General features: G+C 44.9%; 43 protein-coding genes and 3 pseudogenes (1 of these 46 only partly in view). 19 read left to right on the top strand and 27 right to left on the bottom strand.

All coding sequences use genetic code 11. The annotated features are described in order from the left end of the window. From cydC to AB4585_RS04515, 4 genes are all read right to left on the bottom strand, one after another. On the bottom strand, window positions 1-900 hold the 5' portion of the coding sequence (cydC, locus tag AB4585_RS04530; protein WP_372169381.1) for a heme ABC transporter ATP-binding protein/permease CydC. It extends 822 nt beyond the left edge of the window; 900 of the gene's 1,722 nt are visible here — the first part of the coding sequence; it begins with the start codon at window positions 898-900; its stop codon lies off the left edge, out of view. Next, window positions 893-2,677 (bottom strand): heme ABC transporter permease/ATP-binding protein CydD, encoded by a 1,785-nt coding sequence (gene cydD / locus AB4585_RS04525; protein WP_004733399.1) that lies wholly within the window; start codon window positions 2,675-2,677, stop codon window positions 893-895. Before cydD ends, cydC begins: the two co-directional genes overlap by 8 nt. A 161-nt stretch (window positions 2,678-2,838) precedes the next feature. Further along, window positions 2,839-3,798, bottom strand: a complete 960-nt coding sequence (trxB, locus tag AB4585_RS04520; RefSeq protein ID WP_004733400.1) for a thioredoxin-disulfide reductase — start codon at window positions 3,796-3,798, stop codon at window positions 2,839-2,841. Window positions 3,799-4,333: 535 nt separating this feature from the next. Beyond that, window positions 4,334-5,380: a S1C family serine protease gene (locus AB4585_RS04515; RefSeq protein ID WP_372155508.1), complete on the bottom strand. Its 1,047-nt coding sequence runs from the start codon at window positions 5,378-5,380 to the stop codon at window positions 4,334-4,336. Window positions 5,381-6,186: 806 nt separating this feature from the next. Between AB4585_RS04515 and AB4585_RS04510 the strand changes: the two genes are divergently transcribed. Next, window positions 6,187-6,843: a 2OG-Fe dioxygenase family protein gene (locus AB4585_RS04510; protein WP_372169404.1), complete on the top strand. Its 657-nt coding sequence runs from the start codon at window positions 6,187-6,189 to the stop codon at window positions 6,841-6,843. Then, window positions 6,827-8,062: a cysteine desulfurase-like protein gene (locus AB4585_RS04505; protein ID WP_048669267.1), complete on the top strand. Its 1,236-nt coding sequence runs from the start codon at window positions 6,827-6,829 to the stop codon at window positions 8,060-8,062. Before AB4585_RS04510 ends, AB4585_RS04505 begins: the two co-directional genes overlap by 17 nt. 141 nt (window positions 8,063-8,203) lie before the next feature. Here the strand turns inward: AB4585_RS04505 and AB4585_RS04500 are convergent, their stop codons facing one another. After that, entirely contained in the window at window positions 8,204-8,875 is a 672-nt protein-coding gene (locus tag AB4585_RS04500) for a type 1 glutamine amidotransferase domain-containing protein (protein WP_372169380.1), read from the bottom strand. Between the two features lie 227 nt (window positions 8,876-9,102). Between AB4585_RS04500 and AB4585_RS04495 the strand changes: the two genes are divergently transcribed. Both AB4585_RS04495 and AB4585_RS04490 read left to right on the top strand, forming a co-directional pair. Beyond that, window positions 9,103-9,987: a LysR family transcriptional regulator gene (locus AB4585_RS04495; RefSeq protein WP_136982288.1), complete on the top strand. Its 885-nt coding sequence runs from the start codon at window positions 9,103-9,105 to the stop codon at window positions 9,985-9,987. Between the two features lie 346 nt (window positions 9,988-10,333). After that, complete coding sequence (locus AB4585_RS04490; RefSeq protein ID WP_372169379.1) at window positions 10,334-11,584, top strand: diguanylate cyclase; 1,251 nt, start codon at window positions 10,334-10,336, stop codon at window positions 11,582-11,584. A 132-nt stretch (window positions 11,585-11,716) separates the two neighbouring features. On the opposite strand, the gene AB4585_RS04485 is transcribed toward AB4585_RS04490, so the two are convergent. Continuing rightward, window positions 11,717-12,541: a DUF2797 domain-containing protein gene (locus AB4585_RS04485; RefSeq protein ID WP_017063586.1), complete on the bottom strand. Its 825-nt coding sequence runs from the start codon at window positions 12,539-12,541 to the stop codon at window positions 11,717-11,719. Between the two features lie 302 nt (window positions 12,542-12,843). On the opposite strand from AB4585_RS04485, the gene AB4585_RS04480 reads away from it, so the two are divergent. Continuing rightward, on the top strand, window positions 12,844-14,139 hold the full coding sequence (locus AB4585_RS04480) for a GGDEF domain-containing protein (RefSeq protein WP_065585186.1): 1,296 nt from the start codon (window positions 12,844-12,846) through the stop codon (window positions 14,137-14,139). 254 nt (window positions 14,140-14,393) lie between these two features. Here the strand turns inward: AB4585_RS04480 and AB4585_RS04475 are convergent, their stop codons facing one another. From AB4585_RS04475 to AB4585_RS04465, 3 genes are all read right to left on the bottom strand, one after another. Beyond that, window positions 14,394-15,764, bottom strand: a complete 1,371-nt coding sequence (locus AB4585_RS04475; protein WP_372116000.1) for an SLC13 family permease — start codon at window positions 15,762-15,764, stop codon at window positions 14,394-14,396. Between the two features lie 196 nt (window positions 15,765-15,960). Next, a complete protein-coding gene (locus AB4585_RS04470; RefSeq protein WP_017063589.1) occupies window positions 15,961-16,761 on the bottom strand; it encodes a vancomycin high temperature exclusion protein in 801 nt (266 codons plus the stop codon). Between the two features lie 172 nt (window positions 16,762-16,933). Continuing rightward, window positions 16,934-18,622, bottom strand: coding sequence for an NAD-dependent malic enzyme (locus AB4585_RS04465; protein ID WP_055318335.1), 1,689 nt, complete (start codon window positions 18,620-18,622; stop codon window positions 16,934-16,936). 182 nt (window positions 18,623-18,804) lie between these two features. Between AB4585_RS04465 and AB4585_RS04460 the strand changes: the two genes are divergently transcribed. Further along, window positions 18,805-21,183: a helicase-related protein gene (locus tag AB4585_RS04460; RefSeq protein WP_372169378.1), complete on the top strand. Its 2,379-nt coding sequence runs from the start codon at window positions 18,805-18,807 to the stop codon at window positions 21,181-21,183. A gap of 203 nt (window positions 21,184-21,386) precedes the next feature. Next, a complete protein-coding gene (locus AB4585_RS04455) occupies window positions 21,387-21,764 on the top strand; it encodes a hypothetical protein (RefSeq protein WP_017059766.1) in 378 nt (125 codons plus the stop codon). Window positions 21,765-21,976: 212 nt separating this feature from the next. Here the strand turns inward: AB4585_RS04455 and AB4585_RS04450 are convergent, their stop codons facing one another. The 8 genes and pseudogenes from AB4585_RS04450 to AB4585_RS04415 all read right to left on the bottom strand — a co-directional run bounded on the left by AB4585_RS04450 (window position 21,977) and on the right by AB4585_RS04415 (window position 28,106). Beyond that, complete coding sequence (locus tag AB4585_RS04450) at window positions 21,977-23,080, bottom strand: phosphoribosylaminoimidazolesuccinocarboxamide synthase (protein WP_372169377.1); 1,104 nt, start codon at window positions 23,078-23,080, stop codon at window positions 21,977-21,979. 327 nt (window positions 23,081-23,407) lie between these two features. Continuing rightward, window positions 23,408-23,815: a SulA-like leucine-rich domain-containing protein gene (locus AB4585_RS04445; protein WP_017055178.1), complete on the bottom strand. Its 408-nt coding sequence runs from the start codon at window positions 23,813-23,815 to the stop codon at window positions 23,408-23,410. 343 nt (window positions 23,816-24,158) lie between these two features. Next, the gene (locus AB4585_RS04440) at window positions 24,159-24,347 is read right to left on the bottom strand and encodes a hypothetical protein (protein ID WP_017059767.1); all 189 of its coding nucleotides are present in this window, start codon (window positions 24,345-24,347) and stop codon (window positions 24,159-24,161) included. 165 nt (window positions 24,348-24,512) lie between these two features. Further along, window positions 24,513-24,950: pseudogene (locus AB4585_RS04435) on the bottom strand (hypothetical protein); the annotation flags it as partial. A gap of 80 nt (window positions 24,951-25,030) precedes the next feature. Continuing rightward, window positions 25,031-25,598, bottom strand: a pseudogene (locus tag AB4585_RS04430) (tetratricopeptide repeat protein); the annotation flags it as partial. 157 nt (window positions 25,599-25,755) lie between these two features. Next, window positions 25,756-26,424 (bottom strand): OmpA family protein, encoded by a 669-nt coding sequence (locus AB4585_RS04425; RefSeq protein ID WP_372050980.1) that lies wholly within the window; start codon window positions 26,422-26,424, stop codon window positions 25,756-25,758. A gap of 99 nt (window positions 26,425-26,523) precedes the next feature. Further along, a complete protein-coding gene (locus tag AB4585_RS04420) occupies window positions 26,524-27,213 on the bottom strand; it encodes a DUF2786 domain-containing protein (RefSeq protein ID WP_017059769.1) in 690 nt (229 codons plus the stop codon). A 209-nt stretch (window positions 27,214-27,422) separates the two neighbouring features. Continuing rightward, complete coding sequence (locus AB4585_RS04415) at window positions 27,423-28,106, bottom strand: DUF3334 family protein (RefSeq protein ID WP_371721117.1); 684 nt, start codon at window positions 28,104-28,106, stop codon at window positions 27,423-27,425. Window positions 28,107-28,328: 222 nt separating this feature from the next. On the opposite strand from AB4585_RS04415, the gene AB4585_RS04410 reads away from it, so the two are divergent. Together AB4585_RS04410 and AB4585_RS04405 are read left to right on the top strand one after the other, a co-directional pair. Then, on the top strand, window positions 28,329-31,364 hold the full coding sequence (locus AB4585_RS04410) for an FAD-binding and (Fe-S)-binding domain-containing protein (protein ID WP_372169376.1): 3,036 nt from the start codon (window positions 28,329-28,331) through the stop codon (window positions 31,362-31,364). Window positions 31,365-31,430: 66 nt separating this feature from the next. After that, window positions 31,431-31,892 (top strand): isoprenylcysteine carboxylmethyltransferase family protein, encoded by a 462-nt coding sequence (locus tag AB4585_RS04405; RefSeq protein WP_017059772.1) that lies wholly within the window; start codon window positions 31,431-31,433, stop codon window positions 31,890-31,892. Between the two features lie 91 nt (window positions 31,893-31,983). Here the strand turns inward: AB4585_RS04405 and AB4585_RS04400 are convergent, their stop codons facing one another. The 6 genes from AB4585_RS04400 to hutC all read right to left on the bottom strand — a co-directional run bounded on the left by AB4585_RS04400 (window position 31,984) and on the right by hutC (window position 39,339). Continuing rightward, window positions 31,984-32,709, bottom strand: coding sequence for a DUF3581 domain-containing protein (locus AB4585_RS04400; protein ID WP_372169375.1), 726 nt, complete (start codon window positions 32,707-32,709; stop codon window positions 31,984-31,986). A gap of 211 nt (window positions 32,710-32,920) precedes the next feature. Continuing rightward, window positions 32,921-34,453, bottom strand: coding sequence for a histidine ammonia-lyase (hutH, locus tag AB4585_RS04395; protein ID WP_372169374.1), 1,533 nt, complete (start codon window positions 34,451-34,453; stop codon window positions 32,921-32,923). Between the two features lie 14 nt (window positions 34,454-34,467). Next, complete coding sequence (gene hutU, locus AB4585_RS04390; protein ID WP_372169373.1) at window positions 34,468-36,162, bottom strand: urocanate hydratase; 1,695 nt, start codon at window positions 36,160-36,162, stop codon at window positions 34,468-34,470. Window positions 36,163-36,246: 84 nt separating this feature from the next. Then, a complete protein-coding gene (gene hutG / locus AB4585_RS04385; RefSeq protein WP_372169372.1) occupies window positions 36,247-37,275 on the bottom strand; it encodes a formimidoylglutamase in 1,029 nt (342 codons plus the stop codon). Then, window positions 37,262-38,512: an imidazolonepropionase gene (hutI, locus tag AB4585_RS04380; protein WP_372169371.1), complete on the bottom strand. Its 1,251-nt coding sequence runs from the start codon at window positions 38,510-38,512 to the stop codon at window positions 37,262-37,264. The genes hutG and hutI overlap by 14 nt, the downstream gene beginning before the upstream one ends. 113 nt (window positions 38,513-38,625) lie before the next feature. Further along, window positions 38,626-39,339, bottom strand: a complete 714-nt coding sequence (gene hutC / locus AB4585_RS04375; protein WP_017059778.1) for a histidine utilization repressor — start codon at window positions 39,337-39,339, stop codon at window positions 38,626-38,628. 181 nt (window positions 39,340-39,520) lie between these two features. Here hutC and AB4585_RS04370 point away from each other — a divergent pair, with 181 nt between their 5' ends. The 7 genes from AB4585_RS04370 to AB4585_RS04340 all read left to right on the top strand — a co-directional run bounded on the left by AB4585_RS04370 (window position 39,521) and on the right by AB4585_RS04340 (window position 44,886). Beyond that, a complete protein-coding gene (locus AB4585_RS04370; protein ID WP_136978508.1) occupies window positions 39,521-40,264 on the top strand; it encodes a sporulation protein in 744 nt (247 codons plus the stop codon). A 378-nt stretch (window positions 40,265-40,642) separates the two neighbouring features. Next, complete coding sequence (gene thrS / locus AB4585_RS04365) at window positions 40,643-42,571, top strand: threonine--tRNA ligase (RefSeq protein ID WP_017059786.1); 1,929 nt, start codon at window positions 40,643-40,645, stop codon at window positions 42,569-42,571. A gap of 2 nt (window positions 42,572-42,573) precedes the next feature. Continuing rightward, complete coding sequence (gene infC / locus AB4585_RS04360; RefSeq protein ID WP_076654893.1) at window positions 42,574-43,125, top strand: translation initiation factor IF-3; 552 nt, start codon at window positions 42,574-42,576, stop codon at window positions 43,123-43,125. A gap of 104 nt (window positions 43,126-43,229) precedes the next feature. After that, complete coding sequence (gene rpmI / locus AB4585_RS04355; protein WP_004733518.1) at window positions 43,230-43,424, top strand: 50S ribosomal protein L35; 195 nt, start codon at window positions 43,230-43,232, stop codon at window positions 43,422-43,424. A gap of 42 nt (window positions 43,425-43,466) precedes the next feature. Then, window positions 43,467-43,820, top strand: coding sequence for a 50S ribosomal protein L20 (gene rplT, locus AB4585_RS04350; protein WP_004733517.1), 354 nt, complete (start codon window positions 43,467-43,469; stop codon window positions 43,818-43,820). A gap of 232 nt (window positions 43,821-44,052) precedes the next feature. Continuing rightward, window positions 44,053-44,367 (top strand): N(4)-acetylcytidine aminohydrolase, encoded by a 315-nt coding sequence (gene yqfB, locus AB4585_RS04345; protein WP_004733516.1) that lies wholly within the window; start codon window positions 44,053-44,055, stop codon window positions 44,365-44,367. A 69-nt stretch (window positions 44,368-44,436) separates the two neighbouring features. Continuing rightward, complete coding sequence (locus AB4585_RS04340) at window positions 44,437-44,886, top strand: hypothetical protein (protein ID WP_372169370.1); 450 nt, start codon at window positions 44,437-44,439, stop codon at window positions 44,884-44,886. Between the two features lie 140 nt (window positions 44,887-45,026). Here the strand turns inward: AB4585_RS04340 and AB4585_RS04335 are convergent, their stop codons facing one another. The 4 genes and pseudogenes from AB4585_RS04335 to AB4585_RS04320 all read right to left on the bottom strand — a co-directional run bounded on the left by AB4585_RS04335 (window position 45,027) and on the right by AB4585_RS04320 (window position 50,496). Further along, entirely contained in the window at window positions 45,027-46,265 is a 1,239-nt protein-coding gene (locus AB4585_RS04335; protein ID WP_372169369.1) for a leucine-rich repeat-containing protein kinase family protein, read from the bottom strand. Window positions 46,266-46,380: 115 nt separating this feature from the next. Further along, a pseudogene (locus AB4585_RS04330) lies at window positions 46,381-47,955 on the bottom strand (ATP-binding cassette domain-containing protein). A 529-nt stretch (window positions 47,956-48,484) separates the two neighbouring features. Beyond that, a complete protein-coding gene (locus AB4585_RS04325; protein ID WP_017066051.1) occupies window positions 48,485-49,063 on the bottom strand; it encodes a TetR/AcrR family transcriptional regulator in 579 nt (192 codons plus the stop codon). Further along, on the bottom strand, window positions 49,060-50,496 hold the full coding sequence (locus AB4585_RS04320) for a coniferyl aldehyde dehydrogenase (protein WP_017070227.1): 1,437 nt from the start codon (window positions 50,494-50,496) through the stop codon (window positions 49,060-49,062). The genes AB4585_RS04325 and AB4585_RS04320 overlap by 4 nt, the downstream gene beginning before the upstream one ends. 561 nt (window positions 50,497-51,057) lie before the next feature. Between AB4585_RS04320 and speA the strand changes: the two genes are divergently transcribed. The 3 genes from speA to AB4585_RS04305 all read left to right on the top strand — a co-directional run. After that, complete coding sequence (speA, locus tag AB4585_RS04315; protein ID WP_372169368.1) at window positions 51,058-52,965, top strand: arginine decarboxylase; 1,908 nt, start codon at window positions 51,058-51,060, stop codon at window positions 52,963-52,965. Next, complete coding sequence (speB, locus tag AB4585_RS04310; RefSeq protein ID WP_136973983.1) at window positions 52,965-53,891, top strand: agmatinase; 927 nt, start codon at window positions 52,965-52,967, stop codon at window positions 53,889-53,891. The genes speA and speB overlap by 1 nt, the downstream gene beginning before the upstream one ends. 666 nt (window positions 53,892-54,557) lie before the next feature. Further along, window positions 54,558-57,671 (top strand): retention module-containing protein (locus AB4585_RS04305; protein WP_372169367.1); only part of this gene is annotated, 3,114 nt, incomplete at its 3' end.

Raw genomic sequence — 57,671 nt, 5'->3', positions numbered from 1 at the left:
CGCGCCTGCGATAGGCATCAGCAGTTCAAAACTTGCCATGGTTGCGAATGCCATTAGCGCGATGAACGGGTCTGGTGCATTACCACCTACGCCGTCTGCTGCAAGCCAAAGCATAAGAACAAGCGTCAGACCGTTGAACAGCATTAGCGCAGCTGAAGCCATACCGGTTAGGTTAGCATTCACAAACTGATTCGCCATCAGCTTGCGTTGCGTCTCTAGAATGGCATTACGGTAACGCTCTTCAGCACCAAACAGAGTCAGTTCGCTGTAGCCTTCAATCCAATCTAGCGTTGTCACACGAAGATCCGCTTTGTTCTGTGTCAGCTCACCACCGTTACGTTTACCCAATTTGTAGAACAAGATTGGCCAAACCAACAGCATGATCAGAAGGATAGAACCTAAGATTAAACCTAGTGAGCTATCGAACCACATTAAGAACAGAGTCAGGAAGAAAATCCCGAACACACCCACCGTCACAGGGCTTACTAAGCGCAGGTACACGTGATCCATCGCGTCTACATCAGCAACCAAACGGTTGAGAAGGTCAGCATCACGAAGGTTTGAGATACGACCTGGGATCAGCGGAGCCAGCTTCTTGAAGAAGAAGATACGCAGATCAGTTAATAGCTTGAATGTCGCATTGTGGCTGACAACACGTTCACCCCAACGACCCGCAGTGCGGCTCATTGCCAAACCACGCACACCACCACCCGGTAGCATGTAGTTGAAGGTTTCACGTGCAATTGTAAGGCCTGCAACCGCAGAAGCTGAAATGAACCAGCCTGATAGCGTTAACAAGCCGATAGAAGCCGACAGAGTAGCGAAAGCCAATAGCATGCCTAGCGATAGGCCAAACCAATGCTTTTTATAGAGTTTCAGGTAAGGCAGTAAATCACGCATCTAAATTACCCTTATTATCTTGTTGAGCTAAGTTCGCGTTCAGCATCTCTTCAAACAAACCACCCGCAGTTGAAAGCTGAGAGTAATGACCTTGTTCAACCAGACCACCATCGCGCATCACCAGAATATTATCGACTGATTTAAGAGGAGCGAGTTGGTGCGTCACAAGCAGGGCAGTGCGGCTTTCAATATTGCTATTGATGCCTTTCATCACTAACTGTTCGCTACGAGTATCTAGGCTGGCAGTGGGTTCATCTAATAACCAGAACTGACCGTCTTGAATCATTGCACGAGCCAAAGCTAAACGCTGAGATTGACCAACAGACAGGCCGCCAGAGCGATCAGAAATCATATAATCCAAGCCGTGCTCGTTAACGAACTCGCTAGCAAATGATTGCTCAAGTGCATTCTCGACAACTTGGTCAGCAATATCGTGCTTACCTAGAGTGACGTTGTCACGAATGCTGCCGTGCAGTAGCAACGGGTTTTGACCAACCCAGCTAATGGTTTTACGCCAAGAGGCTAAGTCGAGGTCACGCAATTCAATACCATTGATTTTCAAGCTTCCTTCATAAGGCATGAAACCAAGGATAGCGTTGATCAAACTCGTTTTACCCGCACCGCTTGGGCCAACTAACGCAGTCGATTGGCGAGTGTTCAGTGCGAACGAGATAGGTCCAACTAATTGAACACCTTCAGGGCTTAACACTTTTAGGTCGGTAGCTTCAATATTGATGCCTTGAGCTGAATCGAGTTGAGTGTTGCCTGATTTAACCTTAGTGATGTCTGTTTCTAGGAACTCGACAATACTTTCGGCTGCGCCAACCGCTTGTTGCTTCGCGTGGTAGAAAGTACCTAAATCACGCAGAGGTTGGTAAAACTCTGGCGCTAAGATAAGGATAAACAAACCAGCGAATAGCGTAATACCTGCACCGTAGTGGCCGAAGTTCAGCTCACCAATGTAGGTGAAACCAAAGTAAACCGCGGTCATCGCGATAGAGATCGACGTGAAGAACTCAAGTACCGCAGAAGACAAGAAAGCGATTTTCAACACATCCATGGTGCGCGTTCTGAACACTTCAGATGCACCTTTCAATACTTCTGTTTCAGCGTTGGTGCGGTCAAATAGACGAATAGTCGTCATTGACTGCAAACGGTCGTAAAAGTGACCAGAAAGACGCTGCAGCGCTTTGAAGTTTTTACGGTTGGCATCGGCCGCTTTCATACCAACAAGTGCCATGAACATCGGTACCAGTGGAGCCGTAATCAAGAAGATCAGTCCCGCTGCCCAGTTTACTGGGAACACCACAACCAAAATAATGAATGGAATCATTACCGACAGAGACATCTGAGGCAGGTAACGAGAGAAGAAGTCTTGCATGTCTTCTACTTGTTCTAGCAACAGCGTTGCCCACGTACCGGCAGGTTTACCTTTAATGTAAGCAGGGCCTAACTCACGTAATTTATCTAGGATGAGTTGCCTGATGTAGACACGGATTTGTTCACCACAGCGATAACCTGCGATTTCACGTCCCCATGTACAGCCAGCACGGCCAACGACCGATAATGCCAAGCCTGCGAAATGACCAACCAGTTCAGATTTATCGACATTCTCTATGATCAGCTGGTGAAGAATAGAGGCGAGAAGAGCTGCTTGAGCAATTAAGAACACGCTTGAAAGTACGCCAAGGCTAATCGCAATCATAAGCCAGCGTTTCGCTAACTTACTCTGTTGCTTAAGCCACTTGTTCAAGCTGCGTTGTTTTTTCTTATCCATTATGAAGGCTTAATGATAATTATTATTTGTTGAGGGCGGCTAGTATACAAAAGAAAGCCCAGTGGATATACCACTGGGCTCTAGGGATTTACAACAAAATGTGATGACGCCCTGCATCTACTGAGGCGAGAGCACCGATAATCAAATCTGCAATCTCAGATTTACTTATCGTTAAGGCCATCTAGGAAGCGTTCAGCATCCAGTGCAGCCATACAACCTGTACCAGCAGAAGTGATTGCTTGGCGGTAGTTGTGGTCCATTACGTCACCCGCAGCGAATACGCCAGGGATGCTGGTTTGTGTTGCGTTACCTTCAAGACCAGACTGAACGATGATGTAGTCATCTTTCATGTCGACTTGGCCTTTGAAGATTTCAGTGTTTGGTTGGTGACCGATAGCAATGAATGCGCCCATTACCTCGATGTCTTCTGTCTTATCAGACTGAGTATCTTTAATGCGAACGCCCGTTACGCCCATATCGTCGCCCAGAACTTCGTCTAGCGTGCGGTCAGTGTGAAGAACAATGTTGCCGTTCTCTACTTTGTCCATTAAACGCTTCACTAGAATCTTTTCAGCGCGGAACGTGTCACGACGGTGAACAAGGTGAACTTCAGACGCGATGTTAGATAGGTAAAGTGCTTCTTCAACAGCGGTGTTACCACCACCAACAACCGCTACTTTTTGGTTGCGGTAGAAGAAACCGTCACACGTTGCACAAGCAGAAACACCACGGCCTTTGAATGCTTCTTCAGAATCTAAACCTAGGTACTTAGCCGATGCACCCGTTGAGATGATCAATGCATCACACGTGTACTCGCCAGAATCGCCTTTAAGACGGAAAGGGCGGTTTGATAGATCGACTTCGTTAATGTGGTCGAACAGGATCTCTGTTTCAAAGCGCTCTGCGTGCTCTTTCATGCGATCCATTAAAGCTGGACCCGTTAAACCTTCAGCATCACCCGGCCAGTTTTCCACTTCTGTAGTGGTTGTAAGCTGACCACCTTGCTGCATACCGGTAACCAGTACTGGGTTTAGGTTTGCACGAGCAGCGTAAACTGCAGCTGTATAGCCAGCAGGGCCAGAACCAAGAATCAATAAATTACAGTGCTTTACGTCGCTCATGAGGACTCCGAAATTGAAATTGTTTTTATTTATAATCGCTTAGGATTGTATGGAAAATATGGAGGCAATAAAAGGTTAAACAAGGGCTGAAGTGTAATTAATCGTTATAGTTTAGAACTTAATGGAGACAAACGTTTTCGTGGCTGGAAGAGTCAGTGAGAACTTCCCAAGGTTTAACGTGTGGTGGGGAGGTCAGCACTATCGCTAGTTAGGGGCCTTCAAAAGCTAGTGGAGGAGTGAGCATGTTATAGTGCTCAGAGAGTATGTAGGCTTTGAAGTTTATAATTAAGAGTACAAAAAACACTCGAACTCGAGGGTTCGGGCAACTTTTGGGGTTGGAAAGTCGCTTACAGAAGCGTCTAGCCCTATTGGTTCAGGACAGTTAAACAAAAGTGCTTTAAATACACAAGGCGTAGAGAAAGGCCAACCATAAACCAAACCGATCAGAGCTTTAATTTCGAGTGATAACTTGTGGCCAAAAAGCCGAACTAACTAAGTAGAACGACTCTTTGATATTGACTCTTGGTTATCAAAATTACATGTTGGTTTGATTGTGACCTACCGCTAATTCCGAGGTGATCTTGTCCATCATGTCATAAACTGGACCTTGGACACCCATTGAATCAGCTTCGAGGGATGACTTTAAAACCGTTTCACCGGTATTACTATCAATAAGGTGCAATCTCATATACGACAGATGGTTACCTAGGTCCCAATAATATCTATAAGTAAACTTGGCGATATAAGTTCGCTTCTGGTTTGTTGAATTGCCATTCCAAATTAATGCCGTACTACTGAGAAGCGCCTGAACGCTATCTATTGTTTCTTGTGGTGTCTCAACGCCATTTTGCAACAAAAATCCTGTGGCAATGTTCGGAGATACAGCGAAGTTTAAGCCTTGAGGTAGCGAACCGATTCTATTAGCCATCGCGACTGTATTTGCCGTGCTGACGACTACACCTACCGCTTCAAAGTCGGTATTTGTTACAGGTCCTCCTGAGTTCCCTGGAGAGATCGGGGCCGTAATTTGTATGTTGCTAGTGTTACCATCAAATCCATACAAACTGCTTATATTACCCGTTGTCAGTCTTGCATAATCGCCCAGCATAGAAGAGAGCGGGTAACCCGATACGTAAATACTATTTCCAACTTCAGCTGTAGCGAATTTTATTGATTTCAAATCACCGCTGTCTGCCTTGAGGAGGGCTAGATCATTATGTTCATCAGTAGCAATAACAGTAGCCGGAATGTTCTTACCTGCATAACTGATAGTAATGTCATCTAAATCCTTTATTACATGGTAATTGGTGAGCCATTTGTTTTCAGCCACCAAGAAACCGCTACCAGTGCCTGATTGCGCAAAATGCTTGCCGCCATGACCAAGTTCTGATGAGATTTGTTTATCTTCTAAATACTTCAAGATAACCGGACCAACACCAAGTCGATCCTCAACCGCGTCACTTTCAATCACAACATGAATGTTATTGTTACCTACAGCAGTGTTATCCACAATGGCTACTTGCGATGACACACACCCCATTAAAGACAAAGACACCATACATAACAAAAGTAACTTTTTCACGAACATCTCCAAAACAAAAAAGGGGCAGAATTCTACCATTAACCTCATGGTTGTTTGATTGATCATTCGTTTCAAAATGCTACGAAAAAGCTCGAAGTAGCTAGATAGTGTATTAGAAAAACAACGGGTAGGAATTAGCACATCAGTGCCGGAATCTACATTTTTAAAGCACTTTATTATCAAGCTCTCTAGGTTAACTCAAATACGAGTCTTAACTGATACTAGGAGAACACACCACAAACTGAATTGGAATTGAGAAAGGCGTAACCTTAAAAGAAAGTAATTGTTACTTAAGAGCGGCCGAGTTCCCCCCGAACTCGACCTGTTCCAGACGCGCAAGCAAAGGCGTTTGGTTTCTGGCGTACTTATAAATTAACCAATTTCAGTTTGTTGTGTAAATAATCAATAGCTTGGCAATTGATAGGTAGGTCGTATTTCGCTGTGCAAAAGCATAGAAATGAATGATGGCGAGCGTGACGCCTGAGCTCATGTAAGGAGGTTGGCGTATTGACGCTAAAGGGCTGACACAATATGAAACTTAGCTTTCCAGTGGATAATATCGTTATATTTAAATTTATAGGGATTTATAACTAGCTAGTGGAGTGTGCTAGTTTTAAGAGTTGGTCATCTTTTATTCTGGTGTTATACACTGCTTTTTGATTTCGGGTTGGATTTAGTGTCTGAATTATTAAATCTGACGGGATAAATGATTGTTTAATGTTGATTTGACAAGATCTTCAAGTATCCTTTATGTAAACAAAACGTTAAATATCAAAAGTAAATTAACAATCATTAAGGAGTCGATGATGTTACATGCTCACGAAAATACCCTACATATTACCCACCTCAGTAACCACGCGGTTAAGGAGTTGTCACCTTCATTCTCTAAGCTACCAAGCACAGAGCATGCGGATGGCCAGTTCCGATTGAGAAGGTACTCAGTGGTTCAATTCAGTAATGGACAAGTCGTAGAGCTAGACAAACATAACTTTGTTCAGTCTGAAGACATTAATCACTTTCAAGGTGACGTTGTTCGCCAATTCGAGCCAATTGAAGCACCAATCCTAAGCAGCGAAGGCATGCAAGAGATGTGTGAACTGTTTATTGAAACCAATGGGCTTGAAGACGGGCAAGAAATCGAAATCCACCAAATTCGTATCGCTGCCATTTTTGAAGAGACACAGGTTGCGCCAGAAGGTGTTCACCAAGATGGCTTCGACCACATCGCTTTAATTGGTGTTAACCGTCATAACATTGTGGGTGGCGAGATCATGCTGTACCAAGATTCACATGAAGCACCATTCTTTAGAAAAGTGCTTGAAGACGGTGAAGTAGCAATGCTGGCCGACAGCAAGCTTTGGCACAACGCACAGCCGATTCGTACCATAGACCACGATGAGATGGGCTATATGGATGTGTTTGTTCTAACTGCTAAGGATGCGCGCAATGTCCTTCACTCTTAATGATGTGCGCCAGCAGTTTAGCGCGCTAGGCCAATACCATAACGGTAAGCCTGTGACCTTTTTTGATGGGCCGGGTGGCTCTCAGGTTCCTGAAAATGTTTTGGCGTCCATGACGGAATACCTCGGGCACTTTAATTCAAACCTAGGCGGTCATTACTTTTCTAGCCAAAAGACTACAAGCTTAATGCAGCAAGCGAGAGAAGCAGCACAAGCGCTACTCAATGCTGAGTCTTCTGGCAACGTTGTGTTCGGTGCGAACATGACTTCGCTGACCTTCCAACTGAGCCGAGCGATCAGCCGCGATTGGAAAGAGGGCGATGAAGTTATTGTCACTGCGTTAGACCATTACTCGAATGTATCAAGCTGGCAGCAAGCCGCAGACGACAAGGGCGCTATTGTTCGTCAAGTTCGTGTAGATGAGTCGGATTGCAGCCTAGACATGGCGCACTTTGAGTCTCTGTTGAACGAGAAAACCAAGCTTGTCGCGGTGACGTTTGCTTCGAACACCACAGGTTCGATTGTCGATATGGCGAAAGTTATCGAGCTTGCACATCAGCACGGTGCGCAGGTTTATGTGGATGCTGTGCATTATGCTCCTCATCACTTGATCGATGTTCAACAACTGAATTGCGATTTCTTAGCGTGTTCGGCTTATAAGTTCTTCGGCCCGCATGTAGGTATTGCTTACATTGCACCTCAATGGCTGCATACGTTAAAGCCTTACAAGGTAGAGCCTGCCACTAACATTGGTCCAGGCCGATTTGAAACTGGAACACAAAGTTTCGAAGGCCTAGCGGGTGTGATTGCGGCGGTGGATTACTTAGCGCAGTTTGGTGAGCCAACAGATTCACTGCGTTCTCGTTTAGAGCAAAGCTACGCGCTTTATAACAAGCATGAAAGCCAGCTTAGTGAGTACTTCCTTAAACGCTTGTCTGATCTCGAAGGGGCAAAGCTTTACGGGAAAACAGAGTTTGACTCGAATCTAAGAACGCCAACATTTGCCATCACCTTTGATAATCACTCTCCAGAGTTTATCGCTAAGAAGCTGGGCGAGCATAATATCTGTGTGTGGAATGGACACTTCTACGCGCTAGGTTTGGTGAAGCAGCTGGGTATCGAAGAGCAGGGCGTGGTGCGTATTGGTTGTATGCATTACAACTCGATTGAAGAGATCGACTTGCTGTTCAATGTGCTTGAAGGGATCTTGCGAAGCCATTAGCAGAAGTAATTAGCACTAAATCGCGACAGAATTAGAAAAGAGCATACTTCTCTCATGAATATTGAGTAGGAAGTATGCTCTTTTTCATTTCACCGCGCTTATTGAGTTAGCGCCAGTGACTTAATCAAGACAGCGATTCGACTAAGAAAGCTGCTCAACAATGGCGACACCCACTGCGTGTGCGCTGGTTGGGTTCTGGCCTGTAATGACTCGCTCATCAACAATCACAAGCTCTTGCCAAGGTTGAACCTTGTTGAAACGTGCTGCGCCACGAGCAAGTGACTCTTCTAGTAGGAATGGAATGTCGTTGATGGTGCCAAAGTCGATCTCTTCTTCACGTGTAAAGCCAGTCACCGATTTAGAGCTTAGTAGCTTCTCACCGTTGCTTAGTACGATAGGAAGTAGGGCTGCTGGGCCGTGACATACTGCTGCGACAATACCACCATCTTCATAATGCTTTGCTGCGATGCTAGCGAACTGTTCATTGGTTGCTAAGTCTGAAAGCAAACCGAATCCACCTGGGTAGAAGATAGCGTCGTAGCTTTCAGCATTGATTTGGCTTACTGGAATCGTGTTGTTAATGCGGTTTTGGAAATCATCATCCGCCAAGATATCAGCGTTAACTGTATCTCCCTCAATATCCGTTCCGTAGAGCGGGGCTTTGCCACCATTGATAGAAGCGATGTCGTATTCATATCCAGCAGCCATGATCTCTTTCAGAGCGTGGGTAAGTTCTGGAGCGTAAGTACCGTTAGCTTGGTCTGTATCGCCAAGTGTTGCGTGGTTCGTTACTGGAATTAGTATTTTTTTCATGATTCATCCCTTTGAGCTGCTGTTTTTCTATTTAGGTGCTGACGCTTTTCGTTAAGCACTGATGTTGTTCGTTAGGTGCTAACGCTTAGTGCTAGGTATCGTGTTGTTACTTAGCTATCGCCGTCTTGTTGTATCTAATACTAGTTCCAAACCGATTAGGTGATAATATGCTAAACAGGCAAAACATTGTTGCTATATAGCAAAGATAAAATGCGAGTAGATTATGTATGGATAGCTTTGAAGGGATTAATGAATTTGTTGCGGTCGCTGAGTGTCACGGCTTTTCAGCGGCCGCTAAACAGCTAGGTTGCAGTACCAGCCATGTGAGTCGGCAGGTTTCAAGGTTGGAAGAGAGAGTGGGAGTGGCCCTGCTTGCGCGTTCAACACGGATGGTGAGCCTGACTGAATCGGGCCACACTTATTACCAACAGTGCAAAGACTTGGTGATTGGGCTACAACAGGCCAATGAACAAGTCACGTCTCAACAAACTCAGCTTAGCGGTACTCTGCGTGTGAGTGCGGCAGGTGCATTTGCAGAGAACCATGTCGCGGCAGCGCTGATGGAATTTGCCAAAGATCACCCCGATCTGACTATCGAAATGAACTTCAATACTAAGATGGTGAACTTCATCGAAGATGGTATCGACTTTGCCATTCGTTATGGTCGATTAGACGATTCAGGGCTGGTGGCAAGAAAGCTGGTTGATCGCCCGATGGCAGCGGCAGCAAGCAAAGATTACATTGCTGAGTTTGGTGCTCCAGCGAATCCAGAACAACTCAAGCTGCACAGCTGTATTATCGCCAACAGTGACCAGTGGTTGTTCGAGAACGATGGAAATCCGCTAACCGCAGTCAGAGTTCATGGCCGTTGGAAAAGCAACAATTCAAGCGCTGTACTGAAAGCTTGCGAAGAGGGGCTTGGCATCGTTTATCTTCCTAAAAGCAGTTTCAATGGCAGTCTTAGCAATGGAAAACTCGTCCCTGTGTTAGAAGAGTATTGGGGAGCGGGCACAAGCAGTTGGATTGTTTATCAGAACCGTCGTTTTCTTCCACAGAGAGCACGGTTAGCTATCGACTTCTTAGTCTCATATTTCTCTGATTGGAATGAATAGTTCGTAGGTTTAAAGAATAGTGCGCAGGTTTAAAAGAATAGCGAACAGGATTTGAAGTGGTTGGGAGCGGATTCTTTCATCAGTTCAAGGCCAAAAGTAGAAAAAGATAATGGTTACATTGGTATAGGTTATCTATTTCTGTTTTTTGACGCGAATAATGGGATTGAGATGCTTGTCTACTTTTACTAACTCGTGTTAGCAATTGAGTTGTAGAGAAGGCCGCAACAGTACGATATACTAGATGGCATATTAATGTCCCTAGCGCGTGATAGATTGTGTGGAAGCGTTGGCAGGATGTGTTGTTATGCTCCAGTTTATGAAGTGTAGCTAGAGTGCGGAGTTGGCAATGTCTTCAATAAATTTCGAATCCACGTACGGTGTAATAACTATTCAAGATATGAATGTAGTGAGTGTTGACGCTAACTATGCTCGCATCTATGGATACCAATCGCCCGAAGAACTACTTTCTAATATCGATAGCTTTCTAGATCTAATCTCAGAAGATTATCATGTTCTCGCCTATCAAAATTACCTTGAAACGGTCAGTGGTCAACGCGACCCTCAGGTTCACACCTATACCAATATTGATCGTAATGGCAGAGAGTTCACTGTGTTTTCTATCGACCATGTGACGGAGTGGCAGGGAAGACCTGCACTGCAAGTCACGGTGATCGATCTTTCCCCAGCGATTCAGCTGCAAAATGCGGTGCTTGAGCAAGATAAGATGTATCACGACATGATCATGCAATCTGGGCAGGGCATCTTGGTTCACCGAGATTTCAAGCCGCTGATGGTTAATCAATCTTGGGTCAACATGCAAGGCGCGGCTTCCATCGAGCAAGTATTAGAGCTGGACTCTATCCTTGAACTGGTACCAAAACAGAATGCCGATGGCATCAGCAAGCACTATCACGCGATCGTATCAGGGGAGTTGTCAGGTACTAGTACCGTGGTTGAAAACATTGGCTTTGACGGCGTTCATCGGTTCTTCAATATTTACGACAATGCGATTACTTGGAAAGGTCAGCCAGCCGTTCAGGTTGTGCTCGAAGATGTGACTCAAAAGGTGATGCTGGAAAAGCAGTTGGTACACCAAGCGAATTACGATGAAATGACGGATTTGCTTAACCGTAGGGCGATTTATGAGTGGCTGAGAGAGCACCTTGTCTCTGAGACTCACTTAGTGTGTATGCTGCTTGATATCGATGACTTCAAATCGATCAATGATACCTACGGGCACATGGTGGGTGACGAGGTAATTTGCGCATTGGCTGATATTGCTAAGCGTAATGTTGAGGCTGTGGGCGGTGTCGCAGGTCGATGGGGCGGTGAAGAGTTCATTGTATTTATCCCTAATGCGTCGCCTCAGATTTCGCGTCAAGTGTCTGATCAGATCCGAGAGCAGTTTAATCAAACCGAATTTAAGATTGATGAACAGTTACGATTTAATTCGAGTGTCAGTATCGGAATCAGTGATAGCCAAGCCTGTGAAGACGGTGTCACGATTGATGCACTCGTGAATTTAACCGATCAATCTCTCTATCGCGCGAAAGCCAACGGCAAGAATTGTGTAGACGGAGATGTGGTTGCGCTCTAACGCCTAAAATCGTCATCGAAAGCGAATAGGATCGACAACGAAAAATGCCCTCAAGTCATCACTTGAGGGCATTTTATTTTTTGGCTATTCACTAAGCGCTTCTAACTATAAGAAACGTTTAAGTTCTACAAGTTATGCAGACACTTCCACTTCGTAAGAACCAAATTTACGGATGTTAATCACACCTGTATCTAGGATAAGGTATTGGCCTTTAATGCCTTGAAGTACGCCTGTCACTTCAGGATTCTTATCAAAGTTGTGCGATACAATCTTCACTGGGTGCTGCTCAACTGGGTAGCTCAATGAAGTGATGTTTTCGCTCAGAATCTCGATTGCATCGTCACCAAACTTCGCTCTGATCTCTTGGATCTTATCTTCAACCAATGGCAATAGTTCTTTGGCTTTTTCTACCAACTCCATATCGTCGCCATCGCCTTTTAGCAGCGTGCGCCAGTTGGTTTTGTCAGCAATGTGCTTCGCTAACTCAACTTCGATCAGGCCAGAGATCTGACGTGTTTTTACCTTCAAGATAGGCAAACCTTGAGTCGCGCCTTGGTCAATCCAACGGGTAGGGATTTGAGTATGACGAGTGATACCCACCTTTAGGCTTGATGTGTTTGATAGGTAAACGAAGTGATCAACCATGCAGTTCTCTTCACCCCATTGAGGCTCACGACATGTGCCTTCATCGTAGTGACAAGTCTCTGGTTTCATGATGCACATGTCGCAGCTTGCTAGCTTTTTCATGCACACAAAGCAGTGGCCTTGAGAGTAGCTTTTCTTGGTTTTCTTACCACACGAACAACAAAAAATATTGCCGGTATGGGTAAGGTTGATGGTTTTACCAATCAGAGGGTTTAGCTCTACAAACTCTTCACCTACAGGTAAACGGTAAGTAACCGCACCATCAAGGGAAGCACTCATCTTCTTGAGTGTTCCTTTTGCTAATAAAGACATGACATTACTCGTTGTATTTTGATTATTATTTCGTCCACTCGCTCGCCTTGTGAACAGGCGATACGGTCAACGATGATTTGCGATGAGTATAACAAATAGAGTCTGCTTTTATACGCAATATTGCTCGATTATTGCGATGGATAATTGATGGTAAACACTCAGTTTAAATTATGGTATGACATTTTGTTCAGGCGTGATATAACGCTTTTTAGTGGATTATTGGTATTAAGATCACTAATTTATCTAACTTGTTTTTTATCGTGAAATCCCAACTATAGGGATATTAAGCAGGAAGCTTAGACGTGAAGTGGATCCATAAGATTGTTATCTTTCTAGTTATCGCAACGCTTGCCATTGTGCAGTATTACCGTGTGAGCGGAAATCGTGTGATAACGGCAATTACCCCTGATAAATATGAATTTATCGCGACCAGTGATCAAGTTGATAGGGGAGTCAGTACGTCCCAGTTATCCTATGAAAATGGACAGTACACTCTCGATTGTGAACTTAAAGAATCTGAGTATCCGTGGCCTTACTGTGGGCTGTCGATTCGTATCAACCCTGACATCACCTCGGGCCTTGACCTTTCTCAGTACCACACCTTTAGAGTGAACATTGATTACCATGCGGAGGCTGACTCTAGTGGCCGTTTGAGAACCTATCTACGTAACTACAACCCTGCTTATTCAGTTCCTGATGACGAGTACACGCACAAGTACAATGGGATGGAGTTTTCTCCAGGAATCGATGGTGGTGTGATTGAAATCCCGATCAAAAATCTGCAAGTGATGACATGGTGGCTGGCTGACAACGACATTGCGTTAGAGCATTCGGCCCCTGAATTTTCGAATGTGAATATGGTTGAGTTTGCTACTGCGTCTGGAGCGAAACTCGGTCACCACAGAATCGTCATCCGCAGTATTGAGTTCGAAGGTTCGTATATCACCGCAGAAAGCTTGTTCATGATCCTACTGTTTGTGTGGGTGGGGACGGGCACCGTATTCTTGCTGTCAGAGTTAAACCGTTCAAGAAAACGCATGGTGATCGCAGAGAAAAGACATCACCACTTAAAGAACGTCAATCGCGCACTGAGAGAACAGAATTTTGAATTTTCAGAGATGGCCCATCGTGATGAGTTAACCGGAATACTAAACCGCCACGCGATTCGTGATTGGTTGAAAATGCAGTCACAACATGTGAAGCAAGGACATGGCAAGCTGGGTATGTTGTATCTCGATATCGACTACTTCAAGAGTGTAAATGACAAGTACGGACATCAAATGGGTGACCATATTTTACGCGAGTTCAGCATGGTGGTGGGCAGTTCGATCAGCGCTACCGACAAGTTGGTGAGATGGGGTGGTGAAGAGTTCATTGTTTTTTGCCCTGAGACCGAAGCCGGAGAGGCGCAGATAAAAGCTGAACGCATTCGATTATTGGTTAGCCAGCACCTTTGGGTTCATGGCGATCCGCTGACATGCAGTATCGGTGTTGCCGAGATGAAGCAAGAGCGAGTGACAGAGACCATTGCTCGCGCTGATGAAGCTTTATATCAAGCAAAGCATTCAGGTCGAAACCAGGTGATCTTGAGTCACTAATCTGAAAATTGTTTTGATGAGTTTATAAGCCACACGTGCATAGGTGACGTGTGGCGTTTTTATGGTTCTTCTCCCAAAAGCCAAAACAAAAAAGGTGGCGCGGGGCCACCAAAAGGGAAAGCGTTTCTTGTTTTTATATGCCCGTTCAGTGCTTGCTTACGCTGAACGGGCATTTTTGTCTTGGTTAAACCGGGGGAAGTTCAACCAGTTTAGGGGAGCATTCCTGTAAGCATGCGCTTATAGAACGTTAGTGTTTACCAGAAGATCCAAGCGAACAGAGTCAGAACTAGGATACAAACTAGGTTCAACACCATACCGATTCGCATCATCTCTTTCTGCTTGATGTGACCCGAGCCAAACACGATTGCGTTTGGTGGTGTTGCAACAGGAAGCATGAAGGCACAAGACGCAGCAACAGCGATCAGTGCAGACAAAATAACTGGCGACATACCAAGTGCTTCAGCGATGGTTGCGAATACTGGCACCAGAAGTGCTGCACTCGCTGTGTTACTCGCAAATTCCGTTAGGAATACCACGAACGCTACCACGGCTAGAATCGTAAGCAGTACGCCAGCTGTTTCTAAAAATCCGCTTAGTGAGTGTGCTAAGAATACGCTGGTTCCTGTCGCTTTTAGAATGTTACTTAAGCAGATACCACCACCGAATAGGATAAGCACACCCCAGTCCGTTGTCTTCTCAACGTCTTTCCATTCCACCGCTCTAGAAGCGCCAAGCAGTACAATTGCGCCAATCGCTACTAAGCTATCAAATTTAGAGAATCCGCCAATCATTGCGTTGATTGGTTTACCGAATATCCAAAGCGTTACGGTTAGAAGGAAGATAGACAGTGTGATTTTCTTGCTGTTTGTCCACTCAACTGGGGCATGGTCTAGCTCGAATTTGTGGTCAAGCTTCGGCTTAGTCATCACGTAAAGAATAATCATCGCGATTGGAAGTAAGATCATTGAGATAGGTAGGCCAAGTGCCATCCACTCTGTGAAGCTTAAGCCAACTTCTGCCGCCGCAATTGCGTTTGGTGGGCTACCAACTAAGGTTGCGATGCCACCGATTGAAGCACAGTAAGCAATACCCAGTAGCACGAACACGTAGGTGTTGCGGTCTTCACTTTGGTCAACCTTGTTCATGATGCCAAGAACAAGGGGAAGCATCATTGCTGTGGTAGCTGTGTTTGAGATCCACATTGATAGACCTGCACTCACACCGAACAACATGAACACCGCCACCGACATTCTGCCTTTTGCTATCAGCAGTACTTTGTCAGCTATCGCTTTATCTAGCTCTTGCTTGTTCAGTGCGGCTGCCAATGCGAAGCCACCCATGAATAAGAAGATGATTGGGTTTGAAAAGTTAGCCAGCGCTGCGGGCGTGTTGAATACACCAAACAAGACAGCCAATAGGGGAACGAGCAAAGCGGTGATGCTGACGTGAATAGCTTCTGTTAACCATAGAATGGCAACGAACACGAGAATACTCAAACCAGTATTGACTTGTGATTCGAAAGGAAGGGTGTTGAGCAAGAGTGCGAATAGCGTGAAATTACCAATTAATATCATGCTGTTGCGGGTGAACAACCAGTGTTTCAGTGTAGTAACAAGTGCCGTCATAAGACGCTCCTTTTGTTATCCTCGTTTTATTGGTGCACGACTTCATTGAGTCGTGCTTATTATTTTCGAGGTATATAGCTTGATGTAGGGTCAGACTTTGTTGGGAGAATGTTACTTAAGTTAATAAAGGCGTGTTGGTGTGTTTTTGTGTAACAGTGGGGAAATGTGAGGCAACAAATTCAAAATGTGTAGTTTTCTACACATCTGTCTCTGCTGGGTCTGCAATAGGGTTTGTTGTAGGATCTACAACAGGGTTTACAGAGGGGTCAGTCATAGGGTTTGGAATCGGAAATGATTCCGGTTTTGGACTCGATTGAATGGGCTCTTTAGGTCCAAGGAACTTTGGCGTTGTCCCCATAATATACAAATCTAAGAAGGCTTTGGTACGCGCAAAAACTTCACGCAAACGGATAGAGGTGCCTGAATGATGAGTAGGGCCTGAAACCGCTAAACATTGTGCATGAATATCGTAAGAATTAGCGATAAATAGTGCTCTTTCACAGTGGAATTTCTGAGTAATGATCAGGAAGTTGTCGGTGTCGAAGATCTTTTTAGCGCGAACAATCGAGTCTAAGGTTCTAAAGCCTGCGTAATCGAGGTTAATGCGTTCATCGGGTACACCCGCTTTCAGCAAGTCGCGTTTCATCGTCCACGGCTCATTGTAAGAGCGATGAGCGTTATCACCACTTAACAGAAACTGGTCGACTTTTTCACGGTCGAACAGCTCAATCGCGGCTTCGATTCGGTGCTTATAATAGTCGTTGAGTGTTCGACCCAAATATTTGCTCGTGCCAAGCACAACGGCGACCTCAAGCTCGGGCACTTCATCTATATCGTAGATGATGCGATCTTCCGCTTGCCATGAAACCCAATAATCGATCGCAATAACCGCAGCGCTGCCTACTAAGAACACGAGGAAAGCGCCAAACAGAAAACCTTGCAGTTTTTTGTAAGCTTTTTTTATGTAGCTACGGATAATGTGAGAATCAAATTTCACTCTCGGTATGGTCCTTTCACTGAGCATTAATTTTTGAGTGCTCGATAATACCAAATAAAAATGAGAAAAATCAGTTAAAAAGACAAGACAGTTTAAAGAAAAAAGCCCCTGCAATTGCAGAGGCTCATATAAGAGTCGTTAACGCTCTTTATTCCAAGCGCAGTACGCTTTATTAGAATGCCGTGCGCTTGTAGCGACGGTAAACTGGCTGCCAGAAGTGCTGGTCAATCGCTTGTTGCAGTGCTTCTTCAGTGATCTCTAGAGCAACGCCCTGTTCAATCGCCTTTTTACCTACCGCAAGAGCAATTTTCTTAGATACCGTGTGGATCTCTTCCAATGGTGGAAGTAGGGCACCTGTGCCATTGATTGCTAGTGGAGAACACGTAGCAAGTGCACGGCTTGATTCCATTAGCATTTCGTCAGTGATGCGTGAAGCATTCACAGCCAATACACCAAGGCCAATACCTGGGAAGATGTAGCTGTTGTTACACTGAGCGATTGGGTAAGTTGTGCCGTTGTGAACGACTGGCTCAAATGGGCTACCTGTCGCAACAAGTGCTTGGCCATCAGTCCAACGAATAATGTCGTTTGGCGTCGCTTCAACACGGCTTGTTGGGTTCGACAGTGGGAACACGATAGGGCGTTCACAGTGTAGGTTCATCTCTTTGATGACTTCTTTGCTGAATAGACCCGGCGCCCCAGATACACCAACCAATACGGTTGGTTTCGCGTGACGAACAACGTCTAGTAGTGAGAAGCCAGTGCCATCGCTTTCCCAGTCTTTAGTATTTGCGTTGGTTTGAACTAGGCGCTGTTGGAAATCAAGCAAGTTCTGCATGCCTTCTTGTAGCAGACCCCAACGGTCAACCATGTAAACTTGAGAGCGAGCTTGTGCATCGCTGATACCTTCAGACACCATTTGGGCAATGATAGCTTCAGCAATACCACAACCTGCAGAACCCGCACCTAAGAAGGTGATGCGTTGATCTGAAAGTTTGCTGTTTGCTGCTTTACATGCTGCAAGTAGAGAACCAACCGTTACGGCTGCTGTGCCTTGGATATCATCGTTGAAACAACAGATGCGATCTTTGTAGCGCTCAAGCAGTGGCATTGCGTTCTTTTGTGCGAAATCTTCGAACTGAACTAATGCATCAGGCCAACGGCGTTGAACCGCTTGGATGAACTCTTCAACGAATGCATCGTAGTCAGCACCCGTAATACGAGGATGACGCCAGCCCATGTACATTGGGTCAGCAAGACGTTGAGGGTTGTTAGTACCCACATCGAGCACGATTGGTAGCATGTAAGCTGGGCTGATACCGCCACAAGCTGTATAAAGTGCTAGCTTACCAATTGGAATACCCATACCACCGATGCCTTGGTCTCCCAAACCAAGAATACGCTCACCATCCGTAACCACGATAACTTTAACGTTGTGGTTTGTCGCATTATTCAGTAGGTCATCGATACGATCGCGGTTCGGGTATGAGATAAACAGACCACGGCCACGACGGTAAATATTTGAGAAGTTCTCACATGCTGCGCCAACCGTTGGCGTGTAAATGATAGGCATCATTTCAGAGATGTGGTTTTGAACTAAACGATAAAAAAGCGTTTCATTAGTGTCTTGGATGTTACGAAGGTAGATATGCTTATCCATATCACTTTCGAAGTTACAATATTGTTTGTATGCACGTCCTACTTGCTCTTGGATTGTTTCGGTTGTTTCCGGTAACAAACCTTCAAGGTTGAAAGAACTGCGCTCTTCAGCAGAGAATGCGCTGCCTTTGTTTAGAAGAGGTGTACTTAGTAGAGCAGGACCAGCATAAGGGATATATAGAGGGCGTTTATCGTTGTTCATTGGATGCCTAATATGGGAGAAAGGGTAACTAAAAAATGATAACGGTTTAGTTATTCAATTGTAAATAGTTTCTCCGCGATCTGAGCAAACAAAATGATATTCTTACCTCTGTCCCACACTTATCGAATTTCAACACGATAATTCGTTATACTTTGCTCACACTTTTCGCTACTCGCCATTTTATGTCATTACTTCCCATCGATGCTTATCAAAACGTATTCCACGAACAAATCGCTAATTCTCACCTTGTCGTAGAGGCGGAAACCGGATCAGGTAAATCAACGCGCCTGCCACTTTGGGCCTCTCAACATGGACGAGTGTTAGTGGTGGAGCCAAGACGCATCGCGTGTACATCACTGGCTAAATATCTCGCGCAGCGATCAGGCGAGAAGTTGGGTAGCAAAGTGGGCTATGCGATTAAGCTTGAGTCGGAATACAACGAGCAAACTAACGTTGTTTTTGTGACGCCCGGTATCGCGCTGCGTTGGTTATCAGAAGATGGATTAGCTAGTTTTGATGTGATCGTGGTGGATGAGTTTCACGAGAGGCGCTGGGACATTGATCTGCTGGTGGCGATTCTGAAACAAAAAGCGAGTCATCGTTTGGTGATCACTTCAGCAACCATTGAGGGTGAACGCCTTGCTCATTATTTGGATGCGAATCGCATAAGCTGTGAAGGGCGAACCTATCAAGTTGAGATTGAGCACAGAGCGAATGAATCCAGAACACTGCCTGATATCCGACATCTAGAGCAGCGTATCGCGGAAGAAGTGAATCATCAGCTGATCGCTTCTTCTGGCGATATGTTGGTTTTTCTGCCGGGTAAAAAAGAGATCGTGCAATGCGAACAAGCCTTGGCGAAAAATCCAGATATCCAAGTCGTTAAATTGCATGCGTCGGTCAGTGATAAAGAGCGAGATTCAGCCTTATCGGGTCGTAATATCAATACTGAAGGTAATGGCCTGAAAAAGGTCATCCTTGCGACCAACGTTGCAGAAACCTCATTAACCATTCCTGACATTGGCGTGGTGATAGATTCAGGATTAGAGAGACGCACCGTTCAGCGTAATGGCAGAACCACACTGATGCTTAAATCCATATCACGAGCGAGTGCCAAACAGCGAGCTGGCCGCGCGGGTAGGGTAATGGATGGCGTTTGCGTGCGTCTATATGGTGAACATGCGGCGTTAGAGTTAGTCACACCGCCTGAATTGCAGCGTGAAGAGCTGACTGAACCTATGTTGGCCGCAGCATGTTGTGGATCTCCGCTTGAGAGCTTGTCCTTCCTTGACCCTATTCCAGAGAAATCACTCAACAGTGCAACTCAAACCTTGCTGACGATGGAAGCGATTAACGCCGACCATCAAGTTACCGAGCATGGTAAAAAGCTGTATCCGTTGCCGATTGATGCTTTGTATGCCGATATCGTTACTCGAATCAAAACCAAAGCATTAAAAGAGGCGATGGTTGATCTCACTGCGGCGCTGTCCGTTCCTGCTCGCTTGTATCAGTTACCAAACAATGCAGAACATCTTGAAGCGCTCGCGCAACAAGAGAAGGAAGGGTGTGATTTAAGCCTGTTGATTCAGATTGTGCGCGGTCGAGAATATCCGCATTTAGACATCGACCAACAGGCTCTGAATGAAGCTCAAGGATTGGCGAAGCAAATGCGGGAGGTATTTGAACTTCCTCAGCTAGAAGTCGCGTCACGTTTCCAACGCATTGAATTGCTCAAGACCATTGTGAATCTGCATCCTGAACTGGTGTTTGTGCGCCGACTGAAAAGGAAAGAAGCCTTTGCCAATGGTGTTTTAGAAGTGGTGCTCGGTCGTCAGAACCGTTTCCCTGATAATGCACAAGCGATGTTGGTGTTGGATACTCACAGCTTGCCGGGAAGAGGCGTTAAGCAAACACTGACCTTAGCGACGGTCACGACACCCATTCCTCTTGAGCTTCTCATTGATGCTGAACTAGGAGAGTGGGAGCAAGGCGAAACCGTTGTGAATGATGATGGTGTTTTTACCGAGATGGCATTGGTGTACGCAGGCCGCACGATTACAACCAAACTCGTCGCCGCTGAAGGGCAACTATCGTTAAAACCTATCGTCGACCTTGTGTTAAATGGAGAGCAGCTTCCCGGTTTTGCAAAGGCTCGCACTCAAGAAATCAAACACTGGCAGTTGTATGTGAAACTTGGTCTCGATGAACAAACTAAATACACACCAGAAATTGAGAACATTAACTTTGAGCTATGGTTTATAGAGCAGCTTGAAGTACTAGGTGTTACTGATGTCAGCGAATTGGAAATGTTCGATCATGCAGACATACCGTTCGATGGCATTCCAACTTGGCTCTACTCAGAATTTTCGGAAAAATACCCGTTTGTATTGAGCCTTGCCGACTTGCAACTCGATGTTGAATACTTGCCCGCAAGAAAGCTGATTTACGTCCATTATCAGTCGGGTAGCCGAAAGTTATCGCCAAAACGTTGGGAGCTACCGACATGGTCTGGTTGGCGTATTCAGTTCAAAAAAGCGAGTCGAATAATTGATATCAAATAGATGGATAAGTTTTATCTCTAAAATATTAATCAAATAGATGCATATATGATTTTTCAGTGCTTATTTTGTTACAAGTTTGATTTTTATATTCCTTTTTAACCAATCAAAAGGTCATAAAAGACTATTCTTCTATATCCTATTGCTATAAAGAAAGAGTTGATAGATATTGAGTATATTGTGTTGCCAAAGTGTCGGGGGACATCATGGATAAACAGGAAGAGACGCGTGTAGAGTTCGATTACACAACATTTCTTGGCGCCTCATGCAGTAAAAAATGGACTTTTCTGGAAGCACTCACCACAATTGCGCCAGTGTTCAGTACCGTCTGGCGAGATAGCATTAAAGAGTTGGGCACCCCAGAGGATCGTTTATGGCAGATGGCATTGAAATCAATGTCGACGCGTAAAAGTGATGAGTCGAACATTGTTACCTTACTCAAGCTCGCTAAGCTGGAAGGGATCAATGAGCTCAAAGTGGTGATGCCATATTCACTTGAAGAAGAGCAGATCGAGTATATTGAATCGCGCAGTCATTTAGTGATTGCGGGTAATTCTGGAGAAGAGTTCACGATTAAGCTGTAACTTCAGCTCGCCTATAATCTCTCTCGAGGAATAGTAAAAACGTACACGTAAAAAGGGCCTCAAATATTGAGGCCCTTTTAGTATCTAAAACTTGAGTCTACGAGCTTATTAGCTTTCGAGCTTTTTATTTTGAGATTAAGCGATTAAGCGATTAAGCAATTAGCAATTAAGCAATTAAGCAATTAGCAATTAAGCAATTAGCAATTAAGCGACTAGTCGATTAGACCATAGTCAGCGCGCAGTACATCGATGATCTCTTGCTTAGGATTTTCGCTCAGTACGATCTCCGCACCTGTGATTTTCGCTGCGATATCAAGGTAAGTGCGAGACAGAGACATTAGAGAATCCAGTGGAAGTTCATTGTCACGAGCCAATGCTTCACGTTCTGGCATACGCTCTTTATTCAAAAGAATGTCGGCATCAGGGAAGTAGTTAAGCAAGAACTGACGGAAGCCTTCTTTTGAATTCTCAACGATGTTGCCGTTGTTATATTCCTGAGTATCCCAAATGCGAGATGAATCTGGAGTACCGACTTCGTCCATGTAGATAAGCTTTTCTTTGCCTTGAGCATCGTTGACGTAGCCAAACTCAAATTTGGTATCAACAAAGGTTTGGTCTACTTTTGCTAGCGCTTGGCTGATTACGTTGAAGCCTTCTTTAAGAAGTTTTTCGTAATGCGCGATGTCGCTTGCTTGAGTAAAGTTGAATGCTGCGAAGTTATCTTCGATGTTGTTGCGTGTGATGTTCACATCGTCAGCTTCTGGAACGCCAGGAATACCTTTCAGAATCCCTTTTGTTGAAGGCGTGATCAGTGGCTCAGGCAACTTCTTGTCTTTCTCAAGGCCTTCAGGCATCTCGATACCACAGAATTCACGTTCGCCGTTTGCGTATGCACGCCACATTGAACCAGTGATGTATTGACGACAAATCGCTTCGATCATGACTGGGCGAGCTTTTTGTACAATCCATACGAACGGGTGAGGGATATCAAGAATATGACTGTCAGCAAGTCCGTTGTCTTTAAACAATTTGAACCAGTGGTTAGAGATAGCATTCAGAGCCGCTCCCTTACCTGGAACACCTTTAAGATTCCCTTCACCACGCCAGATACAATCAAATGCAGAGATACGGTCACTGATCACCATGATTGCTAAAGGCGCATCTGGTGCTACATCGTAGCCTTTCTCTTTAATTAGTCGTTGGCTATCTTCTTCAGTTAACCAGTAGACCGAACGAACCTTGCCACTGTGGACAGGTTTATCAGTACGGATTGGTAGGTCATCATTTACGGCAAGAACTTGATCAGCAAGGCTCATTTAGACATTCCTATCTTTTATCAAACGTCATACAGAGAAGTGCGGTGTGCACATGATTAGACGGGCATTATACCCAATCTACTATTTGCTTCCAGAGAAAAAGCAAACGATTGCTAAATCTGTTGTTTAAATAAAAACCCCCGCCTAACAATCCGCTAAAAAATGGGCGAATTGTAGGGCAGGGGAAGGCAGTATGTTTGGACTGTGTTTTGGCGAATTGTTTCTTAAGTTAAATTAAGTTTGTTAGCTAAAAGATTAAGCTATGTTTGTGGACCATGTTTTTGAGCCAAAATGTTATTAAGCCAACATGTTATTAAGCAAGGTGGCTTAGTGAATACGCTCTGAATTTGCATCCATAAAGAAGACTTCACATTGAAAGCGTAACCCTAATGTTCTTAGGTACTGTTGGCTGAACTGATCAATCGATGCACTTGCAACAATCGCGCTCGCATTCTTAGAGCGGATTGCTTTCTCGACAGTCTCTACCTCAGTCATTTGATGAGAGGCTTTCATATGAATAACGCGGTCGCAGCAAACATTATGTTGCTTAAGCTGCTTAGCCGATGGTCTTGGTGTTTGAGCCGTAAACAGTAACCACTGATGTTGATTGGACAGCAACGCCATTCTTGCAAACAACGCTTCCTCGTTTGAATTTTTGCTTTTACGAGAAACTGATGTAAATGCGCAGTGAACTAGCGGGCTAGAGTGTTGTGCTTTAACGTGTGCTTGAATCATTTTGCTGTCCTTATATACATGCTGTATGTGTATACAGTAGTTTTAGTTGCTTATAAGATCAAGCGTTTTTTGCGGGATTATTGGACGATTTCGTCTGAGGTTATGGATGGTAAATGATTAAATCATTGAAAGTATTCGATAAATTAAATTTGAATGAATCTGCTGTTTTGTATCATAAGTTGAATAAATGTGAGCTTTATACAGGTGTATACACTGGTTTTTGCAGAAAAGTACTGTATATACCTGTATAGAAGAGAGAACAAAGAAGAAAGAAGAAAGAAGATCTAAAACCACAGGCACAAAAAAAGCGCCTTAGGCGCTTTCTTATATTTCACGGTGTTGCTTATCTCAATGTCGCTTGGGAGAGTTTTGCTCTCATTTCCATTTCACCAATATTGAACTGGCGAACATCAATGGTTGCAATATCATTGCACTCGTTACATGCATGATGACACTTACCATCTAGGTAGTCGTGCTTTTTAACTAGGCTTGGCTTTTTGCACCAATCACAAACGCCTTCTATTGTGAACATATTCTCTCCTCACCTGTTTAAGTCAGGTGTATTTTCGGCGCAAATTATGACACAAGTAAGACCCATTAGTTAATAGTTTGTTACCCGTTTTTGAGAGGGGGATCGATTGCAACACCAATAAAATCGATATCTTTGAGATCTAGGAAAATGAAGATGTGTGTTTGTTTACGGTTTTGTAACATTTTGTAAAATGGTTTTTAGCGCATTGTTCAAACGTTTCATTTCTTCGTCACATCCGTGACCATCTGGATGGTAGATCTTTGATAGCTGTTTGTATCGGATCTTGATGCTTTTCTGGTCGGGGATTGAGCTAGGTGTGTAGCCAAATAGCGCGCAGGCCACCTGCAAATTACTCAGACCTTTGCTGTTTTTCTGCTTCTTCAATTCGTGGAACATAGTGTTCAGCTGGCGTTTTTGCTGCTTAATCGTAAGGTCCTTCGAGCTAAGCTGCGCTTCAAGTGATTGTTGTTGCTGTCGCGAATCACCCGACTTTAGAGCTTGTCTTTTTCTTGAGATAACGAGCGTCGCAATAATGCTGATGATTGAAATCAACACGGCCAACGCAGCACCAATCATATAGTCAGAGCTAGTTAGGTTAGAACTGGAGAGGTTAGAGCGTGATGCTTGGTTAGATTGAACGTGCTTAGATACCCCCTGACTGGTGTCTATTTCAGAGTCGATGCTGTCATCGAGCTGTTCTATTGAAGAGATCTGTTTTGCACGTTGCTGGTTGAATTGTGCTTCCAAAATGCGGTTGTAGCCCTCTTCTGCTTGTGGATTATCTTTTAAGGCTGCTTCATACCATAGCTGCGCTTTATCTAATGGTTGAAGGAGGTCTTGTTCTAGCGAGGATTCGTAGAGTTTTGCTACCTCGATAGGTGCGCGCTGGTTACCTTGCAACGCCGCTTTAATAAACCATTCCAAAGCAAGCTTGTTACTTTGTTCAACACCTGTACCTGCCAAGTACCATTCACCCAGTCTAAATTGCGCGTTTGGGTTGCCGTTTTCTGCTGACTGCGTGTACCAATACAATGCATCACTGGTGCTAACAGGAACGTCGACACCCGATTCATAAGCTTGAGCCAATTGGTATTGAGAAACTGGATCTTGAGGTTGTGATTCTAGTGAAAATTCATCACTGCTTGCTGCGTGCACGAAATGTGTGGTGGACAGTTGAATCGTGGAAAAGATGAGGGCTAGAAATAGTGTTCTAAGAAATGATGATGACAGAATGTTGGATAGGATCAGCAAAAGATAAGTCTCGTAAAAAAGCCCAGAATCGATATGTCAGTATGAATACGCTTTATGGTCGTTGATTATTATTATCACGTTAAATGAGTAACATAACTGATAAACAACTATATAGAGGTTAATTCAATAGATAAAGATGGACTGGGCTTTAATCGTGCTACTTAAGCGGCAAGATTTGAATTTCTACGCGACGGTTACAAGCACGACCTTGAGAGGTGTTATTGTCACATAGAGGGTAGCGCTCACCGTTACCACGAGCAATAGCACGACCTGCAGCAACGTCTTGAGAGATCAAGAATGCACGAACAGATTCAGCTCGACGCTCAGAAAGGATTTGGTTCGTCGATTCGCTGTCAGTGTGACCTTCAATCACTAGGCTAGTGTCTGGGTATTCAACTAGGATGCGAGCAACGCCGCGAAGGGTATTGTGAATGCTTGATTCCAAAGCGTAAGAGCCAGAATCAAAACCGATGCCGTTTTCTAGGCGAAGTAGAAGTTGGTTCTCACCGACACGTTCAACTTGAACGCCTGAATTCATTAGCTCTTCACGAAGGGCAGCTTCTTGTCGGTCAAAGTAGTAACCAATACCACCACCAACAGCGGCGCCACCGGCAGCACCAATAAGTGCACGTTTACCACGGTCTTTAGAGTCACCAGTTGCAGCACCAGCAACGGCACCAGCGAGTGCACCAATTAGAGCGCCTTGAGTTGCAGAGTTAGCCTCAGATTCGCCAGTTGTCGCGTTTTGGCGTTGAGTTGCCTGACAACCCGTTAAAGCGATAGTAAGCGCTAGGGCTAGTGTGATTTTTTTAACGTATTTCTCCATCATGTACTTCTGTCAAACGAATGAATCCGAGTGACAAACATAGTCCTGTAAATCTTATTGATGGTTTTTATCAATACGTCGAAGCAATGTAAAGTGGCTCTATGATTTAGTTATCTTTTTAGCTGCCTGGGTACCGCCAACTGGTCGATTAACAGACAATTTACGACCTTTCTTCAAACCAACTTCATAATCGGCGGTGAGGTTTTTCATCGCTTCTCTCAGTTGCTGCTTGAACGTTTCACGGTCGATATTTTTGAATTCTTTATCAATGTAGTTATTGATCTTGTTGTTTGATTCGTCGTCTGGGGTAATGGTTGGTAGCTTTTCAAGCGCACCTTCAACCCAGCCTGAAACAAACGAGTTTACGCGGCGAGTCACTTCTAATGACCCTGTGCCAGAGCCAGCAAAGCTATTTCTGAACTGGCCGGTGTGTTCATTCAGTTCACGATAAATGATATCGAAAGCGAAGGCTGCGAAGATCGCGCGGTCGGCTTCACCAATGAACTCAACACGCTTGAGGCCTTTATGATTCAGCAATACGGCTTCTACGCCAAATTTGGTGTTGATACCGCGAATAACACGCAGCAGTGTAGAACTGATATTTGCAGGTAACAGGTGACTGGACTGAGTTTTCCCCATCTTGATAAATTCAATATCGTCTTTTTCGAGACCATATTTCAGCATCAAGTTATGCGCCATTTTTATCGCATTGGCAGCTTCATTGACGTTCGCAGAATTTCCAAGCTCAAGACACTTGGCAATTTTCTTTAGGGCTTTTTTCTTATCCATCGACAATTTAATCAGTACCGCAAATTTTTAAAAGTCCAACATTTTACATGTTTTCGCGGGTAACAGAAAGGCAAAACTGGTTTGATGAACAAGGAAGGCGGTGAACATTGAACTGCATGAGCCCAGTTGGCGGTAAAAACAAAAACGCCATCAAGCGTATTGATGGCGTTAGTGACACGTTTTTTCAATATGTCTAGAGCATTCGTAAACTAGATACCCAGTTCATCGAGTAGATCTGCCGCAGAATCATTGCCAGAGCTTTGAGCTGGCTTGTTCGCTTCTTGCATTTTTTTCTGAGTCGCCTCAAGAATGCTATCTGGACATTCGTCTTCTGCGATTTCAAATTCTTCTAATTGAATGAACTCAGTCTTATCCATCGCAAGCTCAAGGTAGAAGATGTTGTTATTAGCGGTAGAGAAGGTCACACGACGAGCTTGTGGACGGTCGAGATTGGTATCAACAGAAAGGTTAACTTGCTTGTTCAGAGCCAGCATTTTCGGTTGGTTTTGTGTGATGTTGGTTTGCAGCTCTTTGCGGATTTTATTGGTGAAATCGCCAACTAATTGGTTCATCAACTCACCCAATACATCACCCACTTCGTCTGAAGTATGAAGCACAGCAAGCTCGTTTTCAGGCATGCCCATATTGCGCATGTAATTGGTGTAGATCTCTAGCGCTGCTTTGGACGTAAAATTAATAACAACGAGACCAGAAAAGCCGCCGTCAAACAGAACGAAGCAACCAAAATCTGGCTTTAGGCTTGTCTTGTTGATCTTTTGAACCATGGCTGAATAGGACACCTGAGAAGCCGTCGCTGAAGTCAGTACGCTTGAGACTGATTGGCATAGTTTAAGAAGGATATCTTCAGTTGTGACTCTTTTGTTTTTTTTCATTGTGATGTGCTCGTGGAGATGTCTTAAACAAAATGTTATTCAGTATATTGTTACTGAATTAAGACGAAAGTGACTATTTCTCCATTCTTGCACTGAGATTCTGATTTGATCACCTTTTTATATGATCTTAATAGTAGTAAAGTGACGAAATTCAAAGAAAATTATTAAAAATCTCAGATAACCCAATGCTGATAGGATCAGCGAAGTAGGGGCAGGAAGCAAATGTTACCAAGACTTCAACTCAATGCTGATGTCGATCCAGTTGTCGTACGCTTTTTAGATGAACTAAAAACAGCGGGCTTTACTGGCGACATTGAATCTCAATATTCTAGCCGTTTGGCTGTGGCGACTGATAATAGTGTCTATCAGCAATTGCCGCAGGCGGTCATCCTTCCTAAAACAACGCAAGACGTTGTGCTTATCGGTAAAGTGGTTTCTAAATCCGCTTACGAACGCGTGACTTTTTCCCCTCGTGGCGGCGGTACCGGAACCAACGGACAATCTTTAACAAAAGGTGTCGTGGTTGACCTGTCGCGATACATGAATAAGGTTCTTGAGATTAACGAGAAAGAGGGCTGGGTAAGAGTTCAGTCTGGTGTCGTTAAAGATCAATTGAACGACGCTGTTCGCCCTTATGGTTACTTTTTCTCTCCTGATCTATCAACCAGTAACCGAGCAACCTTGGGTGGCATGATCAATACCGATGCTTCGGGCCAAGGGTCATTGAAGTACGGCAAAACGTCTGACCATGTATTGTCGCTGCAAGCGGTGTTCGCAGATGGTTCATGTCTAGAATCTGATTTATCACACGGCTTACCTGTAGAGGGTGAATTCGCTCACCATGCACTTGCGGTGACAGAGGCGGTTTGTCGAGACAAACGCGCTCAAATCTTAGATAAATTCCCTCCGCTGAATCGCTTCTTAACAGGCTATGACCTAAAGAATGCAATCAACGAACAAGATGACAGCTTTGACCTAACTCGCGTTCTATGTGGCGCTGAAGGTTCTTTAGCATTCATCACGGAAGCAAAGTTAAACCTAACCAAGATTCCAAAAGCGCGCACACTGGTTAACGTGAAATACAACACGTTTGATTCTGCGCTGCGTAATGCGCCGTTCATGGTGGAAGCGAAAGCACTGTCTGTTGAAACGGTAGATTCAAGAGTATTGAACCTAGCGAAGCAAGACATCGTTTGGCACACCGTGAGCGATTTGCTGACTGATGTTCCGAACAAAGAGATGCTTGGCATCAACATGGTTGAGTTTGCAGGCCAAGATGAAGCGGAAGTTGAACAGCAAGTTCAAGCGCTGACTGCACGCCTTGAAACCATGGTTGAAAGCGAAGAAGCCGGCGTGATTGGTTTTCAAGTTTGTAGCGATTTGGCGAGCATTGGCCGAATCTACAACATGCGTAAGAAAGCAGTGGGTCTGTTAGGTGCGGCGAAAGGCCGAGCTAAGCCAGTCGCTTTTGCTGAAGATACTTGTGTACCACCAGAAAACCTCGCGGATTTCATCTCTGAATTTAGAGTGTTACTCGATTCAAAAGAGTTGAATTACGGCATGTTTGGTCACGTTGACGCGGGCGTATTACACGTTCGTCCAGCATTGGATCTGTGTGACCCGATGCAAGAAGCATTGATGCATGAAGTCTCTGATGAAGTGGTTAAGCTGGTGGCGAAATACGGCGGTTTAATGTGGGGCGAGCACGGTAAAGGTTTCCGTTCTGAGTATGGCCCAGACTTCTTTGGTGAAGAGCTGTTTACCGAATTAAGACGTATTAAAGCAGCATTCGACCCGCACAACAAGATGAACCCAGGCAAGATCTGTACGCCTTTAGAAAGTGACGCTGAATTGGTGAAAGTCACCGATACCAAGCGTGGTTTCTACGACCGTCAGATCGACGTACAAGTTCGTGACAGCTTCAAGCAAGCAATGGAATGTAACGGTAACGGCTTGTGTTTCAACTACGATACTAGCTCGCCAATGTGTCCTTCAATGAAAGTTACGGCTGACCGACGTCACTCACCCAAAGGCCGCGCAGGCTTGGTAAGAGAGTGGTTGCGTCAACTGACTGAACAAGGCGTTGATATTCTCGACCTTGAGCAAGAAGCGTTGAAAGACAACACACCCGTTAAGACTATGATTGAGCGTGTTCGCAATACGATGAACAAACGCCATGAGTACGATTTCTCGCATGAAGTTCATGAGGCGATGAACGGTTGTTTGGCGTGTAAAGCGTGTGCGAGTCAATGTCCGATCAAAGTCGATGTACCAAGTTTCCGTTCTCGATTCTTGAACATCTACTACTCGCGTTACCAGCGCCCTGCAAAAGATTATCTAGTTGCCAACATTGAAACCATGCTGCCGCTGATGGCGAAAGTGCCAAAAGTAGTCAACGCTGCATTGGGTCAAAAGTGGATCCAAACGGCAACAGCTAAAACGGTCGGGTATGTTGATGCACCATTGATGTCGGTGCCTACGCTCAAAAATCGTCTAGCGAGTAAAGAGCTGCAACTCTTCGATTTACAGTATTTAGAAGGCTTGTCTTCTGAACAGAAGAAACAGCATGTGCTGATCGTTCAAGACCCGTTTACCAGCTTCTATGATGCCGAGGTGATTGAAGACTTCGTCACTCTGGCTCAAAAACTTGGCAAAACTCCGGTACTGCTGCCGTTCAAACCGAATGGTAAAGCGTTGCACATCAAGGGCTTCTTAAATCGTTTTGCACGTGAGGCGAAATCGACTTCGGATTTCTTGTCGATGGTGGCGGATATCGGAATTCCTTTGGTCGGTGTTGATCCTGCTCTTGTGCTTTGTTACCGCGATGAATACGTCGAGATCTTAGGTGACAAGCGCGGCGACTTTGATGTACTTACTGTGCATGAATGGTTAATGCCATCGCTAGGTGAGTTCGAAGCACGCTCAGCAAGTGAAGATATGTGGTACTTGTTCGCTCACTGTACAGAGAAGACCAAGATGCCGAACGCTGAAAAAGAGTGGGGCGCTATCTTTAAGCACTTTGGTGCTGCGTTAACCAGCGTTCCTGTCGGCTGTTGTGGTATGGCGGGAACTTTCGGCCACGAAGTCGATAAGCTACAAATGTCGAAAGACATATATGGTTTAAGCTGGAAGCCTCAAATGCAGGACTTACCAAAAGATCGTTGCTTGGTGACGGGCTATTCTTGCCGCAGCCAAGTGAAGCGTTTTGAAGGTGAGAAGCTTGCTCACCCATTACAGGCGCTAGCAAAAATTCTCTAATACATTTAGCCCAGCAATTGCTGGGCTTTTTTCTAAACTAACAAAGGAATGTTAATAAGGAAAAGTATGAAATTTCTAGAATTAAAAGTACCACCAGTTGCACTGTTCATTATTGTATTCGTAGCATCATACTTCTGCGCTCAACAGTTGAGCCAAGGGACACTGGCATTGCCTCATGGAATGATTGTGTTAGGAATCGGAGTCACATTGAGTGGTGTGATCGGAATATCCGGCATATTGGAATTTCGAAAACAGAAAACCACCGTTAACCCGATCAAAGTCGAAACCGCTTCAGCCGTCGTGGACAGTGGGATCTTTGGTTACACGCGAAACCCAATGTACTTAGGGTTGTTCATCCTGCTATTTTGCTTTGGCTACTTCTTCCAGAATATCTTCAGTGTACTACTTAGCTTTGGCTTCGTAATCTACATGAATTACTTCCAAATCAAACCCGAAGAGCGAGCACTAGAACAATTATTCGGCGCAGAATATGTTGATTACAAACAAAAGGTTAGACGCTGGATTTAGTGATGATTTGAGTGCTGGCTTAGTAATCGAAATAAAAAAGCCCAGCTTGAGATTATCAAGCTGGGCTTTATTGATCTTGTTCTAGAGCTGATTAAGCAGCGGCTGTGAACTGAGCTAGAAACATCTCTTTGCGTTCGTTGAAGCGGTTTACTAGGTCGTCTACAGAAGCTTGGTCGTATGGCTTAAGGCCACTTGCTACCATGCGTTTCACGCCTTTACCTACCACTTCGCCGTCCTCTTTGAAATCGAAGTTCAGTGTCACGATGCCACGCTTGCCTTCAACATCAAAAGTCGCACCAGAGAATTCAACTTCTGGGTGAGATAGGTCTAGGCGAGTAAATTCAACTTCCATGCTCTCGTAAATAACAAGAGGGCGTTGGCAGTTGATCATCATCTGTTGCTCTTCCATAAGAGGAACCATGATGTGTGGGAAGTTCATACCAGAGAACTTAACGTAGTTTGTTACTACGTGTTCGATGAATGCTTGATCGTGGCTTTTCTCACCTTCACAAGACATGTGTAGGTACTCTTTGCCTTTCTCGTCAACCAGTGAGCTTTCTTTTTCACACTTGTTGTCAACGCTAAGCGCAATACCGTTACCAACCATACCTGAAAAATCAAAACGCATTTTTTGGCTGATGCCTTCTTTCTGCAGAAGAACTGCAAACAAAAGATCGCCAGGCACGCAGAAGCGCTTGTTGTCTTCATCGTGAATTGGGTTGAAATCGCCAGCTACTTTTTTAGCAAAGTGGCTAGCCTGTTCACGAGTGAATTGAAATTGATTGTCTTCAGTAGAAAAGTAAGGTGTCAGAAACATAGTATCGCTATTAGTCATCAAATCTGGGGTGGATTATAGCTAACTAACTTCGTTCTAATGGTCTATCCAGTTAACTTTGCTTATATATCAGTCAATTAGATAAATACTTTGGATGGTATGTGACGATTTTGAGGGGAATAGGGGCTTGGATTCAATGCAACAAGGGCTAATCAATAGCCCCTGTTTATATGACGTGCTATTTCGCCAAACCTTAGAAGCTACACAGTAGGCCTTCTGGCATTAGATGGTTATGCACTGATAATTTGAGCAGTAGATTTGCTTGCTCGATATCAGGTGAGAAGTAACGGTCTTTGTCGTAGAAGCTGACTTTCTCGCGCAGTATCTGTTTTGCTTCTTCTACTCGAGGAGAAGAGAGATTTGGTGCTCTAAAATCCAAGCCTTGTGCTGCTGCTAAGTATTCAACAGCCAAGATGCCACGGGTGTTTTCTGCCATGTCACGCAGTCGACGACCCGCAAAGGTTGCCATAGATACATGATCTTCTTGGTTTGCCGATGTTGGAAGGCTGTCTACTGAAGCTGGGTGTGCCAGTGTTTTATTCTCGCTTGCCAGAGCAGCAGACGTTACTTGAGCAATCATAAAGCCTGAGTTAACGCCGCCGTTATCGACTAAGAAAGGTGGAAGTTTGCTTAGTGCGCTATCAATCAGCAGTGCCATTCTTCGTTCAGAAAGGCTACCAATTTCTGCAATCGCAAGTGCTAGGTTATCCGCTGCCATTGCCACAGGTTCTGCGTGGAAGTTACCACCTGAAATAATGTCGCCGTCTTCAGCAAATACCAGTGGGTTATCCGATACCGAGTTCGCTTCAACGTTTAACGTTTCTGCTGAATTACGAATTTGCTGTAAACAGGCACCCATCACTTGAGGCTGACAGCGCAACGAGTAAGGGTCTTGAACCTTTTCACAGCAAGTGTGTGATTCACCAATCTCACTCTTTTGATCAAGCATATGGCGATAAGCAAGCGCGGCATCCATTTGACCACGATGACCACGAACGCGATGAATTCGAGGGTCAAACGGACGACGACTACCCAGCGCTGCTTCTACAGACATCGCGCCACATACGGTTGCAGACGCAAACAAGTCTTCCGCTGCGAACAGACCTTCTAATGCAAAGGCAGTCGATGCTTGTGTGCCGTTTAACAGCGCTAAGCCTTCTTTCGGCGCAAGTGTGATTGGTTCAAGACCTGCGATCTGCATTGCTTCTAAGCCAGTGATGATCTTGCCGTTGTGGCGTGCTTGGCCTTCACCTAGCAGAACGGTACTCATGTGGGCGAGAGGAGCAAGATCTCCAGATGCACCTACTGATCCTTTTTGTGGAACACATGGGTAAACCTGTGCGTTCACAAGATCGATAAGAGCGTTGATGACCTTGAGTCGGATACCCGAGTAACCGCGAGACAAGCTGTTAATCTTCAATACCATCATCAAGCGTACGGTTTCATCAGACATGAACTTGCCAATGCCCGCAGCGTGAGAAAGTACGATACTTTTCTGTAGAACTTCGAGATCTTCAGGCGCAATCTTGGTGTTTGCTAATAAGCCAAAACCCGTGTTGATGCCATACACAGTGCGGTCTTCAGCAATCACTTGTTCGATAACTTGCATGCTCGCTTCAATATCAGGAATCGCTGCTGGAACGAGTGATAAGTTCACAGGGCTACGGCTGATTTTTCGAAGTTCAGATAGGCCAAGAAGTCCTGGCTTAAGTAATAAGTTCAACATGTTCTCTCCAGACATTAAAGGCGACGAAGTTCTTCGTTTAGCATAGGTAAATCAAGCTTCTGCTCTTTGGCACATTGCTTGGCAATATCGTAACCTGCATCAGCATGACGCATAACGCCGGTTGCTGGGTCATTGTGAAGTACGCGAGCAATACGCGGTGATGCATCTTCACTGCCGTCACAACAAATCACCATGCCTGAGTGTTGCGAGAAGCCCATACCAACGCCACCACCGTGGTGCAAAGAAACCCAAGTTGCGCCGCCCGCTGTGTTCAGAAGGGCATTCAATAGAGGCCAATCTGATACGGCATCTGATCCATCCATCATGCCTTCTGTTTCGCGGTTCGGGCTTGCTACTGAACCTGAATCTAGGTGGTCACGACCGATAACAACTGGTGCTTTCAGTTCGCCATTTTTCACCATTTCATTGAATGCTTGGCCTAAGCGTTCACGATCTTTCAAGCCAACCCAACAAATACGCGCAGGCAGGCCTTGGAACTGAATGCGTTCACGCGCCATATCTAGCCAGTTATGTAGATGTGGGTTGTCTGGAATCAGTTCTTTTACTTTTTGGTCTGTTTTGTAGATGTCTTCTGGGTCACCAGATAGTGCCGCCCAACGGAAAGGACCAATACCTTCGCAGAATAAAGGTCGAATATAAGCCGGAACGAAACCCGGGAAATCAAACGCGTTTTCTACGCCTTCTTCCAGTGCCATTTGGCGAATGTTATTACCGTAATCCACGGTCGCTGCGCCGCGGTATTGCAGGTCTAGCATCGCTTGTACTTGAATCGCCATTGATTGCTTAGCGGCTTTCACCACTTTTGCTTCATCAATGGTGCGCTCTTGTGCGGCTTTCTCCATCGTCCAACCTTGCGGCAAGTAGCCGTTAAGAGGATCGTGGGCAGATGTTTGGTCAGTCACCACATCAGGTGTGATATTGCGTTCAACTAACTCTGGGAAGACGTCTGCGGCGTTACCTAATAAGCCAACAGATATTGGCGTGTCTGACTCTTTAATCATTGTCATCGCTTCATCTAAGCTGGTGGCTTTTTTGTCTACATAGCCAGTACGTAAACGATAGTCGATTCGTGATTCATCACACTCCACGGCGATCATTGAGAAGCCAGCCATCGTGGCAGCAAGAGGTTGAGCGCCGCCCATGCCACCAAGACCACCCGTTAGAACCCATTTGCCCTTCGCTTCACCTTGGAAGTGCTTCTTGGCAATCGCGACAAAGGTTTCGTAAGTACCTTGAACGATGCCTTGTGAACCAATGTAAATCCAGCTGCCTGCTGTCATTTGGCCGTACATCATCAAGCCTTCTTTATCGAGCTCGTTGAAGTGTTCCCAGTTCGCCCAGTGTGGAACAAGGTTCGAGTTAGCGATCAGTACGCGAGGTGCGTTTTTATGAGTCGGGAACACGCCCACAGGTTTACCTGATTGAACAAGTAAGGTTTGGTCGTCCTCTAAACGCTCTAATACTTCAACAATTTTGTCATAACATTTCCAATCACGTGCCGCGCGACCAATACCGCCATACACAACCAGTGCATGTGGGTGTTCTGCCACATCAGGGTCTAGGTTGTTCATCAGCATACGCAGTGGTGCTTCTGTTAACCAAGATTTAGCGCGCAAAGTGGTGCCGTGAGGTGCGCGAATTTCGCGAGTCGTGTCGAGACGAGGGTCACTGTTGTGGTGTTCCGTCATTTTGGAATTCCTTCTGTTTCACGTTATATCGTTGTAGTTGTAGTTGTAGTTGTAGTTGTAGTTGTAGTTATCGGTATAGCTGGATTAGTCGCTGGCCATTGCACTGGCAATATCCCAACATAAACGAGCCGCTAATCGAGCCGTTTGGCCATCGACGTCGTAGTCTGGGTTGTATTCCGCTATGTCCGCGATAATGAGTTTTTCACTGTGTTGGAAAATCTGTTCTAGAAAAGGAGCAAGCGCTTCATAGCTCACGCCTCTTGCCGCTGGTGCACTTACGCCCGGCGCAGTAGCTGCGGGGAAAACATCGAGATCAATGGTGAGATAGAGATAATCACACTCAACGATGAATTTTTGTAACTTGATCAGTTGAGCGACTTGATTCACTTGGGTCATGTTGCGGTCGTGTTCATACCACACGCCCAGTTGGTCAGCTTTGTTAAACAGCGCTTTGGTATTGCTGGCGGCACTCACACCAAGACAAGCGTAATGAAACGGCCATTGATGTGCGTGGCAGTAATCACTTATCTGGTTAAATGGTGTGCCTGAGCTTGGCTTTACGTCAGCGATGTCGCTTTCAAATTCACGAAGATCAAAGTGAGCATCAAAATTAACGATGCCGATCTTAGGATTGTGTTCTGATTGAATTTTATTTAGGTGCTCAGCGAGACCTTGAAAAGATGCCCAAGCAACCTCATGACCACCGCCAAGGGTAATCACTTTGTTGGTTGCTAAGGCATTGGCAATCACAGAAGCACACTGTTTTTGGCTGACTTCCAATTGACCATCATTGCACTCGATATCACCAAGATCCGCGATGTATGCGTCACTGTGCCAAGCCATATTCGCCAGAGCTTGGCGTATCAAGTTAGGTGCTTGTTTCGCGCCCACGCGTCCTTTATTTCTTGCAACACCGGCGTCGCTGGCAAAGCCTACCAAGGCGATACCACCGTCAGTCAGCTTGTCACTTAACTCGCTACTTTGCACTTGCTTGGTAATGTGATGAACGCGAGTACCGAGTGGGCCATCTTCAAGATCATTACGCCCTGTCCACACAAAGTTATGCATGGTTGTTGCGTTCTCTTGGATAGCGTTGGATTTAGATTGAGTCATGACACACCTCGCCATTAACAATGCGTTTATGCAGGTGAGGAACACCGACTTGATAGCTTAGATCTGCAGGGTGGTCGATGTTCCAGATAGCCAAATCTGCGGCATAACCGATTTCGACTTTGCCTTTGGTTTGTGACTCACCAATGGCAGACGCCGCGTTACAAGTTACACCGCGTAGCGCTTCTTCAGGCGTCGTACCAAACAGGGTGCAGCTCATGTTCATCATCAGCGTTAAGTCTGCAAAGGGAGATGTGCCGGGGTTTAGGTCGGTCGCGATCGCCATTGGGATTTTGTGTTCACGAAGTAAAGCAATAGGTGGCTGTTGAGTCTCTTTCAAGAAGTAGAAAGCCCCGGGTAATAAGGTGGCGACTGTGCCTGATTCTGCCAGTGCTTTTACTCCGGTTTCATCAAGGTACTCAACATGGTCAACAGAGAGTGCGCCGTATTTTGCTGCAAGTGCGCTGCCACCCATATTCGAAAGTTGTTCTGTGTGGCCTTTAATCGCGAGCCCGTGTGCTTTGGCAGCGGCAAAGACACGTTCGGTTTGTTCTAGGTTGAAGCCGATAGATTCGCAAAATACGTCAACGGCATCGGCGAGCCCTTGCCCCGCAGCTTTAGGAATGATCTCTTGGCAAACCAGATCTATGTAACGATCTGGTTGTTCTTTGTATTCTGGCGGTACAGCATGTGCTGCAAGGAGTGTGGTGGTGATCTTAATTCGGCGATGATTTTCTAACGCTTTAGCTGCACGTAACATCTTGAGTTCGTCTTCAAGTGTTAAACCATAGCCCGATTTTACTTCGATGCTGGTTACGCCACTTCTTAGCAGGCCATCGAGTCTAGGTAGTGCCATTTCAACCAGTTCAGACTCTTGCGCTGCGCGTGTTGCAGTGACTGTCGCAAGAATCCCGCCGCCTTGTTTGGCGATGTCGGTGTAAGAGATACCATTCAAACGCTGTTCAAATTCGTTGGCGCGATTGCCTGCAAATACGAGGTGAGTGTGGCAATCAATAAGACCTGGGGTAACGAGCTTGTTTTTGCAATCATAGGTGATGTCATCCGCAGAGTTATCAGTGCTCGGTTGTTCTACCTCATAAGCATGAGCCTCATGGTTTGAACAAGAGATAGACACGATCTTACCGTCTTCGATAACGATATCTTGAGGGGAAGAGGGCTGATAACCGTCGGCTCCCGAACTCATGGAGACCACTCGTGCGTTTTTGAGGATCAAATTCATAATCACCTAGATCTTTGCTAAATATTAAATGTATATACAAATAAATAGGCTAAACGCTGACCCGAATCAAGTTGATGTTGCAAAAATGTGATCGGCGATCAGGATGATGTTCTTTAATCTAGAAGTATCTTGGAGCTTAATTTGTACTTAGAGCCAGGATGGTAGAGCAATGCAAAGCTGATGAGGCGTTCTTTGCTCCATGTTCTTCTATTCAAAAGAAGGCAAGGTTCTGATTCAGATAGCTTTAGTGACGTTCTGATTTGAGAATCTGGAATAATGGCTTCAACCGTGTGCTCGATAGCACTTAACGGGCAGCTTTTTGAAAGGTATTCGTTGGGCGTAGAGGTTGAAAAGTCTTGCTCTAGGTATTTTGGAGCGGCTTGAGAGTTCACCCAGCGCGCTTCCAATTGAATCGGTGCGTTGTCCGCAAAGTGTATGATTTCACTATAGAACACTTCTGCGTTAATCATCACACCTAACCGTGTAGCCGTGCTTTCATCAGCCTTGATACTATCGTGCTTGATAACTTGGCTAGTATACGTTTGGCCTCGGTCTTTGATCTCTTGTGCGATGTTGTTGATATCAAGCAGCGGAGATTGCGCTTTTTCGTCTGGTTCACAAACAAAAGTACCTAGCCTTGGCTTCCTGATGAGTTTGCCTTCAGACACAAGATCTCGAATGGCTTTATTGACCGTCATTCGACTCACATTGAACTGCTCGGTAAGTTCGAGTTCTGTGGTGATTTGGTAACCCACCGGCCAATGACCACTGCTGATCTTGTCATCTATGAACTGTTTTATCTGAAGGTAGAGCGGTGCTTTCGACATAATGAAACCTTATTTGACTATACAAATAGAGTAACGGAATTTTTCACGATTTCAACATTACCTCGGGCAATGTGACCTTATTCAACATAGATGGGGCAAATTGCTTGATTCTGTGAGGCAAGTGTCGCAAATTGTCACGCAATAACTATTCGTAAATCAGATAATTAGAAAGGGAAATAATATGTTTAAGAAATTAAAGGCCTCGTTGGGCATCGGTGCAGCAAAGGTTGATACTGTCTTAGATAATATTGAAGTTTTCCAAGGTGGAGAGTTGTCTGGCAATGTTCACATTGTTGGTGGTGACGTTGAGCAACAAATCGACCTGATCAACTTGGTTCTCAACACAGAAGTAAAAGTAGAAACGGAAGATAGCACCAGCTACGAAACCTTTTCACTGGGTCGTATTCAAGCCGTAGAGCCTTTCGTTATCCAACCGGGCGAAACCAAACTGGTTCCATTCCGACTTAAGTTAAATGATGAAACGCCAGTCACCGCGTTGAACGCACAAATGAACCAATGCCATGTGTGGGTTGAAACCAACCTAGATATAGGCTTCGCGATTGACCCTAAAGACCGTGACTTTATCTCCGTACACCCACTGCCAACAGTTGCTAAAATCATCCAAGGCGTGGAAGCATCCGGTATGGCAATGGTGAAAGCTGACGTAGAGAAGGGCTTCTTAAAAGGCAACAACTTTGCTTCTCGTTCGGGTTGTTACCAAGAGATTGAATTTCGCAGCGGCGGTTTCATGAATAATAAAGAGATCGAGCTGTCATTCATCGTTGAAGGCTCAATGGTTCACTGCCTAGCAGAAATCGACCGATCAATGAGCTTCCGCGGCGACCAATACATCTCATTCAGCTTACCTGCTAATGCGGCCGACTCAGACATTCGCAACGCTGTATCAAGAATCATGAGTGCGTAGTTCCCTCTCTGTTAGCAGTCGCTCTGTCTAATAATAAGTACAATATGACTTCTAAAGCCGAACTTAAACGTTCGGTTTTTTTGTATTGTAGATAAAGCCAACGAATTACTGATTGAGCTATGGGTTAGGCGTTAGAAGGATCTATATAGAAGAGACATTTCAGTCATATAGTTTTGTGGTGCTGCGGGACTAACATTGTCATTTCATATTATTTCGTTACAATGTTTGGCTACTCACAAATGGGGCATCTGTATTTGCTTCTATGTGGGTATATTTATTATGCATATATCCCCAATCAGCGTACTAGTTGATTGAAAGACATATATTAAACATTTTCATGTGTTGCTTGGTGTGCAACACCACTGTAAAGGACAAATAATGCCAATTATTACTCTTCCTGACGGTAGTCAGCGTCAATTTGACAACCCTGTATCAACTCTAGATGTTGCCCTATCAATCGGTCCTGGTCTTGCGAAAGCTACCATTGCTGGTCGTGTAGACGGCGAGCGTGTTGATGCTTGTGATCTTATCGAAAACGATGCAAGCCTAGAAATCATCACAGCTAAAGATGAAGTTGATGGCCTTGAGATCGTTCGTCACTCTTGTGCTCACCTTTTAGGCCACGCGGTTAAGCAGCTTTTTCCAGAAGCGAAAATGGCGATCGGTCCTACTATCGATAACGGTTTCTACTACGATATCGATCTTGAGCACTCTCTAACGCAAGACGATCTAGAAAAGATCGAAAAGCGCATGAAAGAGCTAGCGAAGACCAAATACCAGGTTGTTAAGAAGAAAGTTAGCTGGCAGGAAGCGCGCGACGCATTCGAAGCTCGCGGCGAGACTTACAAGATTGAAATCTTGGACGAGAACGTTTCTAAAGACGATCGTCCAGGCCTGTACCATCACGAAGAATACATCGATATGTGTCGTGGTCCACACGTGCCTAACATGAGCTTCTGCCAGCACTTCACTCTACTTAACGTAGCGGGTGCATACTGGCGTGGTAACAGTGACAACAAGATGCTTCAACGTATCTACGGCACTGCATTCCACGACAAGAAGGCACTTAAAGCTCACCTTGTGCGCCTAGAAGAAGCGGCTAAACGTGACCACCGTAAAATCGGTAAAGCGCTTGACCTATTCCACATGCAGCAAGAAGCACCAGGCATGGTGTTCTGGCACCACAACGGTTGGACTATCTTCCGTGAGCTAGAAGTATTTATTCGTCAAAAACTGACTGAGTACGATTACCAAGAAGTTAAAGGCCCATTAATGATGGACCGTGTTCTTTGGGAACGCTCTGGTCACTGGGATAAGTACGCTGAAGCGATGTTCACTACTTCTTCAGAGAACCGTGAATACGCTATCAAGCCAATGAACTGTCCTGGTCACGTTCAAATCTTCAACCAAGGTTTGAAATCTTACCGTGATCTACCGCTACGTATGGCTGAGTTCGGCTCATGTCACCGTAATGAGCCGTCTGGCGCACTTCACGGCATTATGCGTGTTCGTGGCTTCACTCAAGATGATGCTCACGTATTCTGTACTGAAGACCAAGTTCAACAAGAAGTTAAAGCTTGTATTGAAATGGTTTACGATACTTACACAACTTTCGGCTTCGAAAGCATCGTTGTTAAGCTATCTACTCGTCCAGAACAGCGTGTAGGTTCAGACGAAATGTGGGACCGTGCAGAGGCTGACCTTAAGCAAGCGCTAGAGGCAATGGACATTGCATACGAGATTCAAGAAGGCGAGGGTGCGTTCTACGGACCTAAGATTGAATTTACTTTGCATGATTGTTTGGACCGCGCTTGGCAATGTGGTACAGTGCAGCTCGATTTTGCATTACCAGAACGTTTAGGTGCTACTTACGTAGGTGAAGATAACGAGCGTCACACGCCAGTTATGATCCACCGCGCGATTTTAGGTTCACTAGAACGCTTCATTGGTATTCTTATTGAAGAATACGCTGGCTTCTTCCCAACGTGGTTGGCGCCAGAACAAGCAGTTGTAATGGGCATTACAGACAAACAGTCTGAATATGTACAAGAAATTACGAAAAAACTGCAAAAAAGTGGATTTAGAGTCAAAGCAGACTTGAGAAATGAGAAGATTGGCTTTAAAATCCGCGAACATACTTTGAAACGTGTACCGTTCATGCTTGTGTGTGGTGACCAAGAAATGGAAGCCGGCGAAATTGCAGTACGTACACGTAAAGGTAAGGACCTTGGCAAATTTAAAGTGGATGACTTTATTTCATACATCCAAGCCGAGGTTTCAAGCCGTAAGCTCAATCTGGAGGAATAGCTATTAAAGGCGGAAGACGTGGCCAACAACCGGCCAAACAAAACCAGCACCGTTTAAACGGTGACATTCGTGGCGTTCGTGAAGTGCGTCTAACTGGCGCAGACGGCGAAGCTGTTGGTGTAGTATCAATCGCTGAAGCGATGGAAGCTGCAAATGAAGCTGGTATGGATCTTGTAGAGATCAGCCCTAACGCCGAGCCGCCAGTTTGTCGTGTGATGGACTACGGTAAGTTCCTCTTCGAGAAGAGCAAAGCTGCGAAAGAGCAGAAGAAGAAGCAAAAGCAGGTTCAGATCAAGGAAATTAAATTCCGACCTGGAACTGATATTGGAGACTATCAGGTAAAACTACGCAACCTGACTGGTTTCCTAGAAGACGGCAACAAAGTGAAGGTAACAATTCGCTTCCGTGGCCGCGAAATGGCTCACCAAGAAATCGGTGTTGACGTTCTTAATCGTTTGAAAGCGGATACTGAAGAATTTGCAGTAGTCGAATCTTTCCCAACGAGAATTGAAGGTCGCCAGATGATCATGGTGTTGGCCCCTAAAAAGAAGTAATTAACGGCTTTGCAAGTAATTAAACCCTGCAGCCTCAGGTTGCGGGGTTTTATTCGCCCTAATTACTATGTTATTAACAACTCAACAATGCGGAGTTATTCATCATGCCTAAGATGAAAACCAACAAAGGTGCTGCTAAGCGTTTCCAGAAAACTGCTGGTGGTATTAAGTTTAAGCACGCTGGTAAACGTCACATCCTGACTAAGCGTACTACTAAGAACAAGCGTCAGCTTCGTCCGAACTCAATCCTTCCAAAATGTGAAGTGGCTGCAGTTCTACGTATGATGCCATACGCTTAATTCTTTTTAGTTTATAAATTCGTTTAGTTTAGGAGAAGCATAATGCCTCGCGTAAAACGTGGTGTACAAGCTCGTGCACGTCATAAGAAAGTTCTAAAACAAGCTAAAGGTTACTACGGAGCACGTTCACGTGTTTACCGCGTAGCTTTCCAAGCAGTTACCAAAGCTGGTCAATACGCTTACCGTGACCGTCGCAACAAGAAACGTCAATTCCGTCAACTTTGGATTGCACGTATCAATGCGGCATCTCGTCAAAATGGTCTATCTTACAGCCGTTTCATCAATGGCCTTAAGAAAGCATCTATCGAGATCGACCGTAAGATTCTTGCTGACATCGCAGTATTCGACAAAGCAGCATTTGCTGTTCTAGTTGAAAAAGCGAAAGCATCTCTATAATTTAGAGTTAGCTTAAAGGTTTAAGAAAAGGAGAACTTCGGTTCTCCTTTTTTATTGCCTGTAATTTGGCTCTTTAGAGATTCCCTCCTTCCCTCCATCCATCCATCCTTCCTTCCTTCGTCAGTCTAGGGAATGACGAGATGAAATTTCGCATCTAATTTTTATTCGCTTGAACACGCATTCTGGTATATAAACACCTACCTAACCTTTTAATGTTAAGCGACCGGAATAAATGACCGCACCTACCACTATGACGTTCTTCGAACGTTTTGAAACTGACATCCTTTCTGGCAAGAAGACGATTACTATTCGCGATGAATCTGAGCGTGACTACCAACCAGGCAGTGTTGTGGAAGTATCAACGCTAGAGCAAGGACGTGTGTTCTGTAATCTTAAGATCATCAGCGTTGAGCCAATTTTGTTTGATGACTTAGGTGAATTCCATGCTCAGCAAGAGAACATGACGCTGCAAGTACTCAAAGACGTGATTCAAGATATCTATCCGGGTATCTCTCAGCTGTATGTGGTTTCTTACGAGCTTGTGTAACCCGCTTTAAATGAAATTTGTTGATCACTACAGTGTTTAACTGCTGAGCAATAAGAAAGGGAAGTCACAATGGGTGAATTACAGAACGAAACAGTTCAGAAAATTCTACTTCAACTTTATTGTCGTGAGCAAACTGAGCAGCCGTTAATTTCTCGAACTGATCTCAACATTGCTCTTTATGATAGCGAAGGCTTTCTAGCGTGGCGTGATACCAAGCGTGACTTTACTGTCAGTGATATCGAGAGTCGAGTGTGGGTGAAGAGTTGCCCCGGTGGTTACATCACTGAAGTGCACTTTAATGCTGACGGTTCTCTAACTGAATACCGTTTGTTCGATCGATTTGAAACAACAGGGCAGTGGCAGTTAGCAGACGGTTTGTTACACGTCGAGATTCTGAAGGGTGACAACCGCTACCAGTTTGCTGTTGTGGCTCGTGCTGACCTTAATATTCATTCTGCGGTGGAATATAAAAATGGTGAGCTGCATTCGTATCTGAAATTGGTGCAGGCTGAGCGTTAATCCTTTTTAGTCGACCTTGCTTGCCCATTAAAATGAGTGATGTTCCAAGAATAAAAAGCCAACAGTGATGTTGGCTTTGTTGTTTTCAATTCTACCGAGTACTTCTAATCAACGCGCTATTAAGCTATTAAGTTAAGCCATTAAGCTTTGAAGTTCGCCAATCGAGTATAAAGCTCGCTGTATTGGTCTTGCTTTGCACAAACCGTCAGTAGGTCTTCAATAAAGTACTTCAATGCACGCGCTTCAATTCTACGAATGCCTTGTTGCTGCTCTTCAGTTAGGTAGCCATAGATAGTTGCAGCGCCAAAGTCACCAAAGATCATCTGATCTTGCTCGTTAACCAAAGTGTTGTGTGCGTACAAATCACCATGACAGACTTTGTTGGCATGAAGGTGTTCAAACACATCAATCATCTGCTCTGTAATGCTATTGATTTGAGCAATTGAAAGCTCGAAGCCTTCGTTGAAGGTATCGCGAGTGCAGCTTTCAAGAGTAGGGGGCAAACCTAGGTTGTAATAGTTGCTTGGGATAAGCTCCATGACCAACGCTAGGTAGTCTGACTCGTCGACTTTGGCGATAGACTTCACTAGGTTGCTATGTTGGCCGGCTTGAAGACACGCTTCAAGTTCATCGTGTGGGTAACCGTCACTGGTCACTTCGCCTTTGAATACTTTAACGGCCACTTCTTGTGGGAAATCAAAGTCACCGTTTAACCAGTTAGCATGAGAAATCACACCAGACGCGCCTTGGCCAAGCACTTGATTGAGTGAGTAGCATTGCGAGCTCACGGCTGGCACGCTATCTAAGCTGCTTGGGTGTTTACAAAACGGGTTACCCGCAAACGCTAGCCACGCCAGTTTTGGTAGCTTGATTAGGAACTCTGGGAATTCAGTCAATTGGTTTGCAGACAGGCGAACTAGCTCAAGGCTTGATAGGTTTTTCATGCTTTCTGGTAAAACACGAATTTTGTTACCCGCTAATGCAAGTTTTTGCAGGCGTGGTCTTTCACCTAAAGAGTGAGGCAGAGCCTCAATCTCATTGTCGGTCAGGATTAACCAACGTAGTTGAGTAGGCAGAGATTGCCCGCTAACGGTTTTGATTTGGTTGGTTTTGAAGCCAACCATTTCGAGCTTAGGAAGAGTACCCAGAACATCAGGCAGGTGCGTAAACAGGTTATTCGACGCGAAGATAATACGCAGGTTGGTCAGCTGTGATAACTCTTCTGGTAAATCTGACAGTTGATTACCTGAAAGGTCTAGAATCTCAAGAGAATCAGCGAGTTCTAAGATCTCTAAAGGAAATTCAGTGAGATCTTCTGACAGTTGTAAGCGCGTAATACCGTTTAGTTGCCCTGATTTTAATTGTTCTAGAGTATGCAAACCTTAGCCTTATGAATAGATGTTCGAGGCGCGTAGTTTACTTGTCTCAATCAAGAAAGGCGAGTATCCGGAAGAATACTCGCCCAACTAAACGAAGTGAACGAATTTATGAAGGTTAAAGCTGTATATGATTTTGGCTAACGCCGACCTCCTCAACAAAATCGCTATCATGACTGACCAAGATGAACGCACCTTGGTATTCACGTAGAGCCGAAGCCAATATTTGCTTTGAGTCGATGTCTAGGTGGTTGTCCGGTTCATCGAGTAATAGAAGTGGGGTGTCTTGCTTGTGGCTAACGATCAACATCGCCAGTTTCATTTTTTCACCACCACTTAAATGTGCCACTTTTCGGTATACGGAGTCTCGCCTGAACCCAATTCCAGCGAGCAAGGTTCGAGCGTTACTTTCTGTTAACCCAAAGCTGTGTGTCATCAAACTATCGAACATGGTGTCGTTGGTGTCTAAAAGGCCAAAGTGTTGATCCAAGTATACGGTCGCCCCTAAGCGCTTAATGGATCCGATATAGTTCGAGTGTTGGCCATGAATGGCTTTTAACAGTGTCGATTTTCCGCACCCGTTAGTCCCGGTTAGATAGCATCGTTCCCCTTGTGATAGAGACAAGCTAATAGGAGCACCAGAACCAAAATTTAGGCGACACTCTTCAACGGTTAATAGTGAGTGTTTTTTAGTAGCATTCGCTTGTTGTAGGTATAACGCTTGTGGTTTCATCCGCTCTTTCTGTTCTTTAAGCGACTGAAGTTTATGTTGGTTTTGGTCAATGAGGTTCCTTTGACTTGTCGCCGACGCGGCTTGGCTTTGACCTGCTTTATCTTTCATAGCATCCAATAAAATCTTGGGTTGGCTACCTGACTTTCTGAGTCGGTTTCCCTGAGATTCTCGCTGCTGCGCCTTTTCCTTGTTGGCTTGAGCTTGACGCTCGAGTCGTTTCTTTTCGGACTGATGATGCGCAATCTGTTTGTCTAGCGCTTCGCTTTGACTAGACACTTGTTTGAAGTAATCATCATAATTTCCTTTATAGAAACGTACGCCCAAGTTGTTGAGGTGGTATATCCCCTCCATTTGCCTCAATAAACTGCGATCATGGCTGACGACTAGTATTTTGCCTTCAAACATTTGGCATTGTTCGAGTAGTCAATTGCGTCCGTCGTTATCCAAATGGTTTGAAGGCTCATCGAGGATCAGTATGTCGTTATTTGATACGAACAGATGATGAAGCTGTAGCAAGGCGAGTTGTCCACCACTCAAAGAGCAACAGGGCGTGTTCAAATCACTAGTGATCTTTAATGTACCTAGCAACTGCTGGGTACGTGCCTCTAGATCCCAATCATCACCAATGATATTGAAGTGCTGCAATTCACAGCTACCTTGTTCTATGGCGCTTAATGCTTCTAACTTTTCGGTGCGCCCTAAGAAGTCAGCGATGGTGATGTTGGTATCCAGTAGCTTTGATGGTAACTGAGAGTAAAAGCCGATGGAACCTTGGCGCGAAACACTGCCCGTTGTGGGCTGTTTTTGTCCAACGAGTAATGAAAGCAACAATGACTTTCCAGCCCCATTTCTTCCGACTAAGCCGGTGAGGCGTGTGCTCAAATTAAAGGTGATCTCTTTGAATAACCACTCACCAGTATCGAGTTGGAATGAGAGATTGTTGGCTAATATAGGCGGCATAGAAATACCTCCCTTTACGTATAAACGAGTAAAAGGGGTGAGGCGCTTTTTCTATATAGAACCCTACACAGAATTCTATGTATAGATCGCCAAAGACGTTACTTAGGTAGTATGCCAATCAAAGATAGGAAATAGGGTGTTGATCTGATTTCTGTCTTTGAGGTACTAATCTTAAAGATGTTTGTTTGTCAAAAAACGGATCTTTAAGAGCTTGATTTGTCGCGAAAATAGATGATGAAGTAACGCCCACTAACCCCGAGTGTCCAAATGATTTTTATAAAAATAAATCGGATGTCAGGATGTTAGTACTTCATTATGGCGTTATTCTCTTTTGAAATGATGGTGGGATGGTACTGAAAGAACGTACTCTGAGTCAATATGTTGAGGTGATTAAATTGTGTTCAAATAATTAAAGCGCCTTTGTGGCGCTTTAGTGATCATTATTGGAAATCAGTTGAGTCTAGAACTTATATCTTTGGGTTTAGAGCTTAGAGCTTAGAGCTTAGAGCTTAGAGCCTTGGGCTTAAAGCTACTTGGTTTGCCCACCAACGGCGCGCCAACACATATCAAAGCTATCGTTGATGTACTTCGATGTTTGCTCTGGTGGAGACTCGCTTTGTTCAATCAGCCAGTTTGCACAAATCAGAAAGTGGCTATGAATGAAGTGTCTAACAAGGTTAATGTCCAACACCATCAATTCACCATCTTGTTGCCCTTTCAAAATGATCTCGTCTAGCGATGCGAACATCTGTGAAACAATCACTTCTCGAGTTTGAGTCGTTGGGTCGAAATGAACATTGGTGAAGAACTTCATCGCAACCGGATTCTCTAATGCCCACTCAATTCCTGTGATCCACATGAACTTAAAGGTTTGGTAGCGATCTTCTACAGCCACATCAGTGTGCGGTTGAAGGGTCGAGAATAGCTCTAGCTTCAGCTCGCGAAACAGTTCATCAATCAATAGAGATTTATTCTCGAAGTGGTGGAACAACGTCGCTTTTGCCACGCCGGCTGTTTTCGCTATTTGTCCGGTAGATGTGCCCTCTAGCCCTTGTTGAGAGAAGAGCAGGAGTGCAGCATCTAGGATTTTTTGTCTTTTGGTGATCATCTATTGAGTACTTTGAACATCAGTTTCTTGATTGGGTTGTTGTAAGGAGGATGCATTAACTTGGTGAAGTTGATTTTTCCTCTACTTAGAACGGTTTTGGCATGGCTAAGGGTCTTGAAGCCCTCAATGCCGTGATAGTGTCCCATGCCTGAAGGGCCGATGCCACCGAATGGTGCGTCTTCTGCAGCCACATGCACCAAAGAATCATTAATACACACGCCGCCAGAGTGCGTGTCTGATAAAAGCTTGTCTTGGGTTTCTTTATTATGGCTCATTAGGTACAGAGCCAGTGGGCGTTCTCTCTCTGTGATGTAATTGATTGCTTCTTCGATGGAATCATAAGGCACGATAGGCAAAACAGGACCAAACAGCTCTTCTTGCATCGCGAGCATCTCATCGTTCACTTCGGTGAGAAGGTGCGGCGTCATTCTGTGGTTTACATCGTCTTGTGCTTGTTCGGTTACCGTGTGAATAACCGCGCCTTTGGCTTGTGCGTCTTCAATGACACCTTTCAAGCGATTGTATTGGCGCATGTTGATCACTGAGGTTAAGTCTTTGCTCTCAATACCGGCTTTATAAAGCTTCTTGAAATAACGCTTATAGGCTGTGATGAACTCGTCTGATTTTTCTCGCGGCAATAAGATGTAATCAGGCGCTACACATATCTGGCCAGCGTTTAGACTCTTGGCAAACAAGATACGTTCAACAGCGTCAGCTACATCAAAGTCAGGGGCAATGATGGTTGGAGATTTGCCGCCTAATTCCAAGGTAACTGGTGTTAAGTTGTTAGCCGCTGCTCTCATAACGTGTTTACCCACAGCGGTTGAGCCTGTGAAAAGGATATGGTCAAACGGCAGTTGGCTAAATTTAGCGGAAACGTCAGCTTCGCCTTCGATAATCGCAACCTGATCTTCACTAAAGCCTTCGGCCAACATCGCTTTTAAAACTCGGTTGGTCGCTGGAGTAAACTCCGACATCTTGAGCATCGCCGTGTTGCCCGCTGCTAACGCTGTGATCAGAGGGCCTAAAGAGAGCATGACTGGGAAGTTCCAAGGCACGATGATACCAACCACACCTACTGGCTGATAATGCACAGTAATCTTGGCTGGTGTTAGCATCAAGCCGGCTTTTCGACGTGAAGGCTTCAACCACTTCTTCAGGTTTTTATCACTGTAATTGATCTGGTGTAGGGAAGGGGTGATGTCAGCAATTAAGCTGTCGTGCTCTGCTCGATGGCCATAATCTTCTGATACCGCTTCAATTAACTGCTCTTGGTAGCGCATTAATAGTTTTTTCAAGACTGAGAGATCATTTCGTCTCTGATCAAGTGTTGGATTAACGTTGTTACGGTAGTGATCTTGTTGTCGGTTGAATATTTGATCCATGTCGTTGGTGCTCGACGTGTTTGGTTCAAGGTCTAGATTATGGCTCATAGTATCCCCTAAATTCGAAGGCTGACCGATTGGTTGGTCAGTTGAAATTACAAGAAGATTGAACCGAATACAAGATATGCGCGAGAAAAGTTCAAAAATTGAGCGGTTACAACATTGAAGTGAGCGAGTTCTAGTAGGAAGAATGAAGTGTTTATCGGCATCGAATCGCGGGACACAAGCTGTGTTGGTGATAGCGAGAGTTCAGATTGTGAAGTGCTTATATTTGTCACAACTCTGACTTAACCTCACTCAATTTACTAAAAATCTTTTGGTTTCTGCACATTTTTTCTCCCTAATTTAATGTGAGAAATTGCTTTATATTTAATGCGCTTCAGCCTGTTTTTTACCCTAAAACCTTGTAATTCCTTACCTGTCATTTTAAGTCGATCTGTCGATAAAAAAACGTAATCGTCACCACAAATATCAATGGTTGGACTCGCTCTTAATAATATCGGTTAATGCAGCCAACAAATCGTTTTTGAACGCTTTTTGTTGGGTTATACCTCGCTATTCCAAAGAGGTATCTTCTGTCGATGGCCCTATAGTGTGAGGTCTCTAGAATTGGAAAATTCGGTTAATTTGGAACGCATCCGTGCTGAGTATAATGTAAAGCACTGGAGCCAAGGTTTTTATGGAATTGATGATAACGGTGAGGTGTATGTTTCACCGAGCGAAACCGATCATCAAGTTCCGCTAAGTCAGATCGTAAAACAGTTAGAGCAGCGAAATATTGGTTTGCCTGCTCTTGTGCGTTTTCCTCAAATAGTGCATCAACGTGTGCACAATATCTGTAACGCATTTAACCAAGCGATCGACGAATATCAGTACGACAATCGTTACCTACTTGTTTATCCGATTAAAGTTAACCAACAAAAAGAAGTGGTTGATGAGATCTTAGCGAGCCAAGCTCAATTAGAGCAGAAGCAGCTTGGTTTAGAGGCGGGCAGCAAGTCTGAACTATTAGCGGTACTGGCGTTGGCTCAAAAAGCGAGCTCTGTGATCGTGTGTAACGGTTACAAAGACAGAGAATACATCCGCCTTGCACTGATTGGCGAGAAACTAGGGCACAAGGTTTTTATCGTTCTAGAGAAGCTGTCTGAGCTTGATCTTGTTCTTTCTGAAGCGAAAGCACTTGGCGTAAAACCTCGTTTGGGTTTACGTATCCGTCTTGCTTCTCAAGGCGCAGGTAAATGGCAAGCAAGTGGTGGTGAGAAGTCGAAATTCGGTTTGTCTGCATCACAAGTGCTTACTGTTATCGAACGCTTGAAAGCCGAAGACCAGCTGGATGTACTTGAACTTGTGCACTTCCACCTAGGTTCACAAATGGCAAACATTCGTGACGTGCGAAATGGCGTGAGTGAAGCAGCTCGTTTCTACTGTGAACTGCGTGATATTGGCGCTCAACTGAAGTTCTTAGATGTTGGTGGTGGCTTGGCAGTCGATTACGACGGCACACGTAGCCAATCTTCAAACTCAATGAATTACGGCTTACTTGAGTACGCTCGTAACATTGTGATGACAGTAGGGGATATTTGTAAACTCTACAATCAGCCACAACCTGTGATTATTTCAGAATCTGGTCGCTCACTGACAGCGCACCATGCTGTACTGATCACCAACGTGATTGGTACTGAAAGCTACTCGCCGGAAGATATGGCTGCGCCTGAAGCTGAAGCTCCAATGTTGCTAAACAACATGTGGAAGAACTTCTTAGAGCTCGATGCTGGTAATGATGACCGTGCGTTGATTGAGATCTATAACGACACTCAGAGCGATATTGCAGAAGCGCACAACCAATTTGCGACCGGTATGCTGAATCTTCAGCATCGTGCTTGGGCAGAGCAAATGTCTTTGCGTATTAACTACGAGCTTAGCACTCGCATGAGCACAAAGAACCGTTACCACCGTCCAATTTTGGATGAGTTGAGCGAGCGTTTAGCGGACAAGTTCTTCGTGAACTTTTCACTATTCCAGTCATTGCCAGATGCTTGGGGTATTGATCAGGTGTTCCCTGTATTGCCACTGAGCGGTTTAGATAATGCGGATGAGCGTCGTGCTGTGGTGTTGGACATCACTTGTGACTCTGACGGTACGATTGACCAGTATGTTGATGGTCAAGGCATTGAAACAACATTGCCAGTGCCAGCGTGGAACCCAGATGAACCATACCTAATGGGCTTCTTCCTAGTAGGCGCGTACCAAGAGATCTTGGGCGATATGCATAACCTATTTGGTGATACGCACAGTGTTGTGGTGAATGTTGATGAAAGCGGAGAAGCGAACATTGACTACATCAACGAAGGCGACACAGTAGAAGACATGATGCGTTACGTTCATATCGATATGGACCTAATTCGTCAGAAGTACAAAGAATTGGTCACTGCGAAAGTACCAGCGCAAGAGCAGCAAAGCGTACTTGAAGAGTTAGAGCAAGGCTTGATGGGTTACACCTATCTTGAGAATTTTTAATGAACGATCTATTTACGAAACCAGATTACTCGCTGTACTCCAATGCGATGACGTTTATGCGTCGTCCATTGGTGCAAAATCCAATCGACAACGATGCTGATGTGGTTGTCTTGGGTGCGCCGCTAGATATGGCGACGTCCGGTCGTCCGGGTGCTCGTATGGGCCCTGATGCGATTCGTCGTGCTTCTGTGAACTTGGCGTGGGAAGGCAAAAAATTCCCGTGGGATTTCAATGTATTTGAACATACCTCGGTAATTGATGCTGGCGACCTTGTGTTTGATTGCGGTGATGCAGAAGACCTAACTCAACGTTTAGAAGCAGCTGCTGATGCGATTCTAAACAGTGGTAAAACTCTGTTAGGTTTAGGTGGCGATCACTTCATTACACTGCCTTTGTTAAGAGCATATGGCAAGAAGTACGGTGAGATGGCTCTGATTCACTTCGACGCGCACACTGACACTTACAGTCAGGGTAGTCGTTACGATCACGGTACTATGTTCTACCATGCGCCAAATGAAGGTTTAATTTCGCCTGAACATTCAGTGCAAATTGGTATTCGTACAGAGTACAAGCAGGAAGGGCACGGCTTTAACGTTATTAACGCGATGCAAGCGAACGACATGAGCGTGGACGATATCATTGCTCAAGTGAAAGGTATTGTTGGTAATAAGCCAGTGTACTTAACGTTTGATATCGATTGTCTGGATCCTGCTTTTGCTCCGGGTACCGGCACACCAGTATGTGGTGGTTTGAACTCAGATAAAGTGCTCAAAATCATCCGTGGCTTACAGGGTATCAACATGGTTGGTATGGACGTTGTAGAAGTGTCTCCTGCCTATGACCAAAGCGAAATTACGGCATTGGCTGGTGCGACGATTGCTCTCGAGCTGCTTTACGTCTGGACTGCAAATCGCCTTGCTAAATAGTTGTGTGTCATTGCTAACAGCATAACGCTATATACTGATTTTAAAGCCCACTAAGGTTCAACTTAGTGGGTTTTTTTGTTTTGTCGAGCAACAAAAATTCTATTCTCGCATCTCAGTAAGTAGTCTTTTCTTGGCTGTGAACTAATAGGCTAAAAGGCTCGTATTCTACGGTCTATCTCATGATTTGTGAGCGAAAAATCATCACATTGATTCTGAGAGGTGTCTCAAAGATGGGACTTGCCTCTGCTTTACTAAGGATGCAGAGCTTACCGCTATTAATGCCCTGTATTCGCTAATGATTTATCAACTTTGTTACTGTATATATTTATAAAACGAAGATGTGTATTTATATTGCGCGCTCATTTGCATATTAATCAGCATCCTACTAACTTTTGACTAGGGTTTTTAAGCCTTGAAAGAATACTTGGATTTGCGAAAAGATGTCTCTTCGCACAGACATGGCATTTTTTATGGGGAAGACTAGGCTTAAGGGTAAGTAAACTATAAAAAAACAGGTGAAATACTTCTCTCTTTTCAAGCCGATTGGGCATAACAATGGATTGCCATTGATGAGAGCTAAGTATGCGTTCAATTAAAACCTGAAATTGCTATTACAAATAATTTTCACAGCGCTTAAAAATAGTGCTTTGTGACAACGGGGGATGTATGGATATTGAAGTTTCGCGCCAGGTTGCGGTAGTTGAAGCAACGAGTGGAGATGTCGTCGTAGTTAAGCCAGACGGCAGCGCAAGAAAAGTTTCAGTTGGCGATACCATCCGTGAAAATGAGATCGTGATTACGGCCAACAAGTCAGAGCTTGTATTAGGCGTTCAGAATGATTCGATTCCGGTTGCAGAGAATTGCGTCGGTTGTGTTGATGACAACGCTGCATGGGTAGATGCCCCAATAGCTGGTGAGGTTAATTTTGACTTACAGCAATCAGATGCAGAAACCTTTACTGAAGACGACCTTGCTGCAATTCAAGAAGCCATTTTAGGTGGTGCCGATCCGACCCAAATCTTAGAAGCAACGGCTGCGGGGGGCGGATTAGGTTCTGCAAACGCTGGCTTTGTGACGATTGACTACAACTACACCGAAACTCATCCGTCGACATTTTTTGAGACCGCAGGTCTAGCAGAACAAACGGTTGATGAAGACCGAGAAGAGTTCAGAACAATAACCCGTTCATCGGGCGGTCAATCAATCAGTGAAGTGCTCACCGAAGGCTCCATTTCTGGCAATACCTACCCCCAATCTATTACAACTACCGAAACGATTATTGCTGGTAGTTTAGCGCTCTCCCCTGATTCTTTTGTTCCAGAAGCACTGTCTCTCGCTTCGCTACTCACAGAGCTAAACAGTGATATTACTTCAAGTGGTCAACCCGTTACGTTTACTTATGATGCGGCGACGAACTCTATCATTGGTGTTCAAGGCACCGATGAAGTATTACGCATCGACATCGATGTTGTTAGTGTTGGAAACAACGCTGAGCTTTCATTGACCACAACGATTTCTCAACCAATTGATCACGTAACGTCTGTTGGTGGCGGTCAGGTTTCCTATACAGGCGATCAAATTAACATCACTTTTGATATTCAAGGTGAAGACACCGCCGGAAACCCATTAGCAACACCAATTAATGCGCAAGTTGCCATGGTTGATGGGGGCGATCCGTCTGCTGAAAGTGTGAATATCAGTAACGTAGAAACTAGCAGTGCAGCAATTGAAGGAACGTTCTCCAATATTGGTAGTGATAATCTTCAATCAGCTGTATTTGATGCTGGTGCACTGGACCAGTTTGATGGGTTGCTCAGCGATAATCAAAATACGCTTGCAAGGCTATCTGATGATGGGACAACGATCACTTTGTCCATTCAAGGTCGAGGTGAGGTTGTTCTCACTATCTCACTAGATACCGATGGTACTTATAAATTCGAGCAGTTTAATCCAATAGAACAAGTGGGCACCGATTCACTGACGTTCGATTTACCGATCACGATTACCGATTTCGACCAAGATGTTGTAACCAATAACATCAACATTGTTATCACTGATGGCGATAGCCCAGTCATTACTAATGTCGACAGTATTAGTGTCGATGAAGCAGGCATCATTGGTGGCTCACAAGAGGGAACCGCGCCTGTAGCGGGGAGCGGAAGTATCACTGCCGATATTTTCGAAAGCGACATCATCGACCATTATGAACTGGAGCCGACGGAATTTAATACGGGTGGCACCTTGGTTTCAAATGGTGAGGCTGTGCTACTTGAGCTGATTGGTGAGATCGGTGGTGTAAGAACTTATGAAGGTTACGTTGAGGTCAATGGAACGAGAATTACGGTCTTTGATGTTAAAATTGATAGCCCTTCATTGGGCAACTATGAGTTTAATCTTTATGAAGAACTTTCTCATCAAGGCGCTGAAGATGCGCTGCTAACTTTTGCATTGCCAATTTATGCTGTTGATGCAGATGGCGACCGTTCTGCACTATCTGGCGGTTCGAGTACACCAGAAGCCGCTGAGATCCTCGTTAATGTTAAAGACGATGTACCAGTGATGACAGCACCTACAGGGGAAACAGTTGTCGATGAGGATGACCTCACTGGTATTGGTTCCGATCAATCTGAAGACACCATTATTAATGGATTATTCACGGTTGATGAAGGCGCCGATGGTGTTGCGAAGTATGAACTGGTTGATGAAGATTTGGTTCTGACTGGCTTAACCTCCGATGGAGAAAGTCTAGAGTGGCAAGCTGTTTCACAAAACGGCACAACATTTACTTATGTTGCTCAAACTGCAACGAGTAATGAAGCGGTGTTCGAGATTATTTTCGATACCTCGGATAACAGCTATCAATTCGAACTGTTTAAACCAATTAAACACCCTGATGGCTCGGGTGAAAACACGATTGACCTTAACTTCTCTGTTGTGGCTGAAGATTCCGACCAAGATAAATCGAATGCGGTCGATCTGCAGATCACGGTGACGGATGATGTGCCAACCATCACTGATACGACGGTTGCGAGTACGTTTGTCGTTGATGAAGATGATTTAGGCTCTGTTGTCGTTCAAGCGACAGGCTCGTTTGTTACCACAGAAGGTGCAGACCAAGCTGAGGTTTACGAACTACGCAATATCTCATCGCTGGAAGCGACGCTATCGTCGGGCAATGAAGGTATTGAGATCACTGAGATCACAGGTGCTGCTAACACGACGACCTACCAAGGTGCAACTGACGCGAGCGGAACGCCAATCTTCACATTAGTGCTGACTGATGATGGTGCTTACACGTTTACCTTGCTTGGTCCTCTCAATCACGCTACGACACCGAGCAACCTCGATACATTAACAATACCGTTTGATGTTGTTGCTGTTGATCGTGATGGCGATGATTCTAACCAATATGTATTGCCAATCGAGGTGCTCGATGCTGCGCCAGTAATGACGGCGCCGACTGGTGAAATGGTTGTCGATGAAGACGATCTTACTGGTATTGGTTCAGATCAATCTGAAGATACCATTATTAATGGGTTATTCACGGTTGATGAAGGCGCCGATGGTGTTGTGAAGTATGAACTGGTCGATGAAGATTTGGTTCTGACTGGCTTAACCTCTGATGGAGAAAGTTTAGAGTGGCAAGCTGTGTCACAAAGCGGCACAACCTTCACTTATGTTGCTCAAACAGCAACGAGTAATGAAGCGGTGTTCGAGATTATTTTCGATACCTCGGATAACAGCTATCAATTCGAATTGCTTAAACCACTTAAGCACCTT

This window comes from Vibrio sp. 10N.222.49.C9 (assembly GCF_041474985.1).
Taxonomy (GTDB): domain Bacteria; phylum Pseudomonadota; class Gammaproteobacteria; order Enterobacterales; family Vibrionaceae; genus Vibrio; species Vibrio crassostreae_C.
The sequence above is the reverse complement of the archived record's forward strand: the minus strand, read 5'-3'. Positions and strand labels throughout refer to the sequence as shown.

What these genes read in the sequence shown, in the direction of transcription:
- AB4585_RS04370 (WP_136978508.1), top strand. Translation starts at nt 39,521, where the DNA reads ATGTTTAAGAAATTAAAGGCCTCGTTGGGCATCGGTGCAGCAAAGGTT.
- AB4585_RS04400 (WP_372169375.1), bottom strand. Translation starts at nt 32,709, where the DNA reads ATGTTTCTGACACCTTACTTTTCTACTGAAGACAATCAATTTCAATTC.
- AB4585_RS04415 (WP_371721117.1), bottom strand. Translation starts at nt 28,106, where the DNA reads ATGAAAAAAAACAAAAGAGTCACAACTGAAGATATCCTTCTTAAACTA.
- AB4585_RS04425 (WP_372050980.1), bottom strand. Translation starts at nt 26,424, where the DNA reads ATGGAGAAATACGTTAAAAAAATCACACTAGCCCTAGCGCTTACTATC.
- hutG (WP_372169372.1), bottom strand. Translation starts at nt 37,275, where the DNA reads ATGACTCAATCTAAATCCAACGCTATCCAAGAGAACGCAACAACCATG.
- cydD (WP_004733399.1), bottom strand. Translation starts at nt 2,677, where the DNA reads ATGGATAAGAAAAAACAACGCAGCTTGAACAAGTGGCTTAAGCAACAG.
- AB4585_RS04510 (WP_372169404.1), top strand. Translation starts at nt 6,187, where the DNA reads ATGTTACATGCTCACGAAAATACCCTACATATTACCCACCTCAGTAAC.
- AB4585_RS04455 (WP_017059766.1), top strand. Translation starts at nt 21,387, where the DNA reads ATGGATAAACAGGAAGAGACGCGTGTAGAGTTCGATTACACAACATTT.
- AB4585_RS04495 (WP_136982288.1), top strand. Translation starts at nt 9,103, where the DNA reads ATGGATAGCTTTGAAGGGATTAATGAATTTGTTGCGGTCGCTGAGTGT.
- rpmI (WP_004733518.1), top strand. Translation starts at nt 43,230, where the DNA reads ATGCCTAAGATGAAAACCAACAAAGGTGCTGCTAAGCGTTTCCAGAAA.
- trxB (WP_004733400.1), bottom strand. Translation starts at nt 3,798, where the DNA reads ATGAGCGACGTAAAGCACTGTAATTTATTGATTCTTGGTTCTGGCCCT.
- AB4585_RS04320 (WP_017070227.1), bottom strand. Translation starts at nt 50,496, where the DNA reads ATGAGCCATAATCTAGACCTTGAACCAAACACGTCGAGCACCAACGAC.
- yqfB (WP_004733516.1), top strand. Translation starts at nt 44,053, where the DNA reads ATGACCGCACCTACCACTATGACGTTCTTCGAACGTTTTGAAACTGAC.
- AB4585_RS04500 (WP_372169380.1), bottom strand. Translation starts at nt 8,875, where the DNA reads ATGAAAAAAATACTAATTCCAGTAACGAACCACGCAACACTTGGCGAT.
- AB4585_RS04325 (WP_017066051.1), bottom strand. Translation starts at nt 49,063, where the DNA reads ATGATCACCAAAAGACAAAAAATCCTAGATGCTGCACTCCTGCTCTTC.
- AB4585_RS04405 (WP_017059772.1), top strand. Translation starts at nt 31,431, where the DNA reads ATGAAATTTCTAGAATTAAAAGTACCACCAGTTGCACTGTTCATTATT.
- AB4585_RS04450 (WP_372169377.1), bottom strand. Translation starts at nt 23,080, where the DNA reads ATGAGCCTTGCTGATCAAGTTCTTGCCGTAAATGATGACCTACCAATC.
- AB4585_RS04460 (WP_372169378.1), top strand. Translation starts at nt 18,805, where the DNA reads ATGTCATTACTTCCCATCGATGCTTATCAAAACGTATTCCACGAACAA.
- AB4585_RS04465 (WP_055318335.1), bottom strand. Translation starts at nt 18,622, where the DNA reads ATGAACAACGATAAACGCCCTCTATATATCCCTTATGCTGGTCCTGCT.
- speB (WP_136973983.1), top strand. Translation starts at nt 52,965, where the DNA reads ATGAACGATCTATTTACGAAACCAGATTACTCGCTGTACTCCAATGCG.
- AB4585_RS04475 (WP_372116000.1), bottom strand. Translation starts at nt 15,764, where the DNA reads ATGACGGCACTTGTTACTACACTGAAACACTGGTTGTTCACCCGCAAC.
- AB4585_RS04440 (WP_017059767.1), bottom strand. Translation starts at nt 24,347, where the DNA reads ATGTTCACAATAGAAGGCGTTTGTGATTGGTGCAAAAAGCCAAGCCTA.
- AB4585_RS04485 (WP_017063586.1), bottom strand. Translation starts at nt 12,541, where the DNA reads ATGTCTTTATTAGCAAAAGGAACACTCAAGAAGATGAGTGCTTCCCTT.
- hutH (WP_372169374.1), bottom strand. Translation starts at nt 34,453, where the DNA reads ATGTTGAACTTATTACTTAAGCCAGGACTTCTTGGCCTATCTGAACTT.
- AB4585_RS04420 (WP_017059769.1), bottom strand. Translation starts at nt 27,213, where the DNA reads ATGGATAAGAAAAAAGCCCTAAAGAAAATTGCCAAGTGTCTTGAGCTT.
- AB4585_RS04505 (WP_048669267.1), top strand. Translation starts at nt 6,827, where the DNA reads ATGTCCTTCACTCTTAATGATGTGCGCCAGCAGTTTAGCGCGCTAGGC.
- hutI (WP_372169371.1), bottom strand. Translation starts at nt 38,512, where the DNA reads ATGAATTTGATCCTCAAAAACGCACGAGTGGTCTCCATGAGTTCGGGA.
- rplT (WP_004733517.1), top strand. Translation starts at nt 43,467, where the DNA reads ATGCCTCGCGTAAAACGTGGTGTACAAGCTCGTGCACGTCATAAGAAA.
- thrS (WP_017059786.1), top strand. Translation starts at nt 40,643, where the DNA reads ATGCCAATTATTACTCTTCCTGACGGTAGTCAGCGTCAATTTGACAAC.
- hutC (WP_017059778.1), bottom strand. Translation starts at nt 39,339, where the DNA reads ATGTCGAAAGCACCGCTCTACCTTCAGATAAAACAGTTCATAGATGAC.
- AB4585_RS04340 (WP_372169370.1), top strand. Translation starts at nt 44,437, where the DNA reads ATGGGTGAATTACAGAACGAAACAGTTCAGAAAATTCTACTTCAACTT.
- AB4585_RS04410 (WP_372169376.1), top strand. Translation starts at nt 28,329, where the DNA reads ATGTTACCAAGACTTCAACTCAATGCTGATGTCGATCCAGTTGTCGTA.
- AB4585_RS04490 (WP_372169379.1), top strand. Translation starts at nt 10,334, where the DNA reads ATGTCTTCAATAAATTTCGAATCCACGTACGGTGTAATAACTATTCAA.
- AB4585_RS04445 (WP_017055178.1), bottom strand. Translation starts at nt 23,815, where the DNA reads ATGATTCAAGCACACGTTAAAGCACAACACTCTAGCCCGCTAGTTCAC.
- hutU (WP_372169373.1), bottom strand. Translation starts at nt 36,162, where the DNA reads ATGACGGAACACCACAACAGTGACCCTCGTCTCGACACGACTCGCGAA.